At 60.3% G+C, this 56,043-nt stretch carries 52 protein-coding genes, 4 tRNA genes, 1 pseudogene and 1 riboswitch (2 of these 58 cut by a window edge); of the genes and pseudogenes, 30 read left to right on the top strand and 27 right to left on the bottom strand.

The window, feature by feature from the left end; genetic code table 11:
• Positions 1-89, bottom strand: the beginning of a protein-coding gene (locus BXU06_RS15155; protein WP_077301468.1) for an FxsA family protein. It extends 343 nt beyond the left edge of the window; only the first 89 of its 432 coding nucleotides appear in the window; its start codon is at positions 87-89; its stop codon lies beyond the left edge, outside the window.
• A 15-nt stretch (positions 90-104) separates the two neighbouring features.
• On the opposite strand from BXU06_RS15155, the gene cutA reads away from it, so the two are divergent.
• The 6 genes from cutA to BXU06_RS15185 all read left to right on the top strand — a co-directional run bounded on the left by cutA (position 105) and on the right by BXU06_RS15185 (position 3,597).
• Positions 105-452, top strand: a complete 348-nt coding sequence (cutA, locus tag BXU06_RS15160; RefSeq protein ID WP_077301471.1) for a divalent-cation tolerance protein CutA — start codon at positions 105-107, stop codon at positions 450-452.
• On the top strand, positions 449-2,185 hold the full coding sequence (gene dsbD, locus BXU06_RS15165; RefSeq protein WP_077301474.1) for a protein-disulfide reductase DsbD: 1,737 nt from the start codon (positions 449-451) through the stop codon (positions 2,183-2,185). The genes cutA and dsbD overlap by 4 nt, the downstream gene beginning before the upstream one ends.
• Positions 2,186-2,320: 135 nt before the next feature.
• Positions 2,321-3,214, top strand: coding sequence for a DMT family transporter (locus tag BXU06_RS15170; RefSeq protein ID WP_077301477.1), 894 nt, complete (start codon positions 2,321-2,323; stop codon positions 3,212-3,214).
• A 39-nt stretch (positions 3,215-3,253) separates the two neighbouring features.
• A tRNA-Lys gene (locus BXU06_RS15175) sits at positions 3,254-3,328 on the top strand.
• Positions 3,329-3,362: 34 nt separating this feature from the next.
• Positions 3,363-3,438, top strand: a tRNA-Lys gene (locus tag BXU06_RS15180).
• Positions 3,439-3,522: 84 nt separating this feature from the next.
• Positions 3,523-3,597, top strand: a tRNA-Thr gene (locus BXU06_RS15185).
• Positions 3,598-3,722: 125 nt separating this feature from the next.
• Here BXU06_RS15185 and BXU06_RS15190 read toward each other — a convergent pair.
• Positions 3,723-4,487, bottom strand: coding sequence for a BPSS1780 family membrane protein (locus BXU06_RS15190; RefSeq protein WP_077301480.1), 765 nt, complete (start codon positions 4,485-4,487; stop codon positions 3,723-3,725).
• Positions 4,488-4,687: 200 nt separating this feature from the next.
• The gene (locus tag BXU06_RS15195; RefSeq protein ID WP_077301482.1) at positions 4,688-5,416 is read right to left on the bottom strand and encodes a 16S rRNA (uracil(1498)-N(3))-methyltransferase; all 729 of its coding nucleotides are present in this window, start codon (positions 5,414-5,416) and stop codon (positions 4,688-4,690) included.
• A 357-nt stretch (positions 5,417-5,773) separates the two neighbouring features.
• Here BXU06_RS15195 and BXU06_RS15200 point away from each other — a divergent pair, with 357 nt between their 5' ends.
• Positions 5,774-6,565 carry an inositol monophosphatase family protein gene (locus tag BXU06_RS15200; RefSeq protein ID WP_077301484.1) on the top strand — a complete coding sequence of 264 codons (792 nt, stop codon included), beginning with the start codon at positions 5,774-5,776 and terminating at the stop codon, positions 6,563-6,565.
• 42 nt (positions 6,566-6,607) lie between these two features.
• On the opposite strand, the gene BXU06_RS15205 is transcribed toward BXU06_RS15200, so the two are convergent.
• The 4 genes from BXU06_RS15205 to BXU06_RS15220 form a co-directional block, all read right to left on the bottom strand.
• Complete coding sequence (locus tag BXU06_RS15205) at positions 6,608-8,164, bottom strand: Fic family protein (protein WP_077301487.1); 1,557 nt, start codon at positions 8,162-8,164, stop codon at positions 6,608-6,610.
• 161 nt (positions 8,165-8,325) lie between these two features.
• Positions 8,326-8,787 (bottom strand): aspartate carbamoyltransferase regulatory subunit, encoded by a 462-nt coding sequence (pyrI, locus tag BXU06_RS15210; protein WP_077301489.1) that lies wholly within the window; start codon positions 8,785-8,787, stop codon positions 8,326-8,328.
• 15 nt (positions 8,788-8,802) lie between these two features.
• Positions 8,803-9,726: an aspartate carbamoyltransferase gene (gene pyrB / locus BXU06_RS15215; RefSeq protein ID WP_077301492.1), complete on the bottom strand. Its 924-nt coding sequence runs from the start codon at positions 9,724-9,726 to the stop codon at positions 8,803-8,805.
• A gap of 286 nt (positions 9,727-10,012) precedes the next feature.
• Positions 10,013-11,212, bottom strand: coding sequence for a glycosyltransferase family 4 protein (locus BXU06_RS15220; protein ID WP_077301495.1), 1,200 nt, complete (start codon positions 11,210-11,212; stop codon positions 10,013-10,015).
• A gap of 397 nt (positions 11,213-11,609) precedes the next feature.
• On the opposite strand from BXU06_RS15220, the gene BXU06_RS17930 reads away from it, so the two are divergent.
• The 6 genes from BXU06_RS17930 (at position 11,610) to BXU06_RS15250 (ending at position 20,918) form a co-directional block, all read left to right on the top strand.
• A complete protein-coding gene (locus BXU06_RS17930; RefSeq protein ID WP_216352495.1) occupies positions 11,610-13,235 on the top strand; it encodes a methyl-accepting chemotaxis protein in 1,626 nt (541 codons plus the stop codon).
• A 101-nt stretch (positions 13,236-13,336) separates the two neighbouring features.
• Positions 13,337-17,551, top strand: a complete 4,215-nt coding sequence (locus BXU06_RS15230; protein ID WP_077301501.1) for a P-loop NTPase fold protein — start codon at positions 13,337-13,339, stop codon at positions 17,549-17,551.
• Between the two features lie 171 nt (positions 17,552-17,722).
• A complete protein-coding gene (locus BXU06_RS15235; protein ID WP_077301504.1) occupies positions 17,723-19,396 on the top strand; it encodes a DUF6765 family protein in 1,674 nt (557 codons plus the stop codon).
• Between the two features lie 147 nt (positions 19,397-19,543).
• Positions 19,544-19,882: a nucleotide pyrophosphohydrolase gene (locus tag BXU06_RS15240; protein ID WP_077302957.1), complete on the top strand. Its 339-nt coding sequence runs from the start codon at positions 19,544-19,546 to the stop codon at positions 19,880-19,882.
• A complete protein-coding gene (locus tag BXU06_RS15245) occupies positions 19,879-20,652 on the top strand; it encodes an NAD-dependent protein deacylase (RefSeq protein WP_077301507.1) in 774 nt (257 codons plus the stop codon). Before BXU06_RS15240 ends, BXU06_RS15245 begins: the two co-directional genes overlap by 4 nt.
• Positions 20,649-20,918 (top strand): YkgJ family cysteine cluster protein, encoded by a 270-nt coding sequence (locus BXU06_RS15250; protein WP_150125230.1) that lies wholly within the window; start codon positions 20,649-20,651, stop codon positions 20,916-20,918. Before BXU06_RS15245 ends, BXU06_RS15250 begins: the two co-directional genes overlap by 4 nt.
• Before the next feature lie 47 nt (positions 20,919-20,965).
• Here the strand turns inward: BXU06_RS15250 and BXU06_RS15255 are convergent, their stop codons facing one another.
• Together BXU06_RS15255 and cysG are read right to left on the bottom strand one after the other, a co-directional pair.
• Entirely contained in the window at positions 20,966-22,345 is a 1,380-nt protein-coding gene (locus BXU06_RS15255; RefSeq protein ID WP_150125302.1) for a glutamine synthetase family protein, read from the bottom strand.
• Between the two features lie 996 nt (positions 22,346-23,341).
• Positions 23,342-24,733 (bottom strand): siroheme synthase CysG, encoded by a 1,392-nt coding sequence (cysG, locus tag BXU06_RS15260; protein WP_077301513.1) that lies wholly within the window; start codon positions 24,731-24,733, stop codon positions 23,342-23,344.
• Between the two features lie 234 nt (positions 24,734-24,967).
• On the opposite strand from cysG, the gene BXU06_RS15265 reads away from it, so the two are divergent.
• The 7 genes from BXU06_RS15265 (at position 24,968) to BXU06_RS15295 (ending at position 30,374) form a co-directional block, all read left to right on the top strand.
• Entirely contained in the window at positions 24,968-25,789 is an 822-nt protein-coding gene (locus BXU06_RS15265; protein ID WP_253189481.1) for a DUF3025 domain-containing protein, read from the top strand.
• Positions 25,790-25,803: 14 nt separating this feature from the next.
• Positions 25,804-28,248 carry a tetratricopeptide repeat protein gene (locus BXU06_RS15270; RefSeq protein WP_077301516.1) on the top strand — a complete coding sequence of 815 codons (2,445 nt, stop codon included), beginning with the start codon at positions 25,804-25,806 and terminating at the stop codon, positions 28,246-28,248.
• Positions 28,249-28,450: 202 nt separating this feature from the next.
• On the top strand, positions 28,451-28,693 hold the full coding sequence (locus tag BXU06_RS15275; protein ID WP_077301519.1) for a type II toxin-antitoxin system Phd/YefM family antitoxin: 243 nt from the start codon (positions 28,451-28,453) through the stop codon (positions 28,691-28,693).
• A gap of 11 nt (positions 28,694-28,704) precedes the next feature.
• On the top strand, positions 28,705-28,950 hold the full coding sequence (locus tag BXU06_RS18520) for a Txe/YoeB family addiction module toxin (protein WP_216352496.1): 246 nt from the start codon (positions 28,705-28,707) through the stop codon (positions 28,948-28,950).
• A gap of 183 nt (positions 28,951-29,133) precedes the next feature.
• Positions 29,134-30,063, top strand: coding sequence for a polyprenyl synthetase family protein (locus BXU06_RS15285; RefSeq protein ID WP_077302963.1), 930 nt, complete (start codon positions 29,134-29,136; stop codon positions 30,061-30,063).
• Positions 30,063-30,284 (top strand): DUF1289 domain-containing protein, encoded by a 222-nt coding sequence (locus BXU06_RS15290; protein ID WP_077301525.1) that lies wholly within the window; start codon positions 30,063-30,065, stop codon positions 30,282-30,284. Before BXU06_RS15285 ends, BXU06_RS15290 begins: the two co-directional genes overlap by 1 nt.
• Positions 30,285-30,299: 15 nt before the next feature.
• Positions 30,300-30,374, top strand: a tRNA-Arg gene (locus BXU06_RS15295).
• 113 nt (positions 30,375-30,487) lie between these two features.
• Here the strand turns inward: BXU06_RS15295 and BXU06_RS15300 are convergent.
• The 6 genes from BXU06_RS15300 to BXU06_RS15325 form a co-directional block, all read right to left on the bottom strand.
• On the bottom strand, positions 30,488-30,790 hold the full coding sequence (locus BXU06_RS15300; protein WP_077301528.1) for a hypothetical protein: 303 nt from the start codon (positions 30,788-30,790) through the stop codon (positions 30,488-30,490).
• 151 nt (positions 30,791-30,941) lie between these two features.
• Entirely contained in the window at positions 30,942-32,072 is a 1,131-nt protein-coding gene (locus BXU06_RS15305) for a glycosyltransferase family 4 protein (protein ID WP_077301531.1), read from the bottom strand.
• The gene (gene rfaQ, locus BXU06_RS15310; protein WP_077301534.1) at positions 32,069-33,154 is read right to left on the bottom strand and encodes a putative lipopolysaccharide heptosyltransferase III; all 1,086 of its coding nucleotides are present in this window, start codon (positions 33,152-33,154) and stop codon (positions 32,069-32,071) included. Before rfaQ ends, BXU06_RS15305 begins: the two co-directional genes overlap by 4 nt.
• A gap of 62 nt (positions 33,155-33,216) precedes the next feature.
• Positions 33,217-34,959, bottom strand: a complete 1,743-nt coding sequence (ptsP, locus tag BXU06_RS15315; RefSeq protein ID WP_077301537.1) for a phosphoenolpyruvate--protein phosphotransferase — start codon at positions 34,957-34,959, stop codon at positions 33,217-33,219.
• Positions 34,960-35,170: 211 nt separating this feature from the next.
• Positions 35,171-35,440: an HPr family phosphocarrier protein gene (locus BXU06_RS15320; RefSeq protein ID WP_077301540.1), complete on the bottom strand. Its 270-nt coding sequence runs from the start codon at positions 35,438-35,440 to the stop codon at positions 35,171-35,173.
• Positions 35,421-35,834, bottom strand: coding sequence for a PTS sugar transporter subunit IIA (locus tag BXU06_RS15325; protein WP_077301542.1), 414 nt, complete (start codon positions 35,832-35,834; stop codon positions 35,421-35,423). The genes BXU06_RS15320 and BXU06_RS15325 overlap by 20 nt, the downstream gene beginning before the upstream one ends.
• Here BXU06_RS15325 and BXU06_RS17765 point away from each other — a divergent pair.
• Positions 35,833-35,994: a hypothetical protein gene (locus BXU06_RS17765; protein ID WP_171982240.1), complete on the top strand. Its 162-nt coding sequence runs from the start codon at positions 35,833-35,835 to the stop codon at positions 35,992-35,994. The two genes, BXU06_RS15325 and BXU06_RS17765, sit on opposite strands and share 2 nt — an antisense overlap.
• A 94-nt stretch (positions 35,995-36,088) precedes the next feature.
• Here the strand turns inward: BXU06_RS17765 and BXU06_RS15330 are convergent, their stop codons facing one another.
• The 4 genes and pseudogenes from BXU06_RS15330 to BXU06_RS17530 form a co-directional block, all read right to left on the bottom strand.
• On the bottom strand, positions 36,089-36,466 hold the full coding sequence (locus BXU06_RS15330; protein WP_077301545.1) for a hypothetical protein: 378 nt from the start codon (positions 36,464-36,466) through the stop codon (positions 36,089-36,091).
• Positions 36,467-36,611: 145 nt separating this feature from the next.
• Positions 36,612-36,935, bottom strand: a complete 324-nt coding sequence (locus BXU06_RS15335; RefSeq protein WP_077301548.1) for a hypothetical protein — start codon at positions 36,933-36,935, stop codon at positions 36,612-36,614.
• A gap of 107 nt (positions 36,936-37,042) precedes the next feature.
• The gene (locus tag BXU06_RS15340; protein ID WP_150125232.1) at positions 37,043-37,345 is read right to left on the bottom strand and encodes a hypothetical protein; all 303 of its coding nucleotides are present in this window, start codon (positions 37,343-37,345) and stop codon (positions 37,043-37,045) included.
• A 167-nt stretch (positions 37,346-37,512) separates the two neighbouring features.
• Positions 37,513-37,653: pseudogene (locus tag BXU06_RS17530) on the bottom strand (IS110 family transposase); the annotation flags it as partial.
• Positions 37,654-37,757: 104 nt separating this feature from the next.
• Here BXU06_RS17530 and BXU06_RS15345 point away from each other — a divergent pair.
• Positions 37,758-38,099, top strand: coding sequence for a helix-turn-helix domain-containing protein (locus tag BXU06_RS15345; protein ID WP_077301554.1), 342 nt, complete (start codon positions 37,758-37,760; stop codon positions 38,097-38,099).
• Complete coding sequence (locus tag BXU06_RS15350) at positions 38,099-39,439, top strand: type II toxin-antitoxin system HipA family toxin (RefSeq protein ID WP_077301557.1); 1,341 nt, start codon at positions 38,099-38,101, stop codon at positions 39,437-39,439. Before BXU06_RS15345 ends, BXU06_RS15350 begins: the two co-directional genes overlap by 1 nt.
• A 193-nt stretch (positions 39,440-39,632) precedes the next feature.
• Here the strand turns inward: BXU06_RS15350 and BXU06_RS15355 are convergent, their stop codons facing one another.
• Entirely contained in the window at positions 39,633-41,120 is a 1,488-nt protein-coding gene (locus BXU06_RS15355) for a HAMP domain-containing histidine kinase (protein ID WP_077301560.1), read from the bottom strand.
• Between the two features lie 7 nt (positions 41,121-41,127).
• The gene (locus BXU06_RS15360; protein ID WP_077301563.1) at positions 41,128-41,814 is read right to left on the bottom strand and encodes a response regulator transcription factor; all 687 of its coding nucleotides are present in this window, start codon (positions 41,812-41,814) and stop codon (positions 41,128-41,130) included.
• 496 nt (positions 41,815-42,310) lie between these two features.
• Between BXU06_RS15360 and BXU06_RS15365 the strand changes: the two genes are divergently transcribed.
• Positions 42,311-43,342, top strand: coding sequence for an EF-hand domain-containing protein (locus tag BXU06_RS15365; RefSeq protein WP_171982241.1), 1,032 nt, complete (start codon positions 42,311-42,313; stop codon positions 43,340-43,342).
• Between the two features lie 112 nt (positions 43,343-43,454).
• On the opposite strand, the gene thiC is transcribed toward BXU06_RS15365, so the two are convergent.
• The gene (thiC, locus tag BXU06_RS15370) at positions 43,455-45,368 is read right to left on the bottom strand and encodes a phosphomethylpyrimidine synthase ThiC (RefSeq protein WP_077301566.1); all 1,914 of its coding nucleotides are present in this window, start codon (positions 45,366-45,368) and stop codon (positions 43,455-43,457) included.
• A 47-nt stretch (positions 45,369-45,415) separates the two neighbouring features.
• A riboswitch (TPP riboswitch) is annotated at positions 45,416-45,523 on the bottom strand.
• 76 nt (positions 45,524-45,599) lie between these two features.
• Here thiC and BXU06_RS15375 point away from each other — a divergent pair.
• The 3 genes from BXU06_RS15375 (at position 45,600) to ung (ending at position 47,529) form a co-directional block, all read left to right on the top strand.
• Entirely contained in the window at positions 45,600-46,253 is a 654-nt protein-coding gene (locus tag BXU06_RS15375; RefSeq protein WP_077301569.1) for a protein-L-isoaspartate O-methyltransferase, read from the top strand.
• Positions 46,254-46,255: 2 nt separating this feature from the next.
• Positions 46,256-46,582, top strand: a complete 327-nt coding sequence (locus tag BXU06_RS15380; RefSeq protein ID WP_077301572.1) for a rhodanese-like domain-containing protein — start codon at positions 46,256-46,258, stop codon at positions 46,580-46,582.
• 209 nt (positions 46,583-46,791) lie between these two features.
• A complete protein-coding gene (ung, locus tag BXU06_RS15385) occupies positions 46,792-47,529 on the top strand; it encodes a uracil-DNA glycosylase (RefSeq protein WP_077301575.1) in 738 nt (245 codons plus the stop codon).
• 307 nt (positions 47,530-47,836) lie between these two features.
• On the opposite strand, the gene BXU06_RS15390 is transcribed toward ung, so the two are convergent.
• Positions 47,837-48,802: an NAD-dependent epimerase gene (locus BXU06_RS15390; RefSeq protein ID WP_077301578.1), complete on the bottom strand. Its 966-nt coding sequence runs from the start codon at positions 48,800-48,802 to the stop codon at positions 47,837-47,839.
• A gap of 4 nt (positions 48,803-48,806) precedes the next feature.
• Positions 48,807-49,556, bottom strand: coding sequence for a glycosyltransferase family 2 protein (locus BXU06_RS15395; protein ID WP_077301581.1), 750 nt, complete (start codon positions 49,554-49,556; stop codon positions 48,807-48,809).
• 498 nt (positions 49,557-50,054) lie between these two features.
• Between BXU06_RS15395 and waaC the strand changes: the two genes are divergently transcribed.
• The 3 genes from waaC (at position 50,055) to BXU06_RS15410 (ending at position 52,570) form a co-directional block, all read left to right on the top strand.
• On the top strand, positions 50,055-51,026 hold the full coding sequence (gene waaC, locus BXU06_RS15400) for a lipopolysaccharide heptosyltransferase I (protein ID WP_077301584.1): 972 nt from the start codon (positions 50,055-50,057) through the stop codon (positions 51,024-51,026).
• Positions 51,023-52,291, top strand: coding sequence for a lipid IV(A) 3-deoxy-D-manno-octulosonic acid transferase (gene waaA, locus BXU06_RS15405; RefSeq protein ID WP_077301586.1), 1,269 nt, complete (start codon positions 51,023-51,025; stop codon positions 52,289-52,291). Before waaC ends, waaA begins: the two co-directional genes overlap by 4 nt.
• A gap of 84 nt (positions 52,292-52,375) precedes the next feature.
• Positions 52,376-52,570, top strand: a complete 195-nt coding sequence (locus tag BXU06_RS15410) for a type II toxin-antitoxin system VapB family antitoxin (RefSeq protein ID WP_077301589.1) — start codon at positions 52,376-52,378, stop codon at positions 52,568-52,570.
• 99 nt (positions 52,571-52,669) lie between these two features.
• Here the strand turns inward: BXU06_RS15410 and BXU06_RS17535 are convergent, their stop codons facing one another.
• From BXU06_RS17535 to BXU06_RS15430, 3 genes are all read right to left on the bottom strand, one after another.
• Positions 52,670-54,181: a hypothetical protein gene (locus BXU06_RS17535; RefSeq protein WP_150125234.1), complete on the bottom strand. Its 1,512-nt coding sequence runs from the start codon at positions 54,179-54,181 to the stop codon at positions 52,670-52,672.
• Between the two features lie 585 nt (positions 54,182-54,766).
• The gene (gene thiE, locus BXU06_RS15425) at positions 54,767-55,396 is read right to left on the bottom strand and encodes a thiamine phosphate synthase (RefSeq protein ID WP_077301597.1); all 630 of its coding nucleotides are present in this window, start codon (positions 55,394-55,396) and stop codon (positions 54,767-54,769) included.
• Positions 55,383-56,043, bottom strand: partial view of a hydroxymethylpyrimidine/phosphomethylpyrimidine kinase gene (locus tag BXU06_RS15430; RefSeq protein ID WP_374754334.1) — the 3' portion only. It continues 170 nt past the right edge of the window; 661 of the gene's 831 nt are visible here — the last part of the coding sequence; the start codon falls outside the window, past its right edge — the gene reads right to left on this strand; the stop codon is at positions 55,383-55,385. Before BXU06_RS15430 ends, thiE begins: the two co-directional genes overlap by 14 nt.

Below are 56,043 nucleotides of genomic sequence, written 5' to 3' on the forward strand. Positions count from 1 at the left end.
GCCAGGCCGCCAATGCGACCGGCCAGCACAATCAGCCCAACCAGCTCAATCAAGGGAAATGCCAGTAAAATCCATCCCAACCTGCGCATGAAAGCCTCTTTCTGATGACTCAAGATATTATGCTGCCGTTATGCAATGCACCGGACGCCGACTGCGCCCGCCGCTTGGCTCATGCGCTGGTTTCCCAGCGGCTGGCCGCCTGTGTGAACCTGTTGCCGGAGGTCGAGTCTGTTTACCACTGGCAAGGCCAGCTGGAATCGGCCCGGGAAATCCCCCTGCTGTGCAAAACCACCCGGGCGGCACTGCCCGCGCTGATTGACACACTGACGGCCCTGCACCCCTACGAGGTGCCGGAAATGCTGGCCTGGCCAATCAGCGACGGCCTGCCGGCTTACCTCAATTGGGTGGCGGATGAAGTCATTTCAAGCCCCCGTGAACGGAAAACTGCATGATGAATGTCCTTTGCACCGCCTGGTGCCGTGGCTGGCGCGGCCTGCTGATCTGGCTGGCGCTGTGCTGGCTGGCGTGGCCAGCCCAGGCGCTGGACCCGAACGACCTGCTGCCCCCGGAGAAGGCTTTCCGGGTGGAGGCACAACTGGACGGACACACGGTGCGGCTGCAGCTGCGCATTGCCGACGGCTACTATCTGTACCGCAGCAAGCTGGCGCTGTCCAGTGCTCCCACCGGGCTGCTGCCTGCCCCAGCCTGGCCCAGTGGCCAGCGCAAGCATGACCCGTTTTTTGGCGAAACCGAAATCTATCGCGGCATGGTCAGCGTCACCCTGCCCCGAGACAGCGTCTGGCCAGAGCAGGCCACCCTGCTGCTGAAGCTGCAAGGCTGTGCTGACGCCGGGATTTGCTACCCGCCGGAACAGCGCCAGTTGACGCCTGGCGCGCGGCCAGTCAACTGGTGGCAGCAAGGCAGTGCGCCTGCCAGCCCGGCGGAAGGCGGTGCCCTGAATCAGCTCAGCCTGCCAGCATTGCTGGCTTCTTTTTTTGTGGCCGGGCTGGGCATGGCGCTCACCGCCTGCCTGTACCCGATGCTGCCGATTGTCTCGGCGATTGTGGCCGGGCAGGGCAGCCAGCTGACCCGCGCCAAGGGCTTCTGGCTGTCGCTGGCCTATGTGCAGGGGCTGGCGGCCAGTTATGTGCTGGTGGGGGTGGCCGCCGGGCTGACCGGCAGCCTGCTGACCGTGTGGCTGCAACAACCGGCAGTGATCTTGTCCGCCGCTGCGCTGATGGTGGTGTTTGCCTTGGGGATGTTTGACCTGATTCCGATCCAGCTGCCCAGTGGACTGCAATCGCGGCTGACTCAGGCGTCTGGCCGGCTGAGCGGGGGGCGGGTGCTGTCGGTGTTTGCCATGGGCGCATTGTCGGCGTTGATTGTCGGGCCGTGCGTGGCACCGCCGCTGGCGGTGGCGCTGGGCTATATCGGTGCCAGCGGCGACGCCTGGCTGGGCGGGGTAGCGCTGTACGCGCTGGCGATGGGGCTGGGGGCACCGCTGCTGCTGGTGGGCACGCTGGGTGGCCAGGTGCTGCCACGCGCCGGGGTATGGATGAACCGGGTCAAGGCTGGCTTTGGCGTGGTGATGCTGGCGCTGGCGGTGTATCTGGCCGCGCCATTCTTGCCGGGCTGGCTGCCGTTGCTGCTGTGGGCCGCCATTGCCCTGGGCAGCGCGCTGGCGCTGTGGCGGCTGCGGCGCTGGTCGGCGCGGCTGCTGGCCAGCGCAGCCAGCACACTGGCGGTGCTCTGGCTGATTGGTGCAGCCACTGGCGCGTACCAGCCGCTGCACCCGCTAGCGGCGCTGGGTGGCCAGCCGGCGCATCGGGCGTTTCCGCCGTTTACCCGCATTGCCGACAGCACTGAGCTGGACACACGCCTGAGCCAATCCCGCCAGCCGGTGTTGCTGGATTTTTACGCTGACTGGTGCGTGGCGTGCAAGGAAATGGAAGCCGACACCTTCCCCGATCCGGCGGTCAGCGCCCAGTTGCAGCGCTTTGTCCGCCTGCAGGCCGACGTGACGGCCAACCGCGCCGAACACCAGGCGCTGCTCAAGCGCTTTGGCCTGTATGGCCCACCCGGCATTATCATCCTGGCCCCGGATGGCCGCGAATTGCAGCGCGTGGTAGGCTTTGTCCCGCCGGCAGAATTTGCCCGCCTGCTGGCCGATGTGCGCCTGCCCTGAGGCCCGCGCCAGCGCGTTGGCGTGAACCCCTTGTCGGGTGCTCCCGCCAACGCGCCCACCGGCCTCGCCATCGGCCAACCTTGCCATCTCTGCCTGCCGCCCCCCGAGCGGGCATCTGCTGGATACGTTCATCCTATGTTTAGCGGTATTGTATTGGCCATCAGCGCCTGCCTGGTCTGGGGGCTGGGCTTTGCGGCCCCATTGTGGGTGCCCGAGTTTTCCCCGGCGCAACTGAGCGCCGGGCGGTTTATTGCCTTTGGCGCATTTTCGGCGCTGCTGTGCCTGCGCTGGCGACCGCCGCCGCTGGCCCACGCGCTGTGGCGGCAAGCGGCACTGGGCAGTGTGGTGGGCAATCTGCTGTACTACCTGTGCCTGGCCAGCGCCATCCGCCTGATTGGCGTACCACTGCCCACGCTGATTGTTGGCATGCTGCCCGTTACGCTGGCGCTGGCGGCCAATCTGCACGGAGCGGAACAGCGCTGGGCCAAACTGTTGCCGTCACTGGCCTTGATTGGTGCCGGCCTGCTGGCGGTCAATCTGGATGCACTGCATCAGTTGCCCGACAACGGCCTGTGGGATTATCTGGCCGGCAGCCTGCTGGCACTGGGCGCACTGGCCTGCTGGACCTGGTTTGGCCTGATGAACGCCCGCCTGCTGCGCGCCGGCACGCTGAATGCCAGCGTGTGGAGCGCCATGCTGGGGGTGGCTGTTCTGCCCTGCGCGCTGCTGCTGGGGCTATGGGCATTTGCCAACACGCCCAGCCAGCCGGTAGATGCCTGGCTGCGGCTGATTGCCGTGTCGGCCATCACCGGGGTGGTGGGTGGCTGGCTGGCGTCGTGGCTGTGGAATCAGGCCAGCGTGCGCCTGCCGGTCACCCTGGTGGGTCAGCTGATTGTGGTGGAAACCCTGGCCGGCATTGGTTATGGCCAGTTATACACCGCCAGTTGGCCAGCCTGGCCGCTGCTGCTGGGAGCGGCATTGATGGTGGCCGGGGTGGTATGGGCGCTGTCAGCGGCAAAAAACGCTTGACACGGCTTTTCAGTGGGCGTAAATTACGGCCTCTCTTGTGGGTCGTTAGCTCAGCGGTAGAGCAGCGGACTTTTAATCCGTTGGTCGAAGGTTCAAATCCCTCACGACCCACCAGAGCAAAACTTCATGGTATAATGGAGTTCAGGTTGGGTTGTTAGCTCAGTTGGTAGAGCAGCGGACTCTTAATCCGTAGGTCGAAAGTTCGAGCCTTTCACAGCCCACCACCCGATTTTTTAAAAAGGCCAGCCTTGGTTGGCCTTTTTGTTTCCCCGCCTTCACGGGTCAAACGCAAGTTTGACCCCGAATGGGCCCATGTAGCTCAGGGGTAGAGCACTCCCTTGGTAAGGGAGAGGTCGGCAGTTCAATTCTGCCCATGGGCACCAAGCTTTCTGGTTCGCCAGACACAAAAAACCCGTCATGCTTCTGCTGACGGGTTTTTTGTTGTCCACAGCCGCACCTTGCGGAGCGTTGCCCGGTCAGGACAACGCTCGCTCACGCAGCGCAAGGCTTATTCTACCCAACCCACCTTGCTCATCTCCACCGGCCCGGCACCAATCATGTCCTGGTAACACACATACAGCGACAATAGCACCCACGGCACCCACAACAGCAAGCCCACGCCAAACGCCATGATCGACAACACCGCGCAGCTGCCCATCACCACGCCGTAGAGCAAAAACGCCGGCCAGTTGCGTGCGGCAAACAGCAGGCTCAGACGCATGGCCTCAATGCCACTTTGCTGCTCAAAATACACCAGCGCCGGGGCCAGCCAGTAGGCCATCATCAATGGCAGCGCCAGCACCAGCACCACCAGGCCCAGCTCCATCAGGCTGGCTTGCGCCTCCGGGGTCAGTTGGGCCAGCGCCTCGCCGCTGGGTGCCACGCCCAGCAATACTGCCATCAGCGCCACGCCGATGCCCAGTGCGCAAAACACCACCAGATACCAGATGCCAATGCCCAGCAGCGCCGCCGTGCCCTGGCGAAAGCCGGTAAACAGGTCGGCCAGCTCAGGCTCCTGGCCATGCGCCAACTTACCTGCCACCACCAGAAACCCGACCGACAAAATCGGGCTGAGCAAGGACACCATCAGCCCGCCCAGCAGCGGAATCAGGTTCAGGCCCAGCATCAGGATAAAGTACACCACACCAAACAGCACCATGGTCAGTGGCTGTTCTCGAAACAGATAAAACGCCTCCACACACCAGCGCCAGCCGCGTAAAGCAGGCACTCGGGGAAGCGGGCGGCGCGAAGATTCCGGCCAGTCGTCAGGCATGAGACACTCCAGAGTTCAGGGATTCAACATCCCGTAGTATGACTGATTCCCCGCTGCCCAGCGAAAAGCCGGGATCAACCGGAAAAACATTGGCATGAAAATAGCCGCCGGGCCGGGACACATCCACCTGTGGATAAAGCTGTCCACAGCTTGCGCACATCTTGTGGATAAGTGACACACCAGATGCACCTCCGCTGCGCTCAGTAATCGCCCCAGCACAGCTGCATGGCCGCCACCGCCGCCAGCGCCGCTGTTTCGGTGCGCAACACCCGTGGCCCCAGGGTCAGCGCCGTCCAGCCGGCGGCAATGGCGGCGTGTTCCTCGGCGTCGGTCAGCCCGCCTTCCGGGCCGGCCAGCAGCCAGGCCGAGGCGGGGGCCGGCAGCTGACGCAGCTGCACGCCAGCCTGCGGCGACAACAGCAGCCGGGTGCCCTGCTGCGCCACCTGGCTGGCCAGCCAGGCGTCCAGACTGAGAATCGGGCGGACTTCCGGCACGCTGTTGCGCCCGCACTGTTCGCAGGCAGACAGCACAATCTCCCGCCAGCGCAGCAGCCGCTTGTCGGCGCGCTCGCCGCTCAGGCGCACAATCGAACGCTGGGTGGCCACGGGCTGAAACACCTGAACCCCCAGTTCCACGCCTTTTTGCAGGGTAAAATCCATCCGGTCGCCGCTGGAAATCCCCTGCGCCAGGCCCAGTTGCAACGGCGACTCGCGCGACACCGCCAGTGCCGCGCCCAGCTGCACCGCCACCTGCCGCTTGCCCACCGACAGCACCGTGGCCGGGTATTCGTATCCGGCTGGATCGCCATTGAACAAGGTCAGTGCGTCGCCGGGGTTCAGCCGCAGCACCTGCACATGGCGCACCACGGCATCGGGCAGGGACAGCGTGGCATCGGCAAACAGCGGCTGGTCAACAAAAAAGCGGGGCATGGTGGGTCATCCGGCAAAAGAAGCCGGTATTTTGCCCGATTGCACCGGGTTTTTCTGCGCTGCTGCCGGCAAATGAACGCATCCAGACCGCCAGTGTGTTCGATGCCGCGCATCTGCCAGGGTGTTTTGCCCAAAACCCGAAGCATTTCGCTGCCAATGTGACAACTTATCCAGACGGCAAACGCTGGCTATGGCACACTTTGCATTGCAGCATTCTGCCCGGCCCAGCCCGGTGCAGCAGACTGCGCCAAGGGCTCGCAGGGGATGCGCCAGGCCGTACCACGCCAGGCATACCCGCCGCCCCGCGCCCGCACAGACGGGACACACTCATTCATATGGCGAGAGGGAAAGTGATCCATGCAGGTGGTCGATCAGGTGATCCAGACATTGCGCGACATTGCGCAAACCGAAGTCATGCCGCGCTTTTTACGGGTGGAGTCCACCCGTAAATCGGATGGCACCCTGTTCACCGAAGCCGACCTGGCCACCCAGCAGGCACTGGCGCGACGCCTGCCGGAGATTTTGCCCTACCCGGTGCTGGGTGAAGAAATGACGCCCGACGAACAACACGCGCTATGGGATGCCAACCCGGACGGGCTGTGGGTGGTCGATCCCATCGACGGCACCACCAACTTTATCCACGGCCTGCCCTACTTTGCCATTTCCGTGGCGCTGATGCGCCAGGGCCGCAGCGAGCTGGGGGTGATTTACAACCCGGTGTCCAACGAAATGTTCTACGCCTGCCGGGGCAGCGGCGCCTACATGAACGGCACCCGCCTGCCACTGAAACCCGCCCCGGCGCATATGGGCGATACCATTGCCGCCGTGGAAGTCAAATACCTGCGCAGCGGCAAGCTGGGCACCCGGCTGACCAGCCTGGCCCCGTTTGGCAGCCAGCGCAGCCTGGGCGCTTCCACCATCGACTGGTGCTATCTGGCGGCAGGCCGCTACGACCTGTATCTGCACGGCGGCCAGCGGCTGTGGGACTACGCGGCGGGCATTGTGATTCTGGAAGAAGCCGGCGGCCAAGCGTGCACACTGGATAGCGACGATTACTGGCAAGGCCCGCTGTGGCACCGCTCGGCAGTGGCGGCGCTGGACCCGAATCTGTTTGAACAGTGGCGGCGCTGGGTGAGGAATAATCAGTAAAGTTGGTTTTGAAGGCCACAGGCCGGTTTTGTCAACGCACATTCACGCAGCGGATGCTCCGGGCACTTCAAATGCTGCTGCAATGCATGCGCAGATACTGGCAGCCACGCTGGCATTGGCCAGCACCGGAAACGCCTCTGCCAGCTTGTTGGAGATCTGGCCGCCATTGCCTTTAATTGACCGGATAATCCGGTCAATATCCTGGTTTGGCCCTTCGACAATCTCCTTGATGGCATTCCTGGCGTTATCCCATGCACGCAAAAGCCTGGCTTCTTCCCGCATTTCCAGCCGGATGGTCCTATCGATCAGTTCTGCCAAGTATTCTACATGCTGGGTCAGGTCGAGATAGCGCCAAGCGGGAAGGGCGTCATCGTAGTCGGTAAACATGAAATTTGACGAGATACGGTCATCATACGTTCGGACCGGGCGCTTGAACGCATAGCATCCACTATACCGGGCCATAAATGGCCTGGAGAACCATTCCAGCACGGTATCGTACCTGGCCCGATCTTGAGGTTTGTGGGTGATGGTGGCCGAGATAGGCAGAATATAGGGTTTGGGCACAGCACCATCGCGGCGCAAGCTATCGTTAATCAAAAAGCGGTGAATTCTGCCGTTTCCATCAGCCAAAGGGTGGATGTACACAAACCCAAACGAAATAGCTGCCGCCCTGGCAATCGGTGAAGCCCCCTGGGTGTGCTCGATAAACATTGCCATGCCACGAAGCATGGCATCAAGCGCATCCCAATGGGGCGCGATGTAGTGCACCACTTCTTGAAACCCGGAAGTTTCCCCCACAAAAACAGGAGACTTCCTCAGCCCGAAATGGCTGAAGGTGGAGTTGTCGCCAATGATCTCCCGTTGCAGCTCGGTCAGCGCCTCCCGGTCGAGAGGAGACAGCAGCACCCCACAGCGTCGTTCCATCACCGCCGCAAAACGCTGGATGCGATCAACCTTATCAGCCTCCCGTTCAATCTGAAAACTGGCCCGGCTTTCCTTGACGGTCAGCCAAACCGCGCTGCGCATCAAAATATCCGTGCCGTATTCAGCCTGCAGCGCATCCAGTTGCTTGGCGCAATCGTAGCGCTCCGCCTCAATCACCGCCTGGGTACGGCGGATTGTGGGGCAAAAGTCGCGACTGCCGGGCAGGTTGTTGCGCACTCGCCAGCGCGGGTGGTTCTCAGGCCGGGTGCGCGTCAGGCTGGTGTCGGGGTTGATGGCATGCACATAATTCCCGCCAGTAACCGCCTTGACCCCACCCAGCTCCCGACCCATGAGCCATTCCCAGAGAAAACCCACGCGGCGAGCGTATTGCCCGGTGCGCTCACGGTTCATCCAGTCGGCAATATCCATTTCCGGCACCCGGGCAAAGAGGCGGGACAGAAACTCCAGATGCACACCTTCGTGCTTGATCGCAAAGGTCAGGTGTGCGGTCAGGGTGTCTTCCGGACGCATGTTTGCCGTGTAAATTTCACGGGTAATGTGATCGTTGTGGATTGTTCGTCGCGAGGGGCCGATTTCGCTGGTCACCGGCGGGGCTTGCACGGTGTCGATGCCGTAGCGCGCGGCCAGCCACTTGTAGCCGATCCAGTCCGCCATGCCCCTCCCTGTGCAAAAACGATTAAATCGATGTAATTTTGTTTACAGAATGCGCATCATCAATAAAAACCATTAAAAACGCGTGGTAAAAAGCACAACCCAGCACACTCAACAGCCAGAGATCCCCGCCCGTGCGGGGATAACCGTTTTTTCAGCGCGTCTTACCGCAATTGCGCAAACGCGTCCCGGGCAAAGGTTTTCTCGCAGTACTTGCACTTGAGCCGCACTTCGCCATCTTTCTCGCTCACCCGAAACGATGTTTCCACCGGCTCGGTGGCGGTGATGCAGTTGCTGTTCGGGCAGCTGAGCATGCCGTCCACCGTTTCCGGCACGCCCAGCGACAGCTTGGTTTCCACCTTGAAATCCTTGATCACATTCACCGTGGCGTTAGGGGCAAACAGCGCCAGCTGGTTGGCTTGTTCCTTGGTGAAGGTGATGTTTTCCACCTTGATCAGGTCTTTTTTACCCGTGCGGCGGCTGGGCAGGTTAAAGCCGATATAAATGCGCTCGCCGCTTTCCGACATGCGGAACAGCTTGAGAATGCGCCGGCCCTGACCGGCGGGGATATGGTCGATTACCGTGCCGTTTTCCAGCGCTTCCACCTTGAGCGTGTGTTCCATCATCGCGTTTTCTCCGACTTACAGGGTTTCGTTCAGCACCAGCGCCAGCAGGGCCTGGCGGGCAAATACGCCGTTTTGCGCCTGCTGGAAATAGTAGGCATACGGGGTGGCGTCCACATCGGTGGCAATTTCGTCAATGCGTGGCAGCGGGTGCAGCACCTTCAGATTGGGCTTGGCCCCTTCCAGCATGCTGGCGTCCAGCTTGTACTTGGATTTCAGGTGCTGGAATTCGGTTTCTTCAAAACGCTCTTTCTGCACCCGGGTCATGTACAGAATATCCAGCTCCGACACCACTTCCTCGATGGTTTCCACCAGCTGATACTGAATACCGTGGGCATCCAGCTGCTCGCAGATATAGTCCGGCATGGCCAACGCCTCGGGGGCGATAAAGTAGAACTTGCAGTTGAACAGCGCCAGCGCCTGCGCCAGCGAATGCACGGTGCGGCCATATTTCAGATCACCGACAAACGCCAGGGTCAGGCCGTCGAGCTTGCCCTGGGTTTCGTGGATGGTGAACAGATCCAGCAGGGTTTGCGACGGATGCTGGTTGGAGCCATCGCCGCCATTGATCACTGGCACGCTGGAGCATTCCGACGCCAGCCGCGCCGCGCCGTCTTTCGGGTGGCGCATCACAAAGGCATCCACATACGAGGAGATGATGCGCACCGAATCGGCCATGGTTTCGCCTTTTTTCGCCAGCGAGGTGTTCCCGCCATCGTCAAAGCCAATCACCGTGCCACCCAGACGCTGCACGGCGGTTTCAAACGACAGCCGGGTGCGGGTGGACGCTTCAAAAAAGCAGCTGGCCACCACTTTGTCCTTGAGCAAATCAGTGCGTGGCGTGCGCTTGAGCTGTTGGGCAGTGGCAATCACGGTTTCCAGGTCGTGCCGGGTCAGGTCGGCAATGGAAATCACATGTCGCTGGTACAGGGGATTGCTCATTTCGGGATCCTTGGATCAACGGTTGGCGCAAAACGGCGGCAGCAGTCGCCGGCAGGCTGCGGGGCGAAAAAAAGCCCCTGCTGCAAGAGGGGCGTTCCGGATCAGGCACCGCGCATGGCAGGCAGATCACGCTGGGCAACACACATGGCGCAGGCTCCGGACGGTTGATACCGGCATTATACCCTTGCCGGGGACAGTTATGCACCGCGACACCCCACGCAGCGCACAGAAAAAAAGAGCCCGCCCGGTGGTTTGCCGCACCGGCCTGCGCGCCGCTTAAAGACAATTACAAGGGCTTGGCCTGAATCGGCCTGAAGCCAGTGACCCCGGATTTCACCTCGCCCTGCAAGGCGGTCCAGCGATCCACCACCAGCGCAGCCATGCGCTGGCGAAACACCGCAATGGCAAAGCGCTCGGCATTTTGCCGGCAGGCGGCGGCAGTGATGCGCCCGGCCTGCTGCTCGAACAGCGCCACCGCCGCCTGCAACGCGGCTGGCGTCTGCTCGTCAAACAACACCCCGGTGGGGTTGCTTTGCTGTAGCCCGCGCACGGTTTCCGCCGCGCCGCCCCGGCCAAAGGCAATCACCGGCGTGCCGCACGCCTGCGCCTCAACCGGGGCAATGCCAAAGTCTTCCAGCGCAGCAAACACAAACGCCCGCGCCGTTTGCAAATGCCCACGCATCACCTCAAATGGCTGATGGCCCAGCACCTGCACATTGCTGCCCGCTTTGGCGCGCACCTTGGCCAGGTCTGGCCCGTCACCAATCACAATCAGCTGCTTGTCCGGCATGGCGCTGAACGCCTCGACAATCAACTCCACCCGCTTGTACGGCACCAGGCGCGACACGGTGACATACGCCGGCCCGCGCGGCGTCTGGCCGGGGGTAAATGCCGCCAGATCGACCGGCGGATAAATCACCTCGGCCTCACGCCGGTAAGCCTTGCGCACCCGACGGCCAATAAACGCCGAATTGGCCACAAACTGATCCACCCCATTGGCCGTGCGCACGTCCCACAGCCGCAGCTTGTGCAGCAGCCAGCGGGTAAGCGCGCCCTTCATGCCGCGATCCATCCCCGCCTCGTGCAGATACTGGTGCTGCATGTCCCAGGCGTAGCGCAGCGGCGAATGCACATAGCTGACATGCAACTGGTCCGGCCCGGTCAACACCCCCTTGGCCACCGCGTGGCTGCTGGAAATCACAATATCAAAGCCACTGACATCCAGCTGCTCGATAGCCAGCGGCATCAGCGGCAGGTAATGGCGAAAGTAGCGCCGCGCCAGCGGCAGACGCTGGATAAAGCTGGTGTGTACCGGCTTGCCCTGCAAAAACCCGCGCGACGCCTCTGGCACAAAATCCACCACGGCAAACACCTCGGCCTGCGGGAAGGTCAGCAGCAGTTGTTCCAGCACCCGCTCGGCACCGGCGTAGTCCTGCAGCCAGTCAGCAACAATGGCAATGCGCGGGGCAGAAGGCGTGGGGGGCATGGGGCATCCTTGGCAGGGTTGGCTGGGCAGCCGGGAAAGAGATTATCGCGCGTTTATGACGGTTTTGGCTGCCCGGCGGCAGGCAAGGCTTATCTGTAATTAATACAGAATTTTTTACACCGCACAAAACCCGCCAGAAAACCCCACCAAACCCGCCCATGTTGGGGAATCCCCGTCAGGCAACGCCGACAGGGCAAGTTGTCCGGCTTGTAGGGCGTCACACCGGGTGTACGGGTCAGAACATCCTTCTTTGGCTTAAGTCGGGTTTAAGTCACCCACCCGCATAATGGCCACATGCTCCCCCTGCAACCAGCCACTGCCGCCCCAATACGGCAAAGTGCCCCGACCCCCTGGCCTGGGTTGGATGCCAACCGCTTCCGCCATTGAAAGGGCCACCATGTCGATGTTTTCTCAACTGCGCAGCACCCTGATGTTGTTTGCCGCCAGCCTGTGCCTGCTGGTGGCGCTGGCCGGTGGCGTGGGCCTGTATGGCACCCGGCTGAACCATGCGCACTTTGACCAGCTGCAAACCCACCGCGCGGTGGCCGAGCAGATTACCGCCATCAACTACAAAGTGTTTGATTCACGCCTGCATATTGCCCTGGCGCTGAGTGACCGCACACCAGAGCGCCAGAGCAAGGAAGCCGAAGTGATCGGCAAGAACCTGCAAAACCTGCGCCAGAGCAGCCAGGCCCTGGCGGCGCTGCCACTGCCCGCCGAGCTGGCCCAGCCAGTGCAGCAGTTCATGGCCGTGGTCAATGCATTTTCCGACGCCTACCTGAGCCCGGCGCAAACCGCCATGCAGCGCGGCGACGTGGCCGCGCTGGAGCATCTGCTCACCAGCCAGGAAGAACGCTTCTACACCCCCATCAAGCAGGGCCGCGAAGGCATCCAGCACGCCCAGCACACCGCCGCGCTGGCACTGGCCGAATCCGCCACCGCCACCGAACGCACCGCCCAGCAGCTGGGGCTGGTGGCCATGGCCGGCGCGCTGGGGCTGGCCTTGTGGTTCAGCATCCGCACTGTGCGCCGGCTTAACCGCCAGCTGGGCGCGCTGACCCACACCATGTCCCGGCTGGAACAGCACCGCGACCTGAGCAGCCGCACCGCGCTGGATGGCCAGGACGAGCTGTCCAGCCTGGGCCAGGGCCTGGACGCCGTACAAACCAGCCTGGGCAGCGTATTACGCCAGGTTAACCAGCACGCCAGCGAAGCCCAGCAGGCCGGCAGCGTGCTGCTGGAAGAAGCCAGCCAGGCCGAGGCCATTGTACTGCGGCAAAATCAATCCATCGACGACGCCATGCAGGCGCTGCAACAGGTGGTAGCACAAACCCACACCCTGGCCACCCAGTTTGACTACACCGTGCGCCTGGCCGGCGACAGCGAGGCCGAAGGCGCACAAGGTGCGCGCATGGTCAGCGACGTGGTGGACACCATGACGGAAATTGCCAGCCGGGTGGGCGCCTCCAGCGAGGACATCCGCCAGCTGGGCGCACAATCGGCGCAGGTGGACCAGATTGTGGCCACCATTCAGGAAATCACCGCGCAAACCAATCTGCTGGCGCTGAACGCCGCCATCGAAGCTGCCCGCGCCGGCGAATCCGGACGCGGCTTTGCCGTGGTGGCCGACGAAGTGCGCCGGCTGGCCGAACGCACCCAGGTGGCCACGCTGGAAATTCAGCACACCCTGGGCAATATCCGCCACGAAACCGAACAGGCCGCCGAAAACATGGGCATCAGCCAGGCCAAGGTGGAAGAAGGCATGGCCCGCGCCGGCATCGCCGCCCAGGCCATTGTCGGCGTGCGCGAACGGCTGGGCAGCATCCACAGCAGCATTCACCAGATCAACCAGGCCATCCGCGCCCAGGAACACGCCAGCGACGCCGTGGCCGCCAGCATGCATCACGCAGTGGACGCCTCTGCCCAGGTAGCCGCCCGCGCCCAGGCCACCCGCCAAGCCGCCGACCAGGTGCGCACGCTGGGCGGGCGGCTGCATGATGAAGTGGGGCGGTTTGTGTTGTGAGCGTCAGCACACAGGCTATTCACATAGCATCGCCCACCCTATAATCCCCGGTTCAGCCAGGCGCAGCAATCACACGCGCCGGCAGACCCTGGGAGCAGACGATGGCAGAGCATTCCGGCACCAACACCCTGGCCTTTGGCCACGCCCAACTGGCCAAAGCCGTGGTGAAACGCATCCAGCGCCACTTCCGCACCGACGCCACCCGGCGCTCGGCGGTGGAACAATCGCTGGTGGTGGGCGTGTTTGGCGAATGGGGCAGCGGCAAAAGCTCGCTGCTGCATGCGGTGAAGCAGGATTTTGACAACCAGCCCGATGAAGCGGCCCCGGTGGTAACGGTGTTTTTCAACGCCTGGCGCTATGAAAAAGAACCGCATTTGATTGTGCCGTTGTTGAAGACGATACAAGCTGAGATCAAGCGGGCAACACCCACAAGCAGCCAGGAAAATTTGCCAATCACCGGCCAAGAAGACACCAGCAACACCCACCTATCGCTGTTTGAGCGATTCAAAGAAAAGTTGAGCAAAGGCAGCCAATTATTCGGCGATGCCGCCAAGGCTTTTGCCCAAGTGGCCCACGAAGCGACCATTACCTTCAAGCAGCCTGGCATTCCGGTGGAAGTGTCGCTAAAAACCAGCCCAAAGGCCGCCGTCGAACTGTTTCGCAGCAGTCAGGATAAAAAAGACGAGAAAAAAGACAACAGTGCGCCCGACCCCAGCCACTACGCCAAACTCGACGAATACGACACCCTCTATCTGGAATTTGAACGCCAGCTGCGCGAGCTGACCGACAGCGACCCGGCGCTGAACCTGCTGTTCTTTATCGACGACCTGGACCGCTGCCTGCCCGAAAAAGCGCTGGAAATGCTGGAGGCCATCAAGCTGTTTTTCGACGTGCCGCGTTGCGTGTTTGTGCTGGCGGTGGACGACGAAGTGGTGGAGCGCGGCGTGCAGCACCGTTACCGCGACTATCTGTTTGAAGCCAGCAAGGCCGCCAGCGCCGACGCCAGCCACCGCCTGCCGATCACCGGCGCTGAATACCTGGAAAAAATTATCCACCTGCCGCTGCGCCTACCGCCGGCACAAACCGGACAAGCGGAGCAGTTTTTGCGCGAGCGTTATCCGGAGTTGTTTGACCATCAGGCCAGCTACCACAAACACCAGGTATTTACACAGCAAGCCTACAAGGAAGAAGAAGAGGCTCGTCAAAAGGTAAAATACCATCGCGATGTTCTGAATATGAACAGGCAATACAACACGACACAAGAAATGTTGTTAGAAACAAGTGCACGAGACTACGCCCAGCAACATTTGGAACATGCCCAGCAAAAGCGTGACTTATGCCGACTCTTTGTCAGCGCCGTACCACCAGTGCCACGAAAACTCCAGCGTGCAGCTGAACTTTTTCACATGCTGCTGGATGCCAGCCAGCAACTTGGTATGGGTATTGATCAACAGCCCAGCAAGGTAATGCTGCTGGCGCGGCTAGCTATCTGGCAATGCTTTGCCCCAGAACTATTCCGCTTGTGCCGCCGCCAACCTAGCCGCTTTTTGCGCATTGCTCAGTGGTTTGCTGCTAGTCAGCAAGATTTTTATATTATTAATGCGGAAGAGCATATCGAAAAAGATATTTATGGAGAAAGCCGGGGTGATGCACTAATTGAACTAAAAAATTTACGTCGCTCCGTCGCTGCTTCGCATAACCAGCGAAGTGAGTTTGACCTAAAAGCACTATTTATCGCCTACCCCAGCGACATTCTACCGAATCAAACTAGCGCAGAAGAAGAAAAACTGGATGTACCTATCTGGCAAAACACAGATGAACTAAGAAAATTAGCACAATTTGGCATAGACATGTCAATAGATGAAATTATATTAACAAAATACGATACAACAGAAACCCTGTTTCCTAATGCAATATATGGCCATGTAGCTGATGAGCTAGAATTTTTTAAACTACTATTTAGCAAAAATCTAGCTGATCAACAAGATGCACTCACGCACCGCTTACAAGGAGGATTGTTACCACCACCGTTATTTTACAAAGCATTAAAAAACCCAAAGCTTCAGCATCAAACCCCAGAATGGCTAGCGCGGCTTATTAAATACTTGACACCTGAAGATGCAGAAAACTTACCTCCCATTCAACCAGATTTATCAGCAATCGTTTGGCACTTACGTCGCCCAAGATTTTCTTCAAAAGGAGATACCGCTCTCATCCCAGAACAAAATGGAACAGCAAAATTATGGAATATACATACAGGCGCACTTATAAGGTCATTTAATGGGCACAACGATGGATTTATGTGCTGCGCCTTTTCACACAAACAAGATGTCATACTAACAGGTAGCCACGACAAAACCGCAAAACTATGGGATTTAAACAATGGGGAATTAATAAAAACATTTAGCGACCACGCCCATCACGTAATCGGCTGCGCCTTTTCCGTTAACGACCAAAATATTTTTACCGTAGATAGTAAGCCTGGGAAAATTAAAATCTGGGATAGAAAAACCGGAGCTCAGCTAAGAGAGATTAATATTGGCCAAAATCATATAAGTGCATGCGACTTTTCCCCAGATAGAACGGCTGCAGTTACGACATACTACGGTCTTACGGCCACGCTATGGAATATAGAAACAGGAACAATTATCCATGAACTTAAAGGGCATACGAAAACTATATCTGACTGCCAATTTTCCCTTGATGGGAAGACTATCCTTACCGTCAGTTATGACTCAACCGCAAAGTTATGGGATACTTCGACCGGAGCACTACTAAATAGTATAGAAATTTATAGTCCGCAATATAATCTTTCTTGCGCAAGTTCACCAGACGGCAAAAAATTCATAACGGGACACAGCGTGGAAAGTGCTGAGTCAAACAAGCTTATTGATCCACCTGTTACATGTTGTGCAACACTTTGGGACTCAGAAAAAAGAGAGTCGATATTTATTTTCCAGCACAGGGGCTCCGATGTGTTTGGAGCCTTTTCTAATGACGGAGCTCGTATTATTACTACGAGCATAGACAATACAGCAAAGATATGGAGTGCTAAGACAGGAGAGCAGCTTAAATCTCTTGCCGGATTATACGAAAGCATTAGCTGCTGTATATTTTCGCCAACAGGAAAAAACATTCTCACTGCAGATGAATTATACTCTTTTATTTTGTGGGACATAGCATCTGGAGAATTAATCAAAAAATATGTAGACCATAAAATGCAAGCAACAGCACGTCATTGCGCATTCTCTCCAGACGGAAAATCAATACTAATAAACAGTACAGGAAACGCTGGGGTTAGCAGCCATGCCTCGCTATGGGATATCCAAACTGGCACACGGAGCCTGTCTTTTTTTGGACACTCGGGATACATTACGAATGTCGCCTTTTCCCCAAATGGGGAATACATACTAACATCCAGTAGCGACCACACTGCTAAACTATTTGATTCACAATCAGGTGAAGAATTGCAGTCGTATAAAGGCCATTCTTCAATAGTATGTAGCTGCGCCTTTTCTCCTGACGGCCAGCAAGTTCTTACAAGCAGTACAGACCACACAGCAAAGCTATGGAATCGCCACACAGGAGAGCTAATCCATACCTTTGAAGGACATACTAGTTTAGTACATAGTTGTAGTTTTTCTCCGGACGGGCGAATGGTATTAACATCTAGTTTTGATGGTACAATAAGATTGTGGGATGCACAAACAGGCAAGCAGTTCAAATTATTGTTTGAATTTGGATCACTAACACCAAGAAATCAAGCATCATTTTCACCCAATAACCGCACAGTTATTTTTGCAGAAAAATATACAGCCATATTATTAGACACTCAAACGGGCAATGTACTACATAGGTTACAACACGCCTCATGGATTAACAGCAGTGCCTTTTCACCGGATGGCGTATATGCTATTACTGGTAGTGCTGACGGCACCGCCAAACTCTGGGATGTTCATACCGGAACACTGCTTCGCACTTTTTTCACATCGCAAGTAGATAATATAGCATTTTCCTGGCCGGCCAGCCCGCAAGATTTTATTAACAATGGCTGCGTGCTGAGAAAACTCAATAACAAACAAGACATTGACTGGGAAAAGCCACTTAACTGGATTATTCAAGATAAATACCTTAAAGAACAACAGCCTATCCGCACATGGCCCTTGATCAAATTGATTACACGCTATGGCGATCAAACATCACGTCAGCTACTGCCGGCATCGGCTCAATCGACAACAGAAACAAAACAATCTGCCCAATCTGTATGGGGATGGCCGCCTAGCACAGTGATGCACGATATAGCTAAATTGCGTTGATCTTGAAGTAGTAGTCAACAACAGCAGTCGAAAGTTGCTGCGCGGCTCCGTTGCCCGCCCGCCCCCAACCACGCAAGCCTTGCCCGCACCCGCGTGGCCGGGGGAGGGCATTCACAACGTCCCCCTGCTCGCCGTCCTTGTGTCATCCCTTCACGACACCAAGGAAGCGCCATGGAAATCGACTTTCACTATTACGCCACCTATCTGGCCGCCGGGCTGGCGGGTTACGACACCACGGCACCGGACGAGGCCACGCTGTCGGATGCGGCCAAAATTGCCTATGCGGCGCAGTATGTCGATGATCTGGACGAAAGCCGGGTGCTGGAAAACGACGCTTTCATTATTCAAAGCCGCGATTTCACCCCGGTGGCCACGGTGCAAACCAGCAAGCAGATTGCCGCGCTGGAAGTGGGCATCGGGGAATGGGCCCCCGAAAAACTGCAAAAACTGCGTCAGGTGTGGTCGGCGTTTCACTTTTTGCCGGGCAATTACGGCGACAACCCCGAGCGGCTGCCGTATGGCAATCCAGCGGTGTTGCGCAGCAATAAAGAAAGCTACGCCCAGATTGGGGCCGAGTTTCAATTGATGTGCCGGCCCAACAGCATTCTGGTGGGCCAGATGATCAATAACCTGGCCCAGCACGCCAATGAAGATTATTTTCTGCATCTGCTGGGGCTGCGCATGCATGTGATGGCAGACACCTGGGCGCATATGAACTACGCCGGCACGCCGTCGTACTACATCAACGATGCGCAAAAGTTTGTCTGGGACAACACCAGCAAAAAGGAAATCCCCTTTGCCCCGTTCAGCTCCACGCCCTCGTCGCTGACCCCGCGCTCGGTGGCCTATCTGGGCCATGGCCGCATGGGCCACCTGCCGGATTGCCCGTGGCTGGTGTACACCTACCAGCCTTTATGGTCGGATGTGCCCATCACCAAAAACAACCCGCAAGACTACCTGAAAGCCTTCCGCCAGATGGTGGCGGCCATGAGCTGGCTGCGCATGGGCCAGTACGACCGGCCATTTGACCCCAGCGATGTGGCCGATTTGCCGGCTGACATCGAAGCCGCCCTGATGGCGCTGCTGACCAAGCCGTATTTGATCAATGGTAACGACATGGCCGCGCGCAAGCAGGCGTGGGCGCAGGCGATTCCCACCTTCCAGTACAACGACGTCAATCTGTCTGCCGCGCCAAACTACCTTCCCCAGCGCTGGCTGGATATTTACAAGCAGACAGGCGCATCCAGCAGCGACCACTACTGCTTCAGCAAGGCTGCCGCGCTGCATCTGGCACTGGTGACGGCAGAAGTGCGGCAGGCCACCGGCATGGTGCTCAGCCAGCCACCCAGCGTCAGCCTGCCGCCGCCCACGCTGCAGTGGGGCGCATCCAGCACACTGCAAAGCGTGCAGTTGCTGACCAACGAGCAAGCCGACCCACCACGCGGCATTGGCGCATTTGCAGCCAGCGGCATTGCCGGGCAGTACTACCCGAAGCTGTCCAGCAACCTGCAGCCCTTGAGCCTGATTTTGCCTCCTGGGGCGGAGTCGGTGCGCACTGGCGACTTGGTGCAGATTCTGTCGCAGGAGCTTGGGCTGGGCTATTACCGCGTGCTGGGCGACTGGAAAACCGGCACCTACTACTACACCCAGAGCGTTGACTGGGCACCGCAGACCTGGGTGATCAAAAGCGCCAACCAGACCATTGCCGATGGCCAGACCATTCAGGCTGGCGAACCAGTGCAGCTGGTTAACCTGGCCACCCAGAAATACCTGTGCTGGGATAAAAACAACAACAACATCACCACCGCCGGCAACAGCATGCAAAGCGTGTGGATTATCCAATAAGCGCCAGCGGGCAAAGGCCCCCGCAGCATGGGGCTTTTGCCCGGCCATGGCGGCGTTGCCCACGCTGGACGGGCTGACCTCGTTTTTCCGCGTTTCCCCCGTGGCTGACGCGGTAAAATGGCGGTTTCCCTGCTTGCTGTTGCCACCATGTCCACCCCTCTGCTCAACCTCACCCCGCTGCAAGCCCAGTTGCGCGCCTTTGCCCAGGCGCGTGGCTGGGAACCGCATCACACCCCGCGCAATCTGCTGCTCGCCCTGGTGGGCGAAGTGGGCGAGCTGGCGGAAATCCTGCAATGGCGCAGCGACGCCGGGCTGGCCACGCTGGCGCAGGATGATCCTGCCGAATGGGTCCACCTGGGCGAAGAGCTGGCTGATGTGCAGATTTATCTGGCGCGGCTGGCCGATGTGCTGGGGGTGGACATGGCCGCCGCCGTGGCCGACAAACTGGCCAAAAACGCGCGTAAATACCCGGAGCCGCAAGCATGACCGCCCGCCTGCACGCCCCCACCGACCCTAACGCCGCACTGGATACGCTGGCCGGCTGGCTGGCCGAGGCGCGGCATATTGCCGTGCTGACCGGCGCCGGGATGAGCACCGAATCAGGCATTCCGGATTTCCGGTCGTATCAGGGCCGCTATACGCAAAACGCCAGCCTGGCCGAGGTGCTGTCGATTGACTATTTTCAGCACAATCCGGCCGATTTCTGGCAGGCGTTCAAAGAGATTTTCGAACTGAAATTGGTGGGCAACAAACAGCCCAACGCCGGTCATCGGTTTTTGGCCTGGCTGGAAACCCAGGGCAAGACGGTCAGCGTGCTGACGCAAAACATCGACGGCCTGCACCAGTGCGCTGGCAGCCGCGAGGTGGTGGAGGTTCACGGCACTTTGCAGCGGGCGGTGTGCCCGGCGTGCGGGCGCATGCATGATCTGGCCCATGTGCTGGCCAGCCCGCTGCCGCGCTGCCTGAGCTGCTGCACCCCGCTCAAGCCGGATGTGGTGCTGTACGGCGAGGCGGTCAGCCAGTTTGAAGCGGCGCTGCTGAAGGTGCTGGACGCCGATGTGCTGCTGGTGCTGGGGTCATCGCTGGAGGTGGGGCCGGTGAATCTGCTGCCGCTGGAGGCGCATCAGCACGGGATTGATTGCGCGCTGATCAACCTGGACCCCACCCGGCTGGACCGCTGTTTTGACCTGGTGTTTCGCGCCCCGATTGGCCAGACCGCCCAGGCCCTGCAAGCGCGGCTCGAAAGCCGGGCATGAACGTCGGTCCGGTATGCCGGCCTGGCTGTGGCGCGTGCTGCATTGCCCCGTCGATTTCCAGCGCCATTCCCGGCATGCCAGATGGCAAGCCCGCCGGGATGCGCTGCATCCAGCTGGACGCCGACGCCCGCTGTGCGATTTTTACCCACCCCGACCGCCCGGCAGTGTGCGCCGGGCTGCAGGCCGAGGCGGCCATGTGCGGCAGCAATGCCCAGCAGGCGATGGTCTGGCTGGCTGAGCTGGAGCAGTCCACCGCGCCGGTTTAGCCGGCGTGGTGGAGGGGGCTGGCGTGGCCAATGCGCACCGGATGCCCCTACACGGCAAACCCATACAGCCGCCATTCGGTTTCCGACACGTCCAGCGCCAGGCGTTCGTACTCGGCGCGCTTGATCGCCACAAACGCCTGATGCAGCGCTTCGCCCAGCACGTCGCGCATAAAGGCCGAGCCGGCCAGGCGCTCGATCGCGTCGAACCAGGTTTTAGGCAGCTGGTTGGTGGGGGCGTGGGCGTAGCTGTTGCCTTCGGCGGCGGGGCCGGGGTCGCTGCGCTGGGCAATGCCGTGCAGCGCGCCGGCCAGGGTGACGGCGGCCACCAGGTAGGGGTTGGCGTCTACCCCGGCCACCCGGTGTTCAAAGTGGCGGGTATTGGCCGAAGAGTTGGGCACCCGTAGCGCCACGGTGCGGTTTTCCACACCCCAGGTGTCGGATGCCGGCGAATACACCACCGAGGCAAACCGCCGCCATGAGTTCAAAAACGGGGCCAGCACCAGCATGGTGTCGCCAATGGTGTGGCGGATGCCACCAATCGAGTGCAGCATCAGCGGGCTAAGCTGGCCAGAGGGCTGGTCGGCATACAGATTACGACCATCGGCATCGGCCAGCGACAGGTGCAGGTGCATGCCAGAGCCGGCTTCCTGACCAAACGGCTTGGCCATGAAACACGCTTCCATGCCAAAGCGCCGGGCTGCCGAGCGGATCAGCCGTTTGGCCATGATCACATCGTCGGCGGCGCGCAGCAGGTCGCGGTAGCGGATGGTCAGCTCGTACTGGCCCACGGCGTATTCGGAAATCACCGATTCCAGCGGCAGGCCCAGCTGCTCGGCACCGGTGTAAATCATGTCGAAAAACGGTGACATTTCGTCCAGCTCGTCCACCGACATGGTGTTGCGGTTCAGCGAGCGCCGCCCGGTCAGCGGGTAGCGGGCAGGCAGGTAGCGGCCCTGGGCGTCGGGCTGGCTGTCTACCAGATAAAACTCCAGCTCAAACGCGCCCATGGGCTGAAATCCAGCTTGCCGGGCGGCGGCAATTTGCCGTTCCAGCACCGGGCGCGGGTCGGCGCAAAAGGGCTGGCCATCTGGCTCGTACATGCTGACCAGCACCTGGCCCCGGTTCAGATGCGGCTGCAGGCCCAGGGTGCCGGGCACGGGCCAGCAGCGCTTGTCGCCGCCGCCATCGTGCAACACCAGCCCGGTACCATCCACGTCATCTCCGGCCACATCCTGGCCAAACAGCGACGCCGGCATGGGCCGGCCACTGGCAAACAGCGCTTCCAGCTCATGCCGGCGGATGATCTTGCCGCGACCTATGCCATGGCAATCGGTCATGATCACATCAATGCCCTGAACCTCGGGATACTTGGTCAAAAACGCGTGAGCTTCTTCCTGCGTGGACCCGGTGGGTGACTGCACCTGCATGGTGGACACTTTCTATTTCAATGATTGAAGGACGTGCTGATTTAGGGATACGCTGAAAAAATCGTCATTTCCGCGAAAGCGGGAATCCAGAGGCATCCACAGCGTGCAGCAGGTGTATGCGCTCACGACCGTCCCGCAACGCTAACGCCCACGACGCACGATGTGGTCCGGTCTGGGTTCCCGCCTGCGCGGGAACGACACGTGAACGGAGATTCATGCCGAAAGAGGTCTAGCCTCCATCCCTACTTAATCTATTTTAAAACATAGCCTTAGCTTGCCACAGTGAACCACCCGCAGCACTTCACCCCGTCATTCCCGCGCAGACGGGAATCCAGGAGCATCCACAGCGCGCAGCAGGTGTGCGTGCTCACGACCACCCCGCAACGCTAACGCCCACGACGCACGCTGTGGTGCGATCTGGGTTCCCGCCTGCGCGGGAACGACACGTGAGGGGAGATTCATGCCGAAAGAGGTCTAGCCTCCACCCATACTTAATCTATTTTAAAACATAGCCTTAGCTTGCCACAGTGAACCACCCGCAGCACTTCACCCCGTCATTCCCGCGCAGGCGGGAATCCAGAGGCATCCACAGCGCGCAGCAGGAGTATGCGCTCACGACCGTCCCGCAACGCTAACGCCCACGGCGCACGCTGTGGTGCGATCTGGGTTCCCGCCTGCGCGGGAACGACACGTGAACGGAGATTCATGCCGAAAGAGGTCTAGCCTCCGTCCCTGCTTAATCTATTTTAAAACATAGCCTTAGCTTGCCACAGTGAACCACCCGCAGCACTTCACCCCGTCATTCCCGCGCAGGCGGGAATCCAGAGGCATCCACAGCGCGCAGCAGGTGTGCGCGCTCACGACCGTCCCGCAACGCTAACGCCCACGACGCACGATGTGGTCCGGTCTGGGTTCCCGCCTGCGCGGGAACGACGATTTTTTCAGCGTATCCTTCGCCATATTTGCCGCGTGGCACCCGCGCGGGCTGGCCAGATCTCACCCCTGCTGCGCCGGGCCAAACCATGCCAGCGTGCCGGCCAGTTTCACCACATCCCCCACCATAATCAGCGCTGGCGACTGAATCCCCTGTGCGGCAATCAGGCCGGGCAAGGTGGTCAGGGTGCCAATCACCACGCGCTGGGCTCGGGTGGTGGCGCGTTCCACCACGGCAGCCGGGGTGTCGGCGGCCTTGCCATGTTCAATCAGCGCCGCGCACAGCGCCGGGGCGGTGGATACCCCCATGTAAATCACCACGGTTTGCTGCGGACGGGTGATGGCGGCCCAGTCCAGGTCGATGCTGCCGTCGCGGCGGTGGCCGGTGACAAACACACAGGACTGGGCGTGGTCGCGGTGGGTGAGCGGAATGCCGGCATACGCCGCTGCGCCGTTGGCCGAGGTGATGCCAGGCACCACTTCAAATGGAATGCCATGCTCGGCCAGGGTTTCGATTTCTTCGCCGCCCCGGCCAAACATGAATGGATCACCGCCCTTGAGCCGCACCACGCGCTTGCCTTCTTTGGCCAGCCGCACCAGCAGGCTGTTGATGTCTTCTTGCGGCAGGGTGTGCTGGCTGGCGCGCTTGCCGACGTAAATGCGGTCGGCGTCGCGGCGGGTGAGTTCGACAATTTCCGGGGCCACCAGGTTGTCGTACAGCACCACGTCGGCCTGTTGCATCAGTCGCAGCGCCCTAAAAGTGAGCAAATCCGGGTTGCCCGGCCCGCCCCCCACCAAGTACACCGCGCCCACTGGCGGCGCGGCGTGGTCGGCCAGCGCACGGTCGAAGTCGGCGCGGGCCTGGGTTTCGTCGCCGTTCATCATCTGCTCGGCCCACGGGCTGGCCAGCAGGCGCTCCCAGAAGCCACGGCGCTGGTTGGCGTCGGGCATGGCCGCCTTGATGCGCGGGCGCACTTCCTGGCCAAACCGCCCCAGCCGCGCCAGCCCGGCGGGCAGCAAGGCTTCCACCTGGGTGCGCAACCAGCGCGCCAGCACCGGCAACCCGCCAGACGAAGAAATGGCCACAATCACCGGCGAACGGTCGATGATCGACGGCATGATGAAGCTGCACAGGCGCGGGTTGTCCACCACGTTCACCGGAATATTGGCCGCCATGCACACCGCGCTGACTTCGGCATTGACCACGGGGTCATCGGTCGCCGCAATCACCAGGCGCTGGCCGGCAATGTCGGAGGAAGCAAACGGGCGGGCCTGATGCAGCACACTGCCTGCAGCCACCCATTCGGCCAGCTCCGGATGGCACTCCGGGGCCACCACGGTGAGCTGACAGCCAGCCTCGCGCAGCAGCCGGGCCTTGCGCACCGCCACATCGCCCCCGCCCACCACCAGCGCTGCCGCGCCGCGCATATTCATAAAAATCGGTAAAAAGTCCATGGCTGTCCGCTTTCGCTGCCGCCCACGCCAGTCGGGGCACGCTGTTCTGGGTATGCATCATAACATTGCTGTTTGGCGGGATTGATCCTGAGGCCAGCAAATGGGGCATGGGTTGGCGTTGGGCTGCGCAGTCAATTAAGACGGCTTGCTGAGTCATACCCATGCCCTGAAGTTTGACGCCCGCCAGACAATCCGCCACGATACCGCCCATTGCCATTGTCCTGAGCGTGTGCTGTGCCCCCGGTTTTCATCGCCCCTGCCGCCTGGCAAACCCATTGGCTCTCTCACCCGGCCTACACTGTCTGGGCCGGGGTAGCACAGCCGCTGGCCGGGCGGCCCAACTGGCCGGATCAGGCCGCGCTGGATGGCCTGTTTGCCCATGCCCGCCGGCAGGGCTGCCCCTTGCCGGCCAAGCTGCGCTGCGTGCTGGATGCCGAACCGGAGACCTATTACGAAAGCCATATTGCCCACACCGGCGAAGTGCCCACCCGCTCGAACAACTGGCACGACTGGTTCAATGCGCTGGCCTGGCTGGTGTACCCCCGGCTGAAAACCGCGCTGAATGCCCGCCATCAGGCGGCGATAGCCAGCGGAGAAAACCAGCGCGGGCCAATTCGGGACACCGCCACGCTGCTGGACGAATGCGGCGTGCTGCTGCCGTATGCCGAACCGGCGCGGGCAGCAGAGGTGGACCAGATGCGCTGGTCGGCGCTGTGGCTGACGCATCGCGCCGACTGGGGCCGGGTGATCGACGCCTACCCGGTGGGCCACGCGCTGCCCGAAATGCTGCTGGCCCCGTTTATCGGCCTGACCGGCAAAGCCTGGCTGCTGCCGGTGCAGGCCGAGTTTTTTAGCTGGCCACTGGCGCAGCGGCTGGCACATCTGGACCAACTGGCCGCCGCGCAGCTGGGCCAGCTGGATCGCCCTTCGCGGCTGGCCCCCTTGCCGCTGCTGGGCATTCCCGGCTGGCACCCGGCCAATGCCGACCCGGCGTTTTACGCCAATACCGATTATTTTCGGCCACAACGACGCGCGCCGTCGGTGTGGGCCGAGTGAACCGACCGAGCACCATGAACGATTCTTCGCTGAACTTACGCCTGCAAGCCGGCCTGGCACATCAACAAGCTGGCCAGCTTGATCAAGCCATTGACTGCTACCTGGAGGTGCTGCACGCCGACCCGGCCCAGCACGCTGCCCACCACCAGATCGGGCTGGCCTACTGGCACAGCGGCCAGCGCGAGCGCGGGCTGGCACATTTGCAGACCGCACTGAACGCGCCGCAGGTGCCGGGCGGCTACTGGCTGGCGCTGATCGACTCGCTGATTCAGCTGGGCCGCTATAGCGAGGCGCAGCGCGCCCTGGTCAAGGCACGCCAGCGCGGGCTGCCCGCCAGCGAGCTGCTGGGTCGCGCCCAGGTGACCCAGCCGCCACAAGAGGTGCAGGATCAATTGTTTGGCCACTACGCCAGGCAGGAGCTGGACGCCTGCCGGCAGATCACCCACCCACTGCTGACGCACTACCCGGCGTTTGGCCATGGCTGGAAAATGCTGGCCTATCTGTTTCAGAGCAACGGCGAATATCAGGCGGCGCAAGACGCCGGCCAGCAGGCCAGCTACTGGCTGCCAGACGATGCCGAAGTGTTCAACAACCTGGGCATCAGCGCGCGCAGCACCGGCAATATTGCCCTGGCCGAACAGGCTTACCTTCGGGCCATCACCCTCAAGCCGCAGTGGGTAGACCCTTACTACAACCTGAGCAGCCTGCTTTACGAAAATGGCCGTCTGCGCGAAGCCGAACCGGTATGCCGCCAGGCGCTGGCACTGCGTCCGGAGCACACCCCGGCGCTGAACAACCTGGCCAACATGCTGCGTGAACGCGGCGAGCTGCTCCAGGCCGAAACCGTGTGCCGCCAGGCGCTGGCGCTCAGGCCAGACTATGTGCTGGCGCACAACAACCTGGGCATCATCCTGCACGGCCAGGACCGCTGCGACGAAGCCGAAGCCAGCTACCGGCTGGGCCTGAGCTACGACCCCCACGACCTGAAAACCCTGAACAATCTGGGCAACCTGCTGAAAGCGCGTGGCCGGCTGGACGAAGCCGCCGACTATTACCGCGCCGCGCTGGCACAAGCGCCCAATATGGCCGAGCTGCACGGCAACCTGGCCAATGTGCAAAAAGACCTGGGCGACCTGACCCGTGCCATGGCCGGCTTTAGCCACGCCATCACGCTGAACCCCATGCAGGCTGACACCTGGCACAACCTGCTGCTTACCCTGCAATACGCCGACCAGGCCAGCGCCGCCGATTGCGCGCACTGGCACCGCGCATTTGGCGAACAGTTTGAAGGCCCGTGGCGTGGCCGGGTGGCCGCGCATGACAACCCGCGCGACCCCGAGCGCCGCCTGCGCATTGGCTGGGTATCAGCAGACTTCTGCGATCACGCAGTCAGCTACTTCACCCTGCCGCTGTTTGAAGCACTGGCCGCCCGCCCCGACCTGAATCTGGAGCACTACGGCTACAGCCAGACCTTTGTCCACGACCCCATCAGCGCCCGGCTGCAGGCGTGCTGGACCAAATGGCGGCATGTGCTGGGATGGAATGACAACGAGCTGGAAGCCTGCATCCGCCAGGATCAGATCGACATCCTGATTGACCTGTCCGGCCACACCGCCAATAACCGGCTGACCGTGTTCGCCCGCAAACCTGCCCCGGTGCAGGCCAGCTGGCTGGGTTACCCGGACAGTTCCGGGCTGACCCATATCGACTGGCGCATCACCGACCGCCACGGCGACCCCGATGGCGTCGAACCGCGTTACAGCGAACGGCTGTGGCGGCTGCCTCAGGTGTTTTGCTGCTACCGGCCCATGCTGCGCTTTCCCGACAAGCGCCAGCACCCTGACTACGCCGTATGGCCAACCCCCGCGCTGGAAACCGGCTACATCACCTTTGGCTGCTGCAACAACATCGCCAAACTCACCCCCACCACGCTCAAGCTGTGGGCCAAGGTGCTGCATGCCCTGCCGGACAGCCGCCTGCTGCTGGAGCTGGCCGGACTGGAGCAAAGCTCGCTGAAAGACAAGCTGCTGGCCGACTTTGCCGCGCTGGACATCCCGGCCACACGGCTGAGCCTGATTCACCGGGAACGCAGCTGGCAATACCGACGCTACCAGCAAATCGACATCGTGCTCGACCCCTTCCCCGCCAACGGCGGCACCTCCAGCTGCGACCTGCTGTGGATGGGCGTGCCGCTGGTTACCCTGACGGGCGAACGGTTTGTGTCGCGCATGGGGGCCAGCCTGCTGCACGCCATCGGCCACCCGGAATGGATTGCCCACACGGCAGAAGACTACGTGGCGATTGCGCAAAGCCTGGCGGCAGATATCCCGGCGCTGGACGCCATCCGCCAACGCCTGCGCGCAGAGACAGAGGCCAGCCCGCTGATGGATGAAGCGGGGTTTGCTGAGGTGTTTGGAGGGGCGTTAAGGGGGATGTGGCGGGGGGGGTGTGGGGAATAAAACACCTCAGAGTGGCACTATTCGGGCATGCTCTGAAGCGTGTTAAACGCCACTCACAACCCCCCTGGCGTTATTGTTCTGCCTTGCTGACCCTTATGTACTGTCTGCGCGAGGGAAGGCTATGCTGAATTTTGTGAGTGACGCCAATCACTTGACAAGGCGTACCAATATGCCTACGTTTTCTTAAAATCAGAGGCCATGCATGCAAACACTGACTGCTAGCGAGGCGCGGGCCAATCTATACCGCCTTATGGATCAGACAGCCGAGTCGCATCAACCCATCACCATTGCGGGAAAACGCCATGACGCGGAGCTCATCGCAGCAGAAGATTGGCAGGCAATTCAAGAAACGCTTTATCTTCTCTCTGTGCCAGGCATGCGCGAGTCCATCAAAGAAGGCATGGCCCAGGCACCAGAAAATTGCGCCAAAGAGCTTGACTGGTAAGTTGGGCGCTTGTGTACTCTAGGCACGCCCAAAAAGACGCGCAGAAACTTGCATGTGGATTGAAGGACAAGGCCCAGGCGCTACTTGCCTGCGTCAAAGAAAACCCGTTTCAGAATCCACCTCCTGACGAAAAGTTGGTCGGTGATTTATCTGGTGCCTATTCACGACGCATCAACATTCAGCATCGCTTGGTCTACGAGGTGTTGCAAGAACAAAAAATCATCAAAGTTCTGCGCATGTGGTCACACGACGAATAGAAGCCACATGCTCCGCCAGCGCTTGCAAGCATCTCTCCGACACCAGCCAAGCGCCGCCAGTGCTCCCGCCGCACCCACCCCCCTACCCCGCCCGCACTCTGGTATCATTGCCAGCTTGTTTTTAACCTAGCCGCCGAGCCGCCCGTGACTGCCCCGCTGTTTCGCCCACTGATTGCCGACGACATGCACGCCGTGGATCAAGTGATCCGCCGCTGCCTCCACTCGGATGTCGTCCTGATCCGCCAGGTGGCGGAATACATTATTGGCGCTGGTGGCAAACGCCTGCGCCCGGCGCTGGTGCTGCTGTCTGCCCGCGCACTGGGCTGTACTGGCGAACAGGTACACACCCAGGCGGCGATGATTGAATTCATCCACACTGCCACCCTGCTGCACGACGATGTGGTGGACGAGTCGGCGCTGCGCCGAGGCCGCGACACCGCCAATGCGCTGTTTGGCAACGCCGCCAGTGTGCTGGTGGGCGATTTTCTGTACACCCGCGCATTCCAGATGATGGTGGGCACGCACAATCTGCGCGTGCTGGAAGTCATGGCCGAAGCCACCAACATCATTGCCGAAGGCGAAGTGCTGCAGTTGCTCAATATCGGCAACACCGATGTGGACGAAGAAGCCTATCTGCGGGTGATTCAGTACAAAACCGCCAAGCTGTTTGAAGCCGCTGGCCGTGTGGGTGCCATGCTGGCTGCCGCCACGCCAGAACAGGAAGCCGCACTGGCCGCCTACGGCATGCACCTGGGCACGGCGTTCCAGATCATCGACGACGTGCTGGATTACACCGGTGACGCCGCCACCATTGGCAAGAGCCTGGGCGACGATCTGGCCGAGGGCAAGCCCACCCTGCCGCTGATTTATGTGATGCAGCACGGCCAGCCCGCCGATGCCGACTGTGTGCGCCATGCGCTGTCGCATGCCGACCGCGAACATTTTCCGGCGGTGCTGGCGGCGGTGCAACGCAGCGGTGCACTGGACTACGCCCGCGAACAGGCGCGCCTGGCCGCCGAGCGCGCGGTGAGCGCGCTGGACGTCATCCCGGACAGCGACACCCGCACGGCAATGATGGAACTGGCGCGCCTGTCGGTGGCGCGCGAAGCCTGATGGCCGGCGTGATTCTCACCCCCGGCGTGGACAGCCCGTGCGTGGCGCGCTGCTCCACTGCACTGGGCGATGCAGTATGCAAGGGCTGTGGCCGCACGTTTGAAGAAGTGACGTTCTGGAACGTGATGGACGACAGCCAGAAACAGGCCATTCTGGCCCGGATTGCCAGCGAACGCGCCGCCCAGGCAACATCCACACCGCCGGCCATGCCTGCGGTATAATCGCTTCACTGCGTGGTCTCCGTAGTTAAATGGATATAACGGCCCCCTCCTAAGGGGCAGTTACAGGTTCGATTCCTGTCGGGGGCACCATGCTGGCTGACACACACGCTGAATTCAGCCGCCTTTCAGCAACGCCACCGCCCCGGCCTTCTTGATGAGGGCCGGGGCGGTGGGCTTTCCGGGGTGGTGATTCGCGCTGAGGCTTACTGCTTGGCGGCTTCCGGCTTGGCAGTGTCCTTGGCCACTTCCGGCTTGTCGGCGGCTTTGTCAGCCTTCTTCACCGTCTTGGCTTGCACTTTCTTGTCAGCCTTGTGTGCGTCTTTCTTGGCTTCGGCCTTCACTTCCGGCTTGACGGCATCCTTGGCCGCTTCCGGCTTGGCCGCGCTGGTGGCGGTGACCGGCGCTGCCGCCGGCTTGGCTTCGGCTTTCGGTGCATCAGCGGCAAAGCCCACAGCGGCGGACAGGGTCAGGGTGGCGGCGATCAGGGTCTTCAGGGCGGTGTTCATGGTTGGCATCCTTTATTCTGGGTTCAAACAGCAGTCTGGGCGCCCCGGTGTCCGGGGATCACTGCGGGGTGCAGTCGATGAGTGAAGATTACCCCTCGCCTGTCGGGCCGTCTGTGAGTGCCTGGTGTCAGGATGTAACCAAATGTAGCGCTCAGCCTGCTCCCAACAGCCGTCGATACAGCGCCAGCAATTCTTCCGCCATTGCCTCCAGCGTGTAGGGTTCTGCCGTGGCGCGGGCGCAGGCGCGCAGCGCTGGCCAGTCGGCTTCGCGCTGCAGCCAGTGCGACAGGTCGGCGGTAAAGCCGGCCACGTCCAGCGCATCGCGCACCCAGCCGTTTTTGCCGGGCTGAATCCATTCCGCCGCGCCGCAGCCGGTGCTGGTAAACAGCGGCAGGCCGCAGGCCAGTGCTTCGACGCAGACATTGGGAAAGGGGTCGTACAGGGTGGGCAGGATCAGCGCATCGGCAGCGGCGTAGAAACTTTTGACGTCTTTTTGCGCGCCGGTGAAGATCACCCGCTCGGTAATGCCCAGTGCGCGAGCTTGCGCCTGGTAGCGGGCGGCATGCTTGTCATGGCCGACCACCAGCAGGTGCAGGCCGGCCAGCGGGGCAATGGCCGCCAACGCGGTGGCCACGCCCTTGCGTTCAAAGCCGGAACCCACATACACCAGCAGCGGGGCCTGGGTGGGAATGCGCCAGTGCGCGCGCACGGCGTCGCGCTGGCTGGCCAGGCCAGGATGGAAGGCCTGGCTGTCCACGCCGTTGTAAATCACCGTCAGTTGGTCGTCGCCCAGGCCGAACAGCTGACGGATTTCAGTGGCCACCATCTGCGAATTGCAGATGACGGTTTTCAGCGCCGGATGGCGAAACATGCGCGCTTCGGCGCGGCAGATATAGTGGTGATACGGGTTGAGCTTGAGCTTGAGCCGGCCCAGCACTGACAGTGCCCGGCTGCGGCGCGCCAGCCAGGCGCGGTGTACACCGTCGCCGGCACGAAACACGTCGCAGCCGGGAATGCGCTCGTGCGCCTGCACCAGGTCGAAGCCTTCGCCGGCAATGGCCTGACGCACGCCACGGGCAAAGCCGGCATCGCGCCACACATTGCCCAGATAAAACGGATTGACCGTCAGGTTGTGGTAACCGGGGTGATCTTCCCAGCGGCGGGTAATCAGCGTCACATCCAGGCTGCCCTGACGGGCCAGCGCGTCCAGCGCGCGGCTGACAAAGCGCTCGGCACCGCCAGCGGGGTTATAGCGTTGCCGCACAATCGCCAGTCGGGTCATCGGCCAGTCTCCTGTAGCAGTTCATCCAGCGCCGCCAGCACCCGGCTGGCCGGAATGGCGCTCAGGCATTCGCTGAGCTTGCCGCCGCCGCAGCCATCGCGGCCACAGGGCCGGCACGGCCAGTCTTCGCGCACCACCCGCTGCGCCACCTGCCATGGCCCCCATTCAATTTCGCCGGAGGGGCCAAACAGCGCCACGGTGGGCGTACCCAGCGCAGCGGCCATATGCATGGGCACCGAATCCATGCCGATGAAAGCACGCGCCTGCGCCAGCAGCGCACCCAGTTGCTCCAGGCTCAGTTCCCCGGCCAGGCTGGCCACAGGCCGGCTCAGTCTGGCCTGAATGTCGGCCAGCATGGCCAGTTCCGCCGGGTCGGGCGCGGCAGTCAGCAGCACCGGCCAGCCACGGGCGGTCAGTTGGTCAATCAGCTCGGCCATCTGCGCCACCGGCCAGGTTTTGAACAGCCAGCGTGAGGTGGGATGGATATGGATAAACTGGCCGGGCAACAGGCCCAGCGCCTCCAGCCGGCGGTTCACCTCCTGGCGGGCATGTGCCGATGGGCACAGCACCAGTTGTCGCGCATCGGCAGGCGCTTGCAGGCCCAGCCGGCGCAGGGCATCCAGGTGTAATTCCACCGTATGCCGGCGATTGCCGCCCACCAGCGGATAACGGTGGGTAAAAGCCTTGGCAAAGCGGCTGCTGGTTTTACCTGCTGGCGCAATGGCCCAGCGGGGTTTCAGCAGCCGCGCCAGGGTGGCACCGCGATTGTGGTCAGTCAGATGGATGATCAGATCGTACTGGCGGGCGCGCAGCGCCTGAAACAACGCCCATTCGTGGCGCAGCTGAGCCAGCCAGCCAGCGCGTTTCCACTGGCGGCCAATGCAGAACACCTGGCTGATGGCCGGATGGCCACCCAGCATCGGTGCGGTGTCGGCGTACACCAGTGCGTCAAGTTCGGCATGAGGGGCATGCTGTTTCAGCACGGTAAACACGGGAGAAGTGAGCAATACATCGCCGTGATGGCGCAGTTTGATCACCAGCACGCGCTTAAGCGCGGCGGGGTCGATGGCGTCTTGCAGCATGGAAACAGTCGGTTTTTCGCAGAAGATCGGGCCAGGGCGCGGCAGTTGGCCGCGCCCGGCGCTCAGGCAGCACAATCCAGCGCGTTGAGTTGCTGGAGCAGGTCGTGGATTTTGTCCGGGTCGTCGGCACGCAAGATGCGCGAGGTCAGTGGCAGCAGGCGATCCAGGTGGGTGTTGAGCACCACCTGCTTGACCGACAGCATATTGGCCGGATGCATGGAAAACTTGCGCAGGCCCATGCCCAGCAGCAGCCGGGTCAGCCGGGCGTCGCCGGCCATTTCACCGCACACCGACACCGGCATGCCGGCCTTGTTGGCCGCCTTGATGGTGTGCAGGATCAGATACAGCACCGCCGGATGGGTGGGGTCGTACAGCGAGCTGACCGCATCGTCGTTGCGGTCGATGGCCAGGGTGTACTGAATCAGATCGTTGGTGCCCAGCGAGAAGAAATTGACGTACTTGGTCAGCGAATTGATCACCAGCGCTGCCGACGGAATTTCAATCATCGCGCCCACTTCGAGTTTTTCGTCAAATGGGATATTCTCGCTGCGCAGTTCGTGACGGGCCAGATCCAGCTGGGCCAGCGCCTGCTTGAGGTCGGTCAGGCCGTTGATCATCGGAAACAGCACACGCAGCTTGCCATGTGCCGACGCGCGCAACAGCGCGCGCAGTTGCGAGCGGAACAGCTGCGGTTCAGCCAGGCACAGACGAATGCCGCACAAGCCCAGCGCCGGGTTGTCCGACACACCGTGTACCGACCATTTCGGGTTTTTGTCAGCCCCCAGGTCCATGGTGCGGATGGTCACCGGAAAGCCCTTCATCTCGGTGACCACCTGGCGGTAGGCTTCAAACTGCTCGTCTTCCGACGGCAGGGTGTCGCGGCCTAAAAACAAAAATTCACTGCGGAACAGGCCAATGCCCACGGCGCCGGCGGCTTTGACGTCTTCGACGTCTTGCGGCAGTTCGATATTGGCCACCAGCTCGATGGGTGCGCCGTCCAGGGTGACGGCATTGGCCTTCTTGATGCTAGACAGCTTGCGCCGCGCTTCGCGCCAAGCGCGCTGGCGGCGCTTGTACTCGACCAGCACCTGCTCGTCGGGGGCAACAATCACCACGCCCTGGATGCCGTCCACGATGACAATTTCGTCTTCGCTGATCAGCTGGCGGGCGTTGTGGGTGGCAATCACCGACGGCAAGTCCAGGCTGCGCGCCAGAATGGCGGTGTGGCTGGTGGCCCCGCCTACGTCGGTGACAAACGCCGCGTAATTGGAATCCTTGAAGTACACCATGTCAGCCGGCGACAGGTCGTGGGCAATCAGGATGGCATCTTCGTTGAGCGGGTCAGGCATCGGCAGCGCGCTGCTGTGTCCGGCCAGGTTCTTGAAAATGCGCTCGACCACCTGCAGCACATCCTGCTTGCGTTCGCGCAGGTATTGTTCTTCGATGTCTTCAAACTGCGCCACCAGCTGGTCGGACTGGGTTTTTAGCGCCCATTCGGCATTGCAGTGCAGCGAATCAATGACCTTGAGCGGTTCGCGCGAGATGGTGGCGTCGTTGAGCAGCATGATGTGCAACGACAAAAACGCCCCCAGCTCGGCGGGTGCGTTTTCCGGAATGCTGCCCCAGAGCATTTCCAGCTCTTTGCGGGTGGCGCGGATGGCGGTTTCAAAGCGCTGCTTTTCTGCTGGCAGTTCGTGCGCATCCAGCGTGTAATGCGCTACATCGGCGGCGCTTTGCGAAATCAGGTGCGCGCGACCGATGGCAATGCCGCCACCAATGCCGATGCCGTGCAAACTAATGCTCATGGCCTTCCTCCCCCTGCAAGACTCGATCGGGCCGTCCCCTGCCCGGTTGACCTGTTGCCGCACTAGCCTGCTGGCTATCCCCGCGACATCAGGGGCCGGGTTGAAGTGGCCGGTTCACGCTGCCCGCGTGGCCGGCGCTGAGTATGCCAGGCGCAGATGACCGGCAGACGGCTGAGGCTCAACCGGTCTGACAGTCCTGCGGCCAGGCAGATTACTCGGCCTCGTCGAATTTATTGTTGATCAGGGCCACCAGCGCAGCCAGCGCGGCGTCCTCATCGTCCCCGTGTGCTTCCAGCTCCACCTTGGAGCCTTTGGCGGCCGCCAGCATCATCACGCCCATGATGCTTTTGGCGTTGACCCGGCGGTTATTGCGCGAAATCCAGATTTCACTGGCGTAACGACCGGCCAGCTGGGTGAATTTCGATGATGCCCGGGCATGCAGCCCGAGTTTATTGATGATTTCAACTTGCACTTGCGCCATGTGCGTCCCCCGGTACGATATACATCACCCCTTCCAGCCCGCCAGTGACTGCCTTGCTGACCACGGTTTCCAGCGGCTGGCCGGCGTAGCACAGGCTACGCACCAGCATGGGCAGGCTGACGCCCGCCACCGCTTCCACCCGGCCAGGCTCAATCAGCCGGCTGGCAATATTGGAGGGTGTACCGCCAAAAATGTCCGACAGCAGCAACACGCCGCTGCCATCATCCAGCCCCCGCACCAAATCGCGGGCTTCGGCCAGCTTGCGGTCGGGGTCGTCGTTTTTATCCACCGCCATCACAGCGAGGTTTGGCAGCTCGCGCTGCAGGATATGCTGTGCACATTGCGCCAGGATCACCCCGAGGTCGCCATGCGTCACAATCAGAATGCCTACCATGAATACCCTCTTGCTTGCCGGGGCCGGTTCGTCTGGTGTTTTGTGGGCCAGGGAGATTACCGCCGGCACACTCGTGGATGTCACGATCAGCGACGATTGTAACAAGCCCGCGCCTGACGTGGGGGCAGTATCGGTGAGGAAATGGATGAAAAATGCCTGAAGAATAATGCCCCAGCCCCAATTCAGGGCCAATACGCAATGCGCCAGTCTGAGGCACAGGCTGGCGCAAAAGCAGACACACCGGAAAAAAACACTCAGCGGCGCGACCCGGCGGGCGGATCGTACCAGCCCGGCGGACGCACCCAGGCTTCTTCCCGCTCGCGGCCATACGCCGGTGCGCGGGAGGAGGGGTGATCATTCCAGCCAGGCGGACGCTGCCAGCCCGGCGGCACATCACGCCGGCCATGATCATAACGATCATAATCGTAACGGTCACGGTCATGGTGGTGAGGGTGACGATATTCACGCTGGCGAGGCGGCACAGGATACGCCGGGTACACCACCACCGGCGATTGCACCCGGTACACCGGCGGCTGGCCAACAATCAGCTGTATCCCCCATGCCGGAGACTGGGCCGAAGCAGACGCGGCAGCCAGTGCCAGCCACAGGGCAGTCAGTCGAAGAAAGGGCATGGCGTGACTCCTTGTCCAGTGGTGCAAAAATGGCCGGAAAGCGGTGGATGACCCCCTATCGGGATCATGTTAACCCACCCCTCATGCTCAACATAGCAGGATGCCGCCCCCACTGCCGGGCCGTCGCGCTGGTCCGGCAGATACGTTACTGCGCGGGCCGGTTTTCAATCCGCTCGGTTTTGCGCTCGGCGCGACGCTCCACCCGGTCTGCCCGGCGATCCACCCGACGGGCGTGTCGTTCGGCGCGGCGTTCGCGCTGCTGCGCCAGGTGCGGGTGGCTGGCGTCTGCGCTGGCGGCTTCGATCCGATTGGCCCGTGCCTCGGCCTGGTCGGCGTGCTGGCGCGCCATGTCGGCGCGCTGTTCAATCCGCTCCACGCGCTGTTCGGCGGCAGGGGTGGCCGCCCAGGCGGCAGAGGTGGTCATCAGCAGACACAGCGCGGTCCAGCGCATGGTTTGGCACATCGACATGGGGTGTTCTCCAGCAAGAATTCTGGTATGCGTCAATTCAAGGCAAACCTGACAGCATGCCCTGCCGACAGGAGGGTACATCGTGTCGGCAGGGCATGGTCAGCCACTTACTGCTTGGCGGCTTCCGGCTTTTTCGCTTCAGCCGGCTTGTCGGCGGGCTTGTCGGCTTTTTTCTCGGCCTTGTGCTCTGCTTTGTGTTCGGTTTTCTTGGCGTCGGCCTTCACGTCCTTCTTGGCCTCAGCCTTGACTTCGGTCTTGGCCGCTTCCGGCTTGGCAGCAGCAGCAGCGGCGGGAGCCGGGGCGGCAGCCGGTTTGACTTCCGGCTTGGCGGCATCGGCGGCAAAGCCCATCCCGGCGGACACGGCAAACACACCAGCAACCAGGCTCTTGATCAGGGTATTGGCATTCATGGTCTTCATCCTTTGTCATTCAGTTTGGGTTAGGCCCCGTGGCGGGGGTCAGCTGCGTATTGCAGTTGATGGGCTCAGATTAAGCCCTGCCAGACAGGCCGTCTGTGAGTGAGTGGTGTCGGGATGTAACCGAATGTACAGAAAAATGGATATTCGACCTTGATCTATCGGGCATCGAAGCGGTCGATCCTGGCTTCGATCTCCTCAATATGCTGCATCAGTTCGTCGAGCACGAAGCGGTGACTGGCGGTCAGTTCGCCTTGCAGGGCATCGAAGATCTCCTCACGGCTAGATTTGCTCTTTTTTGAGTACATTAACGACATAAGGATCGATTATACAATCAAAAATTGATCTTGCTGCCAGGGCGTTTTAGACTGATCGTGTCATTGAGCGCTCAACCAGAGGTGACACCATGCGTGTGAAGCAAGCCACCACCCTACGCCCTGAGCTGGCCACCGAATCCCAAAATCTGGGCCTGAAACTGGCGCGTCTGCGCATGGCCAGAGGCATCAAACAAGTTGATGCAGCGTTGCGCGCCGGCCTATCCCGAAACACCGCCTACCGCCTAGAACGGGGTGATCCAGGGTTGGCCTTTGGCCAAATCCTTCGCTATCTGGATGCTATTGCACCCGGGCAAACGCTGCTTGATCTACTAAGCGAAAATGACCCCGCATTGACTGCACTCGAAACACGCGAGCGCAAACGGCGCGTGCGCGACATGTCCTCTGCCGAGCTGAAGGAGTTGGATTTCTGATGGCAGCAGCCGAAAAAAAACTTATTGTTTTTGCCCATCTGGATACAGATTGGGTGCCATGCGGGCAGCTCACATTGATAGAGGACGGCCCCATGGTATTGGCATCCCGCTTTGCCTACGGCCTGCGCTATCTGGACCGGCATAACGCCGTAGAGCTTGACCCGGTTAGCCTTGGCTTGCACAACAAGGACAGCATTCGTGGCAAAGCGCTACTGCCAGTGAATATGTTGCCTTTGTTCGGTGGAATCCGCGATGCTGCCCCGGATGCCTGGGGACGACGCGTCATCGAAGCAAAGCTGAAAGTGCCTGCAAACAGCCTGTCTGAGTCGGATTATCTGCTGCACGCTGGCAGTGAGCGCGTAGGTGCTCTGGACGTACGCACTGCGCCAGATGCACCACCACGCCCCAGCCATAGCAGCTGGGACAGCCTTCAGTATTTGATGGAGGCGGCTGACCGCATTGAGGAGGGCTTGCCCATTCCGGCCAAGCTCGAAGCAATTTTTCAAGACGGTACGGCGCTGGGCGGCGCACGCCCGAAGGCATCGATCCGCGACGACGACGGCGTGCTCTGGCTGGCCAAGTTCCGTAGCCGGACAGACGGGTACGACATCCCCGCAATTGAGGCGGCTACCCTCAGACTGGCGGCAGAATGCGGGCTGACGGTGCCACCGGTTAAGGTTCTTCCGCTGGGTAGCCGAAACATCATGATGATTCGGCGCTTTGACCGGTACTGGAGCGCTCCGGGCGTGACCAAGCCGGGCGACTGGATGACAGTTCAGCCTGTGGCGGGCCAGCAGGAACGGCGGCTGGGCTTTGTCAGCGGGCTGACTTTGTTGGGCTGCGATGAAACACAGTCACGCCTCAAGTCCTATGCGGATCTCACCCACGCCATCCGGCGCTATTGCCACACCTCGGTCATCCGACGCGACAACCGGGAGTTGTTCGGGCGCATGGTGTACAACATCCTGGTCAGCAACGACGACGATCACCTACGCAATCACGGTTTTGTCTGCGATGCAAGTTTGCCGGGCTGGCGTCTGAGCCCGCTGTACGACGTGATGCCACGCCCCAGCCTGGCATTTGAGCGGCAATTGCACCTTGGCGTCGGCAAGCAAGGGCGCTCAGCAACACTGGACAACGCCATGACGGCCAAAGAGGCGTTTTCACTCTCTGAGACAGAAGCAGTCACCGTCATTGCAGAGGTATGGGAGCGGGTACGTGAATGGCGCGTTTACTTTGAACAATACGGTGTGCCTGCCGCTGAGATCGACAAGATTGCGCCAGCTTTCCGACATATCGACGATGTGTCATCTGCCAAGCTACGTCGCCAACTGCCATGATCCACCACGACAAGCGGCTACCCAGAAAAACAGCAGAGTAGCCCTGTGCTTAGAACGTGTTCAAAGTCTAGCGAACGACGGGTCAGCCAAGGCGAAATGAACCCAAAAGGTGCAGTTGACACGCGGTCAATGCGCATTTTGGGGGGCATTTCAACGCAGGATCACCCGAGTCTCGCAGACTTTGAACGCGTTCTTAGCGCGCCGCCGCCCCCAACCAGGGCAGGACAATCTCCACCCGCAAACCACCTTCTACCCGGTTACGGGCCAGAATCTGGCCGCCATGGGCTTCGATGGCGCGCCGGGCGATGGCCAGACCGAGGCCATAGCCGCTGCCGGACGGGCTGCCGGGGCTGCGATAAAATGGCTGGAAGATGGTTTCCAGCTCGTCTTCGGCCACGCCTGGCCCCCGGTCGCTGACAATAATGCGGACCTGTTGCAGCGCGCGGTCGCTGCAACCCTGCACCTCGACGCATTCGCCTTCCGGGGTATAGCGAATGGCGTTGCGCACCACGTTTTCCACCGCGCGCACCAGCAGGTCGGCCCGGCCAGTCAGCTGGACTTCGCCCTCGCTGCGGTAGGTCACGCATTTATTCACCGCCTCAGCCTCAAACTGGGCGTCGGCCATCACGTCGTCGAGCAGGGCCAGCAGGTCGAAGGTCTGGCTGGCGGCACCGGGCAAGCCGGAGTCCAGCCGGGCAATGGTCAGCACTTCATCCACCAGTTCGTCCAGCCGGGTGATTTCCCGTTCCAGCCGTTCCAGCATGGCTTCCAGCTGTTTCGGGTTTTGCCGCACCAGGCCGATGGCCGCCTGCAGCCGGGCCAATGGTGAGCGCAGTTCATGAGAAATATCGTGCAATAAGCGCCGTTGCGCGCTGATCAGCGCTTCAAGCTGGCCAGTCATGCTGTCAAAGTCGTGGCCCAGATCGCTGAACTCATCACGACGCCGGCCCATGCGCGCGCGCACCCGGGTATGCAGGGCCCCTGCTGCCACCGCGCGAAATGCCTGGCGCAGGTGGCCAATCGGCTTGACCACATACCAGGCCAAACCCGCGCTGAACGCCAGACTGGCCAGCACACCGGCCAGCAGATGCACCCAGGGCAGCGGCAGGCCAGGTGGCCCGCCGCCGTCAAAACGTGGCCCGCCATCGCCTTTAAACCGGTGATCTCCCTTGAAACCCGGCTCACCTTTCACGCCACGCTCGCCAGGAAGTGGAGGGGGAAACGGCAATAAACTGGGGCCACGCCGGGAATGAAAGGGGACAAACAGCAGGTAGGTATGATCAGATGAGACGGTGACGCTGCGCACCCGGTTGATATCCCCCTCGCCAGCCGCCAGCTTGCGCGCAGCAGCAATGGCCTCGGCAGACACAGGCCGGCCCAGCAGTTCGCGGTCGTTTTCGTCCACGGCAAAAATCGGCTCGGCTTCGCGCCCGGACCAATCGCGCAGAATATGACGCAAAGTCGTTTCATCGCCGTGAACCAGCACGGATTCAGCCATATGCAGCAAAAGCGCGGTGCGCGGCCCGCCAGACAAGGCGGGGTGCTGGTGTTTGGGAATATTCCACCACACCACCAAACCCGCCCCGGAACCCGCCAGCAGCAGGGTGAGCCAGAAGGCCAGAAAAAATTTCCAGAACAGGCTGCGGCTGAGCAGACGCAACCGGGCAAGCAGGGCGCGCATCGGCGGTTTACTCCCGAATCAGCTGGTAGCCAATGCCGCGAATGGTTTCAATCCAGGATTGACCATCGGCGCGACGGCCCAGTTTGTGGCGGATGCTGCTCAGATGCACGTCGATGCTGCGGTCAAACCGGGTCAGCGAACGCCCCAGCGCCTGCTCGGACAGCTCGCGCTTGCTCACCACCCGGCCAGCATTGCGCGCCAATTGCAGCAGCAGGTTGAATTCGGTGCTGGTCAGCTCCAGTGCCTGCGCCTGCCACTGGGCGGTGCGCTTGCCAGGCCACAGGGTCAGCGCCCCCACCTGCAGCGCGCTGTCGGCGTGTTCAGTTGGCGTGCTGTGTACCCGGCGCAGCACGGCACGAATCCGCGCCACCAGCTCACGCGGGGTGCAGGGTTTGGGCACGTAGTCATCCGCGCCCATTTCCAGGCCGATAATACGGTCCACATCGTCGCCCTTGGCGGTGAGCATGATCACTGGCGTGGTGATCTGGCTGCGAATCCGCCCAAGCACCTCTACCCCGCTGGCACGCGGCATCATCACATCCAGAATGATCAGCGCGTACTGGCCAGTCAGGGCTTCCTGGCTGCCAGCATCGCCATCGTGGGCCAAGGTCACGGCAAACCCTTCCTGGGCCAGGTAGTCACGCAGCATTTCGGCCAGTTCTACATCGTCATCGACCAGCAGTAGCCGGCTCATGGTGTTGCTTCCTTGTCTCAATCAGATTCCCTGCATGATAGCGGTTCCTGGCCCGCTGCTGACCGCTGGCCCAGCGGCCTTTACCCAGCTTTACACAGCCGTTTGACCGGCAAGAATGACCATTTTCCCGATTTTTCCCACACCACACCCAGCAACGGATTAAGCCAGTTGTGCCGCTAAACCCTTGTTTTGCTGATCAAGCCAGCCAGATTGCGGTTCTGGCAGCTTTTGCCGCCAGGCCAGCCCAGGTGGCGGCAAAAGCTGCCAAGCCTAAGCCGGCCCAAGCGGGCAGGCCTGTGCTTTGTCGGCTGTTTGCCGGTTTTATCCAGCGGCGTTAACTTAACTTTACCCGTCTTTACCTGCAATAACCTTTAATTTCAGTGGCTTAGGTGAGAATCTTGCAATACGACATCCGGCAGTCGCCCCGGTTTTACACATCACACCGAGGACTGCCTACGCATTTGTTTACTGTGACATGCCTACAAGGAGCTTCACCATGTCGATGAGTATCGGAAGCAGCACCAGCACCACTTCGGCCATGATGTTTTCTCGCGCCGGCGCTACCCGCCAACGCCCGGATGCCAGCAAGCTGGCCGAAGACCTGTTCTCCAAACTGGATACCCAAAGCAAGGGCTATCTGGAAGCCAGCGATCTGGCCACCGCGCTGGGCAGCAGCAGTTCGACCAGCACCGACAGCAGCAGCACGGCCAATGCCGATGAAGTGTTCAAGGCGCTGGACAGCGACAGCGACGGCAAGCTGACCAAAAGCGAACTGACCTCTGGCCTGAAGCAGGTACAGGAACAGCTGGACAGCCAGTTCCAGGCCATGCGCACCAAGGGCAAGGGCGATATGCCGCCACCGCCGCCGGAAGGAGAAGAAGACACGGGCTTGAGCCAGGATGACATGGACGACATTGCCAGCAGCACCACCGACAGCAAGCTGGCCGACATGATGAAAACCTTGTCGAGCAATTTTGAAGCGGCGGATACGGATGGTGATGGCAAGGTCACCCGCAGCGAAGCGATGGAATACAAAAAGTCCACTGAAGCCAGCACCGCCAGCACGGATGACAGCACCAGCACCGATACCGACACCACTGCCAGCAGCGACAGTGTCAGCAGCGCACTGGCCTCGCTGGTGCAAGGCATGATGCAACCGCCGCCCAAAACCGAAGGCGGCCATCACGGTGGCAAAGGCAAGGATGACGGGCTGACGGTGGATCAGATGAATGAAATCGCCAGCACCACCACCGATACCAATCTGGCTGACTTGATGAAGACGCTGTCGAGCAATTTTGCCGCCGCTGACGCCAATCAGGACGGCAAGGTCACCCGTGACGAAGCGATGGCCTACCAGGAAGAAAACCAGACCACCACCAGCGCCACCACCACCGCCAGTGCCACCAGCAGCAGCGACGATCTGGATACGGCGGTAATGAAGCGCATCATGGAACTGGTTCAGACTTACAGCGGCCAATCCAGCAGCAAGGCACAAAGCACGTTGAGCACGGTGTCGATCTCGGCCTGATGTTTCACGTGAATCCTCTGGCTTGAAACGCCAAGCCCCCATTATCTGGGGGCTTGGCGTAGGTATTGGCAGAATAGGCTGACCTTTTGGCCAGCCATCCCTCTATTTGCGCTTACAGCTTGTCGTACAGCTTGCTGCCACCCTGCACAAACTCCACTGCCTTCACTTCCATTCCCTGCTGCAAGGCCACTTCGGCGCTGATGCCCTGCTGAGCAGCGTAGTCGCGCACGTCCTGGGTAATTTTCATCGAGCAGAAGTGCGGGCCACACATTGAGCAGAAATGCGCCACCTTGGCGCTGTCCTTGGGCAGGGTTTCGTCGTGGAAACTCTTGGCCTTGTCCGGGTCCAGACCCAGATTAAACTGGTCTTCCCAACGGAATTCAAAGCGCGCCTTGCTCAGGGCATTGTCGCGAATCTGCGCACCGGGGTGACCCTTGGCCAGGTCGGCGGCGTGGGCGGCCAGCTTGTAGGTGATGATGCCTTCTTTCACATCGTCCTTGTTCGGCAGACCCAGATGCTCCTTCGGCGTGACATAGCAAAGCATGGCGCAGCCATACCAGCCGATTTGCGCAGCACCGATGGCCGAGGTGATGTGGTCGTAGCCGGGGGCGATGTCGGTGGTCAGCGGGCCAAGGGTGTAGAACGGTGCTTCGTCACACCATTCCAGTTCCTTGTCCATGTTTTCCTTGATCAGCTGCATCGGCACATGGCCGGGGCCTTCGATCATCACCTGCACATCGTGCTTCCAGGCAATCTGGGTGAGCTCGCCCAGGGTTTTCAGCTCACCCAGCTGGGCGTCGTCATTGGCATCGTAGATCGAGCCAGGACGCAGGCCATCGCCCAGGCTGAAAGCCACGTCATATTCCTTCATGATCTGGCAAATGTCGTCAAAATGGGTATACAGGAAGTTTTCCTGATGGTGGGCCAGACACCATTTGGCCATGATCGAACCGCCCCGGCTGACAATACCAGTCATGCGCTCGGCAGTCATCGGCACATAGCGCAGCAGGACGCCAGCGTGGATGGTGAAGTAATCCACCCCCTGTTCGGCCTGCTCGATCAGCGTGTCCTTGAAGATTTCCCAGGTCAGATCTTCGGCCTTGCCGTTGACCTTTTCCAGCGCCTGGTAAATCGGCACGGTGCCAATCGGCACCGGGCTGTTACGGATAATCCATTCGCGGGTTTCGTGGATGTTCTTGCCGGTGGACAAGTCCATGATGGTATCGGCCCCCCAGCGGATGCCCCAGGTCATTTTCTCGACTTCTTCGCCAATGCTGGAGGTCACCGCGCTGTTGCCGATATTGCCGTTGATCTTCACCAGGAAATTACGGCCAATGATCATTGGCTCGCATTCCGGGTGGTTGATGTTGTTCGGAATAATGGCACGGCCACGGGCAATTTCGTCGCGGACAAATTCGGCAGTGATGGTGTCCGGAATGCCGGCACCAAAGCGCTGACCCGCGTGCTGGCGGGCCATCATCCTGGCCAGTTTTTCCCCTTGCGGGCCACTGGCCTTCAGGCTGTCCAGGTAGGCGTCACGGCGCAGGTTTTCCCGAATCGCCACATATTCCATTTCCGGGGTGATAATGCCACGGCGGGCGTAGTGCATCTGGGTGACGTTGCTGCCCGGCTTGGCCCGGCGCGGCGCGCGGGTCAGGTTGAAGCGCAGCGGGTCGAGCTTTTCGTCGGCAGCGCGCTGGCGGCCATACTCGCTGGACAAGTCGGCCAGCACTTCGGTGTCCTGGCGTTCTTCAATCCAGGCGGCGCGCAGCGCCGGCAGACCGGAGCGCACATCAATGTGTGCGTCGGGGTCCGAGTACGGGCCGGAAGTGTCGTAAACGGTAATCGGCGGGTTTTTTTCACCGCCAAACGAGGTGGGGGTATCCGCCTGACTGATTTCCCGCATCGGCACGCGAATATCCGGGCGGCTGCCGGTGACGTAGATTTTTTTCGAGTTAGGCAGCGGCTGGATAGCCGCGTGGTCCACTTCGGCAGTCTGGTTAAACGGATGGTGTGGCGCATTCATGGCAGGTTTCCTCGTGTTCGGCGGCAAAACGGAAACCACGCCAGCCAATGGCGCGCCTCTCGCTTCCCTACGCCGATATTAGCCGGATCAGGTTCGAAGGGTAACTCTCATTTCTGCACAGCACTGAACGGTGCAAAAAACCCCTAGCGGACAGTGCTGTGAAGCTAAAGCAAATATGGGATAATTGCAAGTTACTGTCATCGCTCAATAAACGATCGTTCGGAGTGTTCAATGGATTTTGAAAAAGCCCGGTTCAACATGGTCGAACAGCAGATTCGCCCGTGGGATGTGCTCAACACGCAGGTGCTGGATCTTCTGTTTCACGTGAAACGCGAAGAGTTCGTTAGCGACAAGCAAAAAACCATTGCCTTTGTCGATACCGAACTGCCGCTGCCCAACGGCAGCCGCATGCTGGAGCCCAAGATGGAGGCTCGCCTGGTGCAGGAGCTGAATCTGGCCCCAGAGGACAAGGTGCTGGAAATCGGCACCGGCAGCGGCTACCTGACCGCCCTGCTGGCCAGCTTCAGCAAGCATGTCTACAGCCTGGACATCGACCCGGCCATGACCGCGCTGGCCAAGGCCAATCTGGCCCGCGCCAATATCCACAATGTCACCCTAGTGACCGCCAATGGCGTGGACGGCCTGCCGACCAATGCGCCGTTTAACGCCATTGTGGTGGGCGGCTCGCTGCCCACCCTGCCAGAAGCGCTGACCAGCCAGCTGGCCGTGGGTGGCCGTCTGCTGGTGGTACTGGGTGACGCTCCGTCGATGAGCCTGACGCTGATTGAGCGCGAAAGCGAAACCGGCTTGCGCACCACCAAGCTGTTTGAAACGGTGCTCACCCCGCTGAAGGATGTCGAGCAACCGGAACGCTTTGCCTTTTAACCATGCTCAGTGAAATTTCTCCCACCGCCCTGCACGCCTGGCTGGAAGACACCACCCGCCCGGCACCTTATCTGCTGGATGTGCGTGAAGACTGGGAATTTGCCCACTGTCATCTGGCCAATAGCCAGCTGATGCCCATGCATACCGTGCCCTTGCAGATGAACAAGCTCCCGGATGATGTACCGCTGGTGGTGATTTGCCACCATGGCGTGCGCAGCTATCAGGTGGGCCAGTATCTGGTTCAGGCGGGCTTTGACGAAGTGCTCAGCCTGGCTGGCGGGGTGGCGGCCTGGGCGGATCAGGTAGACCCTGGCATGCCGCGCTACTGATGGCGGAGTACTGATGCTGCCAGTGCCACAACGGCTACCCTCGGGTGGCCGTTGTTGTCTGTGCCGTGGCCGGTTTTCCCGCTTATCCTTGCTGCCGCCAATGCGGCGATAGCAAAAAAATACGCCACCGTTTTGCCGGCCAGATTGCGCCAGCAAAAATACTTTACCCCCAGCTTATCCACAGCCGGATTTTTTCTGGTTTACCCCTTATGCCCAACTTGTCGTTTCTTGCTCCTGCGTATGCTGGTCTTGACCCAGCATGGCGTTCCGCCTTGTCCGAAGTGTGGCACAGCGCCAAACTGGCCAAACTGGACCAGGCGCTCAGCCAGCGTCACGCCGCTGGCGCTGAAATCTATCCACAGCGTGATCAGCTGTTTCACGCGCTGAATCTGACCCCACCTGACCAGGTCAAAGTGGTGATTCTGGGGCAGGACCCTTACCATGGCAGCGGCGAGGCGCACGGTCTGGCGTTTTCGGTGTTGCCGGGGGTCAAGACACCGCCCTCGTTGCGCAATATCTTCCAGGAACTGCACAGCGATCTGGGCGTGCCACTGCCAGCCCACGGCACACTCAGCCATTGGGCACAGCAAGGGGTGTTGTTGTTGAATAGCGTGTTGACGGTAGAAAAAGACTGCGCCAACAGTCACCGCAAGCTGGGCTGGGAGGTACTCACCCACGCAGTGATCGATACCTTGGCCAGACGGGACACCCCCACGGTGTTTCTGCTGTGGGGCAGCGCCGCGCAGAAGCTGGGCGCACCAGCAGCAAGTAACCCACATCACTGCGTGCTGAATAGCGTGCATCCATCGCCCTTGTCGGCCTATCGTGGTTTTTTGGGCTGTCGGCATTTTTCTCAGGCCAATGCCTTTTTGCGTGAGCAGGGGCGTGGGGAGATTGATTGGCGCTTGCCGGCATTACCCACCCTTCAGGCTGGCTTGGCATTTTAACAGCAGCTTATCAAACCGCTGATTCTGGGTTGCGCCTTCTTGGCTTCTCTATCTGCATCGGTGCTATATCGGTAGCTTGGCGGCTTAAAAAACGTTATATCATAAAAAAATTGCCCTCCCCACTTTTGCGGGGAGGGCAATTTTTTCAGCGATTTTTTGATTCAGCCAGGTTTGATGGCAGCATGAACATAAGTCAATTGTGCTATGCATGAGTGGCATATCCACCGCCATAGATCATGCTATTCCCTCGCACATCAGCTTATTATGTCCCGCATATTTTGATTGTTCTGCTATTGCAGCACCCTCATCAGCACTGATGATATTCGCGGTACCATTCAACAAAACGGCGCATGCCATCCGCCAAAGCAGTATCCGGAGAAAATCCAACAGCCTCGCGCAAACGTCGGGTATCCGCATAGGTAACCGGCACATCACCGTCCTGCATCGGCAAATAAATCTTCTCAGCCTCTCGCCCCAGTGCCTGTTCGATGGTGGCAATAAACTGCATTAATTCAACAGGTTGGTGGTTGCCAATATTATACAGCGCATGCGGCAACTCGCCTTGTGGTGGCAAAGCCAGCACGCGCAGAATCCCTTCGACAATATCATCAATATAGGTGAAATCACGCTGTAGCCGACCATGGTTGAATACCTTGATGGGTTTACCCTGTAAAATCGCTTCGGTAAATAACCAGGGGGCCATATCCGGCCTACCCCAAGGGCCGTATACGGTGAAAAACCGCAATCCGGTAGCAGGCAATTGGTATAAATGGCTATAACTGGCCGCCATCACTTCATTGGCTTTTTTACTGGCTGCATAAAAACTGACCGGATGGTCAGTTCTATCGTCTTCAGAAAATGGCACCTTGGCATTCTTGCCATAAACCGAAGACGAGCTGGCATACACCAGATGCTGCACCGGGTAATGGCGACACGCTTCCAGAATATTGGTCATGCCGATCAGGTTTGACTGTGCATAAGTATGCGGGTTTTCAATCGAATAGCGCACCCCGGCCTGAGCGGCCAGATGAATCACAGCATCTGGCCGATTTTGGGCAAACAAGGCATCCAATGCAGGCCAGTCAGCCACGTCCTGTGGATAAAATTGAAAATCCGGCTGATTTTTCAGCGTCGCCAAACGAGCGTGCTTCAAACTGACCGGGTAGTAATCGTTCAAATTATCCACAGCCACCACCTGGTGACCCGCACGCAGCAGTGCTTGTGCACACGCTCGGCCAATAAATCCGGCAGCGCCGGTAACTAATACTTTCATGCCATTATCCCTTGCGTTGCCGTTCATACAGCTTGGCGTATTTTAATAAACTGTTCATGCAGCCAATGCTGATATGCACAAATCCCGGCATACCATCACGCCAGCCTTGGCGAATCAGATAAAACTTGATAAACCGAATCAATGGACTGAATACCATTTTTCCCAGGGTAATCTTCTTGCCCTGACTGAATAAATTGTTTGCCTGCAAATCAGTATAGTGATTTTGCTTACGTAAATACTCACTCAGTACTTCACCAGACTCATGCATTAAATCCCCATGAAGTTTTCCAACAAGTCCTTGATAAATAACGGTTTCATGCACGCTATCGTCTGACCATCCAGCCTGTTTGCGGTGAAAAAGGCGTAAACTCCAATCAGGATAGCCTTCACCATGGCGTAAAAATCGGCCCATGAATTTATTGCAGCGTGGCATTTTCCAGGCATGAATATTGGGTGAATTATCTTCCAGCCGTTGAAGGTGTGCTGCCAATTCTGTAGACAACCATTCATCGGCATCCAGACATAATACCCAATCATATTTAGCGTGTGCTACAGCAAATTGTTTTTGTTTGCCAAAACCCAGCCAATCCTGATGAATCACTCGTGCATGGTGGTGTTGGGCAATTTCAATTGTGTTGTCCTGGCTGCCTGAATCAACCACCACAATGTCGTCGGTCAACCCGGCACAGCTTTGCAGACACTTTGTCAGTGTGCTGGCTGCGTTCAGGGTAATGAGCACCACAGAAAATTGCATACGTTGTTCTTAATAAGTTTGTATAGATTTAGATAGACGATGAAACAATAGTACACCCTTATCTGTGGATAAGTCTTTTTTAACAAACAAAATCAATGCTTTATATGGCAAGCAAACTTCGGTATGGCAGCCATGTCCGGCTGTTGAACAATTGTGGATGCTTTGCGCTGGTGTTGGAATGGTGTACTTATCCACAGGCGAAGGCCGAGTTGGCACGGACCGTCGGTGGACAGTTATTTTGCCTGCAATCGGTTTCAAACAAGAACTAAATTAATAAATGGATGAAGAAACAATAGTGGGGGTTTTCTGTGGATAACCTTGTAAAAAGCTTGTTCGATCAAGCTTTTGCCTTGTGTATGGGCTTGGGGTAAGTCCTGCTGGCTGCCATGGGCTGACTTGTGGATAACTTATCCACCTGGGGAAAACTTCCACTTATCCACAGGTGGTCAGCCGGATTTCGCTTGGTTAACCCCCAGGCCGGCCCGTACAATCGCGGGCATGTCACGACTTCTGCTTGTTCGCATGTCGTCCATGGGCGACTTGATTCACACCCTGCCTGCGCTGACCGATCTGGCTCGCCGCTTTCCCGACGTGCGCGTGGACTGGCTGGCGGAAGAAGCGTTTGTGGATATCCCGCGCCTGCATCCGGCGGTGGACCAGGTGATTCCGATTGCCTGGCGGCGCTGGCGCAAGCGGCTGTGGCATCCGGCCACCTGGGGCGCGTTGCGCGCCTGTCACCAGGCGCTGAATGCCCGCCGTTACGATCTGGTGCTGGATATGCAGGGCCTGATCAAAAGTGCCCTGGTGGCGCGCTGGGTGCGCAATACGCCCTTGGGGGGCTACGCGGCGGACAGCATCCGCGAGCCGCTGGCCAGCCGCGCCTACGACAAAACCTATCAGGTCAGCCGCAGCCTGTCGGCCATTGAACGCAACCGCCGGTTGATGGGCCTGGCCTTTGGCTACCAGCCCGACCCCACCCCGCCCAACTTTGGCATCCAGCCTGGCCCGCGCCCGGACTGGCTGGACGCCAACGACTACGCCGTGTTGCTGACCGCCACATCCCGCGCTGAAAAAGAATGGCCGGAAACCCACTGGCTGACCCTGGGCGCAGCCTTGCAGTCGCAAGGGCTGAGCGTGATCTGGCCATGGGGCAGTGCGCCGGAACACGCCCGCGCCCTGCGCCTGGTGGAAGCCTTGCCGGGCAGCAAGGTGGCACCGCGCCTGTCGCTGGCGCAGGCGGCGGGTTTGCTCGGCCATGCCGCCGCCGTAGTGGGGGTGGACACTGGGCTGACCCATCTGGCCAATGCGCTGGATCGTCCGCTGGTGGCGATTTACACCGACACCGACCCGCAACTGACCGGCGTGGTGTCGTCGTCTTGTGCCATCAATCTGGGCGGTGTGGCCGCCTGCCCGACCGCTGACGCGGTGCTGAGTGCCCTGGCGCGCTGCCGGGCCGGAACGGCGGCATGAACGCTTGGCGCTGGCTTTACGCCCGGCTATGGACCATTCTGCCGCCGCTGGTGAACCGCTACCTGCGCAAACGCGCGCGCCAGCAGCCGGAATACCTGGAACACTGGGACGAACGCTGGGCGCGCCAGCCCGCGCAGACGGACGACCCGCGTGGGGTGATCTGGGTGCATGCGGTGTCGGTGGGGGAAACCCGCGCCGCCCAGCCGCTGGTGGCGGCATTGCGCGCGCGCTGGCCGGATCGCCCGCTGCTGGTCACCCAGATGACCCCCACTGGCCGGGAAACCGCCCTGTCGCTGTACGGCGGCCAGGCAACGGTGCGCTACCTGCCTTACGACGCCCCAGACGCTGTGGCGCGGTTTCTGGCCCGTTACCAGCCTGTGCTGGGGGTGCTGATGGAAACTGAGCTGTGGCCCAATCTGATTGCCGCCTGCGCCCAGCGCGGTGTGCCGCTGTTTCTGGCCAATGCCCGCCTGTCCGAGCGCTCGGCACGTGGCTATCGCCGCATTGGCGGGCTGATCCGTCCGGCGCTGGCCAGCCTGGCTGGGGTGGCCGCGCAAAGCGAAGACGACGCCGCCCGCCTGCGCGCCCTGGGTGCCCACCAGGTGGCGGTGTGCGGCAACCTGAAATTTGACATCACCCCGCCGCCACAAGCCGCCGTATTGGCCGCCCAGTTGCGCCAATGGCGCGGCGAGCGTCCGCTGTGGATGGCGGCCAGCACCCGCGAGGGCGAAGAAGCCCTGCTGCTGGACGCCCTGCCCGCCGACAGCCCGGCGGTGCTGCTGCTCACCCCGCGCCATCCGCAGCGCTTTGCCGAAGTGGCCGAGCTGTTGCGCGTGCGCGGCATCCCGTTTCAGCGCCGCAGCGACAACGCCGCCCTGCGCGCCGATACCCGTGTCTGGCTGGGCGACAGCATGGGTGAAATGTTCGCCTACTATCAGGCCGTCGATCTGGCCTTTATCGGCGGCAGCCTGCTGCCGCTGGGCGGGCAAAACCTGATCGAACCGGCTGCTGTGGGCTGCCCGGTGCTGATTGGCCCGTCCACCTTCAATTTTGCCGAAGTCACCCGCCTGGCCCTGGCCGAAGGTGCCGCCCGCCAGGTGGCTGACGCTGACGAACTGCACCGCACCGTTGCCGTTCTGCTGGCTGACCCTGACGCCCGCCAGCGCATGGGCGCCGCTGGCCTGGCCTTTGCCCAGCGCCACCGGGGCGCGACTGCGCGCACGCTGGCGCATGTGTTGGGGTGTGTGGGGGAGGCGGTTAATTGATGTCGAGCGCTGTGCCGCCCTGGCGATGGCGCAAGGTTTCGCCCTACACTACCTTGTGCATACATATTTGCTGAGGAGCGTATTGTGCGAACTAATATTGTGATTGATGACCGTCTGATGGATGACGCTCTGCGCCTGACGGGCTTCAAGACCAAAAAACAAGCGGTGGAAGCTGGCCTGAAAATGCTAGTGCGCCTGGCTCGGCAAGAAGAAGTTCGTAAACTGCGTGGGCAAATTCCCTGGCAGGGCGATTTGGACGAGATGACGACTGATGCATGATCCTGAGGGGATTCTGCATTTGAATTGACTATTTCTGTGGCGCGTTATCACGGCGACAACCCGGGTTCGCGCATGCGTTTCCGGGCCGCGCCACGGTATTTACAACCAAGGCCGCAGCCATGACCAAACCACATGCTGCAACTGATTTGGCCAACGTTGTAACGCCCACTGTAGGGCGAAAGCCCAGATGGTGAAGGTAATCACAACCAGATTCACCCGCAACCAATAGCGCACAGGGATCGCCAGGCGGCGCAATTCCGCCTTTAATTCATCAGAATACCCTTTGTGAAAATCCCCTGCTCCTTCCAATGCTTTGCCATGGGCGGCCCGAATCGGGTAAGCCGTCAGCAGCAGCACCAGCAAGCAGATAGCCAGCAGCCACAGCAAACCATAGCGCACACCTAAAGTCGGCAGCGGAAAATGGCCATAGGCAACTGTTACCCAGTGCGGAAACAGCGCTTGCACATCTTTAGGCAAATAAGCCGCCAGTAGCCAGCTGATAAAGCCCACCCACACCGATAATAAACTGGATTGTACGGCCCAAGTGGTCCAGTAAGCGGTTTTATGGCGCATTTCTTCATCATTGGCCCACAGCACCGGGCTGAGTAGCAATGCCACCGGTCCCCATAGCCAGGCGCTGGCTTTGAGGTTCCAGCGGTAGAGCAAGGCGGGGAGATAAATTAGGGTAACTAGGGTTGTAAGAAGCATATATTCGATTATATTGTCACGAACTCCACGCTCCATTTTCTGTTCAAGCATTCTCTCTAAACGTTCAAACAGTCCTTTCAATGTAAGATCATTGTCAACCTCTCCTGCTCCGGGTAAAAGTTCCGGTAGATGGCGTGCGTCAATGATGCAAACTGTTTCGTGCCAATTACGCGGGAAAGTGGCTAAGCCCGAACGCCAATATTGAAGGGTTGCCCAAAGGCGGATGAATATAGTGCGGACTAAGAGACCGAGGTTAATGGCTGACATTACTACTAGAAGTGCGAACTGTGCCAGAATTATGGTGCCTATATCCGTAATTGCAGCCATGGCCATGCCAGTAACTGTACCTGCGCCAGTAAGCGTACCCGCAGCTGAAGCTACAACTGAAGCTACAACTGAAGCCACAGTTGAAGTTGCAAATGTAACCGAAGATGAAACCATAACCGCAGCCATACTTGTAACCGCAACTGCAACCATACCTGCAACCACAACGAAAACCCACGTCAGCGTTGCTCCTCGCCACAATATCTCCCAGCCGGTTTGCCCTAACAGGAAGTACTGCATTCCCCAGTAGCTTAGCCCCACCGTTAGACAAGCGGACAGCAGCCCGATGAGCCATTTCTGAGCAGTAGATATTTCTTCTGCTCCCCCTATGTCCTCCCAATACTCCCACAACATCGTCTTTCCCGCCGCCACTGATTCCGGTGAGCGCAGTAATAACACCGGAGCTGCCATCAGCCCGATGAGGGTGAGCCAGGGCCAGGGGGAAATACTGCTTAACCACCAAAAAAAGGCCGTGGCCAGGGGAATTTCCAGCAGCGCCAGTACGGAAATCTGTCCGCGTTGGATGGAGTTATCGCTGCTGATCCAAACCCAGCGAGATTCCTTTACGTTTTCACTCATAGACATCTCGACGATAAAATGAACAATTTATGATAAAGCGGTGTCAAATAGGGCGTGGTCGGGCTGCACGCTTAGGGGTACGCTGATTTATTCAGAACAATCTGTTTTGCTAAAAGTTAACGTTCAGCAAAATCAAATTCCTGGATTTCTGCTTTCGCGGGAATGATGATTTTTTCAGCGTGTTCTTGATATTGCAATCAGGGTCTCCGCACTCGAATGACATACAGCAGAAAAATAGAAGGTTTGCACAAAATTTAAGCAGCACCTATGGTGCAGACAGCCCAAGAAACGGCGCTGCCGCTCAAAACCATCTTGACTTATTTCGATATCGCAAAAAACGGGAGGTTCACCCCGCTTGACAGATGCTTTTTTGGTGCTTTTCTGCCTAAAATTTGTGCAAAACGGCCTGTTTTTACAATATCCATTCCGAGTGCGGAGGCCATGATATTGCAATACGGCTGAAGCTGGGCGCTGGGCGTTTGTATGCCCGTCCCCGTCAAATTTTTTTGCTGCGTGCGGCTGGTGTTTCGCTTCAGCTGACAACTGGGTCTTGCTGGCAGCGGCAAGCGCGCATGCCGCCAGTATTCACCCCCACTCCGCGTTCAACGCACACGCCGCCGCCAGTGGATCCTCCGCGTCAAACACCCCGCCAATCACCGCCAGCATATCCGCACCGGCTGCGACAATCTCGCGCGCATTGGCCGGGGTGATGCCGCCAATCGCCACCCGTGGTACGCCCAGTGCAGCGCTGTCGGCAAACAGGCTGAGCGGCGCACGCACGGCGTTCGGTTTGGTGGCAGACGGGCAGACGGCACCAAAGGCCACATAATCGGCACCAGCGGCGACGGCGGCGTGCGCCAGCGCCAGCTGGTCGTAGCACGACGCGCCCAGGATGGCGTGTTTGCCCAGGCGGGCGCGGGCGGCGGCGATGTCGCCGTCGTCGCGGCCCAGGTGTACCCCATCGGCCCCCACCTGCTCGGCCAGCGCCACGTCATCGTTGATGATCAGCCCGACGCCGGCGGTGCGGGTGAGCACGCGCAGGGTGTGCGCCTGCGCCAGGCGCAGGGCGGGGTCGGTGGATTTGTTGCGGTATTGCAGCAGCGCTGGCCGGGCGGCCAGCACCTGTTCACAGGCGGCAAACAGCGCCGCGCTGTCTGCACTGTCCGGGGTGATCAGATACAGCCCGCAGCGGGGCAGGGTGTCAGGCCAGGCCATCGGCTTCTCCTGCGGGGTCGTCTTCGGCAGGGGCTTCGCCGCGCGCCCAGAACAGCCGGTCGGGGATGGCCTGGCCCATGCCGGGGCGGAAGGCGTGATTCAGGGTTTCCCAGGTGTAGGCTTGCGCTTCACGCACGGCGTCGGGCAGGGGCAGGCCGTTGGCCAGGGTGCCGGCAATGGCCGAGGCCAGCGTGCAGCCAGAGCCATGGTAGCTGCCGGGTAGGCGCGGCCAGGTTTCCCGCGACACCATGCCATTGCCGTGGTACAGGGTGTTGCACACTTTCACCGTGTTGTCGTGGGTGCCGGTAATCAGCACATACTGTGCGCCGGCGTCCAGCAGGCGCTGGGCGGCGGTGGCCAGCGGCAGGTCGTCTTCTTCGTCCGGGTCGTTGGCGGCCAGCCGGCGCGCTTCGATGCAGTTGGGGGTAATCAGCGTGGTCAGCGGCAGCAGCATTTCCCGGATGGCGTCGCGCAGTTCTTCGTTGGCCAGCTCATCGCCGCCGCCCGAGGCCAGCACCGGGTCGAGGATCAGCGGCACATCCGGGTAGTCGGCGGCAATTTCGGCAATCACGGCGGCGTTTTCCACGCTGCCGATCATGCCCACCTTGAACACGGCAACGGGCATGTCTTCCAGTAAAAACCGTGCC

It is taken from the genome of Aquaspirillum sp. LM1 (genome assembly GCF_002002905.1).
GTDB lineage: Bacteria > Pseudomonadota > Gammaproteobacteria > Burkholderiales > Aquaspirillaceae > Rivihabitans.

Coding starts and splice junctions, on each gene's coding strand:
- cutA (WP_077301471.1), top strand. CDS start 105: ATGACTCAAGATATTATGCTGCCGTTATGCAATGCACCGGACGCCGAC.
- dsbD (WP_077301474.1), top strand. CDS start 449: ATGATGAATGTCCTTTGCACCGCCTGGTGCCGTGGCTGGCGCGGCCTG.
- BXU06_RS15170 (WP_077301477.1), top strand. CDS start 2,321: ATGTTTAGCGGTATTGTATTGGCCATCAGCGCCTGCCTGGTCTGGGGG.
- BXU06_RS15190 (WP_077301480.1), bottom strand. CDS start 4,487: ATGCCTGACGACTGGCCGGAATCTTCGCGCCGCCCGCTTCCCCGAGTG.
- BXU06_RS15195 (WP_077301482.1), bottom strand. CDS start 5,416: ATGCCCCGCTTTTTTGTTGACCAGCCGCTGTTTGCCGATGCCACGCTG.
- BXU06_RS15200 (WP_077301484.1), top strand. CDS start 5,774: ATGCAGGTGGTCGATCAGGTGATCCAGACATTGCGCGACATTGCGCAA.
- BXU06_RS15205 (WP_077301487.1), bottom strand. CDS start 8,164: ATGGCGGACTGGATCGGCTACAAGTGGCTGGCCGCGCGCTACGGCATC.
- pyrI (WP_077301489.1), bottom strand. CDS start 8,787: ATGATGGAACACACGCTCAAGGTGGAAGCGCTGGAAAACGGCACGGTA.
- pyrB (WP_077301492.1), bottom strand. CDS start 9,726: ATGAGCAATCCCCTGTACCAGCGACATGTGATTTCCATTGCCGACCTG.
- BXU06_RS15220 (WP_077301495.1), bottom strand. CDS start 11,212: ATGCCCCCCACGCCTTCTGCCCCGCGCATTGCCATTGTTGCTGACTGG.
- BXU06_RS17930 (WP_216352495.1), top strand. CDS start 11,610: ATGTCGATGTTTTCTCAACTGCGCAGCACCCTGATGTTGTTTGCCGCC.
- BXU06_RS15230 (WP_077301501.1), top strand. CDS start 13,337: ATGGCAGAGCATTCCGGCACCAACACCCTGGCCTTTGGCCACGCCCAA.
- BXU06_RS15235 (WP_077301504.1), top strand. CDS start 17,723: ATGGAAATCGACTTTCACTATTACGCCACCTATCTGGCCGCCGGGCTG.
- BXU06_RS15240 (WP_077302957.1), top strand. CDS start 19,544: ATGTCCACCCCTCTGCTCAACCTCACCCCGCTGCAAGCCCAGTTGCGC.
- BXU06_RS15245 (WP_077301507.1), top strand. CDS start 19,879: ATGACCGCCCGCCTGCACGCCCCCACCGACCCTAACGCCGCACTGGAT.
- BXU06_RS15250 (WP_150125230.1), top strand. CDS start 20,649: ATGAACGTCGGTCCGGTATGCCGGCCTGGCTGTGGCGCGTGCTGCATT.
- BXU06_RS15255 (WP_150125302.1), bottom strand. CDS start 22,345: ATGCAGGTGCAGTCACCCACCGGGTCCACGCAGGAAGAAGCTCACGCG.
- cysG (WP_077301513.1), bottom strand. CDS start 24,733: ATGGACTTTTTACCGATTTTTATGAATATGCGCGGCGCGGCAGCGCTG.
- BXU06_RS15270 (WP_077301516.1), top strand. CDS start 25,804: ATGAACGATTCTTCGCTGAACTTACGCCTGCAAGCCGGCCTGGCACAT.
- BXU06_RS15275 (WP_077301519.1), top strand. CDS start 28,451: ATGCAAACACTGACTGCTAGCGAGGCGCGGGCCAATCTATACCGCCTT.
- BXU06_RS15285 (WP_077302963.1), top strand. CDS start 29,134: ATGCACGCCGTGGATCAAGTGATCCGCCGCTGCCTCCACTCGGATGTC.
- BXU06_RS15290 (WP_077301525.1), top strand. CDS start 30,063: ATGGCCGGCGTGATTCTCACCCCCGGCGTGGACAGCCCGTGCGTGGCG.
- BXU06_RS15300 (WP_077301528.1), bottom strand. CDS start 30,790: ATGAACACCGCCCTGAAGACCCTGATCGCCGCCACCCTGACCCTGTCC.
- BXU06_RS15305 (WP_077301531.1), bottom strand. CDS start 32,072: ATGACCCGACTGGCGATTGTGCGGCAACGCTATAACCCCGCTGGCGGT.
- rfaQ (WP_077301534.1), bottom strand. CDS start 33,154: ATGCTGCAAGACGCCATCGACCCCGCCGCGCTTAAGCGCGTGCTGGTG.
- ptsP (WP_077301537.1), bottom strand. CDS start 34,959: ATGAGCATTAGTTTGCACGGCATCGGCATTGGTGGCGGCATTGCCATC.
- BXU06_RS15320 (WP_077301540.1), bottom strand. CDS start 35,440: ATGGCGCAAGTGCAAGTTGAAATCATCAATAAACTCGGGCTGCATGCC.
- BXU06_RS17765 (WP_171982240.1), top strand. CDS start 35,833: ATGAATACCCTCTTGCTTGCCGGGGCCGGTTCGTCTGGTGTTTTGTGG.
- BXU06_RS15325 (WP_077301542.1), bottom strand. CDS start 35,834: ATGGTAGGCATTCTGATTGTGACGCATGGCGACCTCGGGGTGATCCTG.
- BXU06_RS15330 (WP_077301545.1), bottom strand. CDS start 36,466: ATGCCCTTTCTTCGACTGACTGCCCTGTGGCTGGCACTGGCTGCCGCG.
- BXU06_RS15335 (WP_077301548.1), bottom strand. CDS start 36,935: ATGTCGATGTGCCAAACCATGCGCTGGACCGCGCTGTGTCTGCTGATG.
- BXU06_RS15340 (WP_150125232.1), bottom strand. CDS start 37,345: ATGAATGCCAATACCCTGATCAAGAGCCTGGTTGCTGGTGTGTTTGCC.
- BXU06_RS15345 (WP_077301554.1), top strand. CDS start 37,758: ATGCGTGTGAAGCAAGCCACCACCCTACGCCCTGAGCTGGCCACCGAA.
- BXU06_RS15350 (WP_077301557.1), top strand. CDS start 38,099: ATGGCAGCAGCCGAAAAAAAACTTATTGTTTTTGCCCATCTGGATACA.
- BXU06_RS15355 (WP_077301560.1), bottom strand. CDS start 41,120: ATGCGCGCCCTGCTTGCCCGGTTGCGTCTGCTCAGCCGCAGCCTGTTC.
- BXU06_RS15360 (WP_077301563.1), bottom strand. CDS start 41,814: ATGAGCCGGCTACTGCTGGTCGATGACGATGTAGAACTGGCCGAAATG.
- BXU06_RS15365 (WP_171982241.1), top strand. CDS start 42,311: ATGTCGATGAGTATCGGAAGCAGCACCAGCACCACTTCGGCCATGATG.
- thiC (WP_077301566.1), bottom strand. CDS start 45,368: ATGAATGCGCCACACCATCCGTTTAACCAGACTGCCGAAGTGGACCAC.
- BXU06_RS15375 (WP_077301569.1), top strand. CDS start 45,600: ATGGATTTTGAAAAAGCCCGGTTCAACATGGTCGAACAGCAGATTCGC.
- BXU06_RS15380 (WP_077301572.1), top strand. CDS start 46,256: ATGCTCAGTGAAATTTCTCCCACCGCCCTGCACGCCTGGCTGGAAGAC.
- ung (WP_077301575.1), top strand. CDS start 46,792: ATGCCCAACTTGTCGTTTCTTGCTCCTGCGTATGCTGGTCTTGACCCA.
- BXU06_RS15390 (WP_077301578.1), bottom strand. CDS start 48,802: ATGAAAGTATTAGTTACCGGCGCTGCCGGATTTATTGGCCGAGCGTGT.
- BXU06_RS15395 (WP_077301581.1), bottom strand. CDS start 49,556: ATGCAATTTTCTGTGGTGCTCATTACCCTGAACGCAGCCAGCACACTG.
- waaC (WP_077301584.1), top strand. CDS start 50,055: ATGTCACGACTTCTGCTTGTTCGCATGTCGTCCATGGGCGACTTGATT.
- waaA (WP_077301586.1), top strand. CDS start 51,023: ATGAACGCTTGGCGCTGGCTTTACGCCCGGCTATGGACCATTCTGCCG.
- BXU06_RS17535 (WP_150125234.1), bottom strand. CDS start 54,181: ATGAGTGAAAACGTAAAGGAATCTCGCTGGGTTTGGATCAGCAGCGAT.
- thiE (WP_077301597.1), bottom strand. CDS start 55,396: ATGGCCTGGCCTGACACCCTGCCCCGCTGCGGGCTGTATCTGATCACC.